The 57671-nt window shown below is 48.1% G+C and carries 55 protein-coding genes (1 of these 55 only partly in view); 28 read left to right on the plus strand and 27 right to left on the minus strand.

The genetic code is table 11. From position 1 onward, the window contains the following. The 5 genes from nirB to K9N75_RS20300 all read left to right on the plus strand — a co-directional run. On the plus strand, positions 1-5 hold the final stretch of the coding sequence (gene nirB, locus K9N75_RS20280) for a nitrite reductase large subunit NirB (RefSeq protein WP_224452046.1). The gene continues 2548 nt to the left of window position 1, outside the view; 5 of the gene's 2553 nt are visible here — the last part of the coding sequence; the start codon falls outside the window, past its left edge; it ends in the stop codon at positions 3-5. Continuing rightward, on the plus strand, positions 2-337 hold the full coding sequence (gene nirD / locus K9N75_RS20285; RefSeq protein WP_061059450.1) for a nitrite reductase small subunit NirD: 336 nt from the start codon (positions 2-4) through the stop codon (positions 335-337). The genes nirB and nirD overlap by 4 nt, the downstream gene beginning before the upstream one ends. Positions 338-638: 301 nt before the next feature. Further along, entirely contained in the window at positions 639-1442 is an 804-nt protein-coding gene (gene nirC / locus K9N75_RS20290; RefSeq protein WP_224452047.1) for a nitrite transporter NirC, read from the plus strand. 70 nt (positions 1443-1512) lie between these two features. Continuing rightward, positions 1513-2895 (plus strand): siroheme synthase CysG, encoded by a 1383-nt coding sequence (gene cysG, locus K9N75_RS20295; protein ID WP_224452048.1) that lies wholly within the window; start codon positions 1513-1515, stop codon positions 2893-2895. Between the two features lie 492 nt (positions 2896-3387). After that, positions 3388-3561 (plus strand): YhfL family protein, encoded by a 174-nt coding sequence (locus tag K9N75_RS20300; protein ID WP_064572534.1) that lies wholly within the window; start codon positions 3388-3390, stop codon positions 3559-3561. A gap of 277 nt (positions 3562-3838) precedes the next feature. On the opposite strand, the gene trpS is transcribed toward K9N75_RS20300, so the two are convergent. From trpS to pilM, 12 genes are all read right to left on the minus strand, one after another. Further along, entirely contained in the window at positions 3839-4843 is a 1005-nt protein-coding gene (trpS, locus tag K9N75_RS20305) for a tryptophan--tRNA ligase (protein WP_008815498.1), read from the minus strand. A gap of 19 nt (positions 4844-4862) precedes the next feature. Continuing rightward, entirely contained in the window at positions 4863-5579 is a 717-nt protein-coding gene (locus tag K9N75_RS20310; protein WP_224452049.1) for a phosphoglycolate phosphatase, read from the minus strand. Between the two features lies 1 nt (position 5580). Next, positions 5581-6264, minus strand: coding sequence for a ribulose-phosphate 3-epimerase (gene rpe, locus K9N75_RS20315; protein ID WP_008815500.1), 684 nt, complete (start codon positions 6262-6264; stop codon positions 5581-5583). A 39-nt stretch (positions 6265-6303) separates the two neighbouring features. Next, a complete protein-coding gene (dam, locus tag K9N75_RS20320; protein WP_004090976.1) occupies positions 6304-7116 on the minus strand; it encodes an adenine-specific DNA-methyltransferase in 813 nt (270 codons plus the stop codon). Positions 7117-7261: 145 nt separating this feature from the next. After that, a complete protein-coding gene (locus tag K9N75_RS20325; RefSeq protein WP_224452050.1) occupies positions 7262-8359 on the minus strand; it encodes an SPOR domain-containing protein in 1098 nt (365 codons plus the stop codon). A gap of 81 nt (positions 8360-8440) precedes the next feature. Then, positions 8441-9526: a 3-dehydroquinate synthase gene (gene aroB / locus K9N75_RS20330; RefSeq protein WP_224452051.1), complete on the minus strand. Its 1086-nt coding sequence runs from the start codon at positions 9524-9526 to the stop codon at positions 8441-8443. A 41-nt stretch (positions 9527-9567) separates the two neighbouring features. Further along, positions 9568-10086: a shikimate kinase AroK gene (gene aroK / locus K9N75_RS20335; RefSeq protein WP_004090980.1), complete on the minus strand. Its 519-nt coding sequence runs from the start codon at positions 10084-10086 to the stop codon at positions 9568-9570. A gap of 322 nt (positions 10087-10408) precedes the next feature. Continuing rightward, positions 10409-11722 carry a DNA uptake porin HofQ gene (gene hofQ, locus K9N75_RS20340; protein WP_114445673.1) on the minus strand — a complete coding sequence of 438 codons (1314 nt, stop codon included), beginning with the start codon at positions 11720-11722 and terminating at the stop codon, positions 10409-10411. Beyond that, positions 11719-12078, minus strand: a complete 360-nt coding sequence (locus K9N75_RS20345) for a hypothetical protein (protein ID WP_020303558.1) — start codon at positions 12076-12078, stop codon at positions 11719-11721. The genes hofQ and K9N75_RS20345 overlap by 4 nt, the downstream gene beginning before the upstream one ends. After that, the gene (locus K9N75_RS20350) at positions 12075-12590 is read right to left on the minus strand and encodes a hypothetical protein (RefSeq protein ID WP_224452052.1); all 516 of its coding nucleotides are present in this window, start codon (positions 12588-12590) and stop codon (positions 12075-12077) included. The genes K9N75_RS20345 and K9N75_RS20350 overlap by 4 nt, the downstream gene beginning before the upstream one ends. Continuing rightward, entirely contained in the window at positions 12577-13149 is a 573-nt protein-coding gene (locus tag K9N75_RS20355; RefSeq protein ID WP_224452053.1) for a PilN domain-containing protein, read from the minus strand. Before K9N75_RS20355 ends, K9N75_RS20350 begins: the two co-directional genes overlap by 14 nt. Continuing rightward, on the minus strand, positions 13137-13979 hold the full coding sequence (gene pilM, locus K9N75_RS20360) for a pilus assembly protein PilM (RefSeq protein WP_130974261.1): 843 nt from the start codon (positions 13977-13979) through the stop codon (positions 13137-13139). The genes K9N75_RS20355 and pilM overlap by 13 nt, the downstream gene beginning before the upstream one ends. 120 nt (positions 13980-14099) lie before the next feature. Here pilM and mrcA point away from each other — a divergent pair, with 120 nt between their 5' ends. After that, positions 14100-16670, plus strand: coding sequence for a peptidoglycan glycosyltransferase/peptidoglycan DD-transpeptidase MrcA (mrcA, locus tag K9N75_RS20365; RefSeq protein ID WP_008815507.1), 2571 nt, complete (start codon positions 14100-14102; stop codon positions 16668-16670). A 78-nt stretch (positions 16671-16748) separates the two neighbouring features. On the opposite strand, the gene nudE is transcribed toward mrcA, so the two are convergent. Continuing rightward, positions 16749-17315, minus strand: a complete 567-nt coding sequence (gene nudE, locus K9N75_RS20370; RefSeq protein ID WP_130954896.1) for an ADP compounds hydrolase NudE — start codon at positions 17313-17315, stop codon at positions 16749-16751. A gap of 454 nt (positions 17316-17769) precedes the next feature. Between nudE and K9N75_RS20375 the strand changes: the two genes are divergently transcribed. From K9N75_RS20375 to pckA, 5 genes are all read left to right on the plus strand, one after another. After that, a complete protein-coding gene (locus K9N75_RS20375; protein ID WP_008815509.1) occupies positions 17770-19884 on the plus strand; it encodes an IgaA/UmoB family intracellular growth attenuator in 2115 nt (704 codons plus the stop codon). 95 nt (positions 19885-19979) lie between these two features. Continuing rightward, positions 19980-20672 carry a GMP/IMP nucleotidase gene (gene yrfG, locus K9N75_RS20380; protein ID WP_008815510.1) on the plus strand — a complete coding sequence of 231 codons (693 nt, stop codon included), beginning with the start codon at positions 19980-19982 and terminating at the stop codon, positions 20670-20672. A gap of 62 nt (positions 20673-20734) precedes the next feature. Continuing rightward, positions 20735-21151 (plus strand): ribosome-associated heat shock protein Hsp15, encoded by a 417-nt coding sequence (gene hslR, locus K9N75_RS20385; protein WP_008815511.1) that lies wholly within the window; start codon positions 20735-20737, stop codon positions 21149-21151. Positions 21152-21236: 85 nt separating this feature from the next. After that, entirely contained in the window at positions 21237-22118 is an 882-nt protein-coding gene (hslO, locus tag K9N75_RS20390; RefSeq protein WP_008815512.1) for an Hsp33 family molecular chaperone HslO, read from the plus strand. Positions 22119-22376: 258 nt separating this feature from the next. Continuing rightward, complete coding sequence (pckA, locus tag K9N75_RS20395) at positions 22377-23996, plus strand: phosphoenolpyruvate carboxykinase (ATP) (RefSeq protein ID WP_004090998.1); 1620 nt, start codon at positions 22377-22379, stop codon at positions 23994-23996. 70 nt (positions 23997-24066) lie between these two features. Here the strand turns inward: pckA and envZ are convergent, their stop codons facing one another. Continuing rightward, a complete protein-coding gene (envZ, locus tag K9N75_RS20400) occupies positions 24067-25455 on the minus strand; it encodes a two-component system sensor histidine kinase EnvZ (protein WP_130975171.1) in 1389 nt (462 codons plus the stop codon). After that, entirely contained in the window at positions 25452-26171 is a 720-nt protein-coding gene (gene ompR, locus K9N75_RS20405; RefSeq protein WP_004091002.1) for an osmolarity response regulator transcription factor OmpR, read from the minus strand. The genes envZ and ompR overlap by 4 nt, the downstream gene beginning before the upstream one ends. A gap of 412 nt (positions 26172-26583) precedes the next feature. Here ompR and greB point away from each other — a divergent pair, with 412 nt between their 5' ends. The 5 genes from greB to K9N75_RS20430 all read left to right on the plus strand — a co-directional run bounded on the left by greB (position 26584) and on the right by K9N75_RS20430 (position 33188). Then, complete coding sequence (gene greB / locus K9N75_RS20410) at positions 26584-27060, plus strand: transcription elongation factor GreB (RefSeq protein ID WP_008815514.1); 477 nt, start codon at positions 26584-26586, stop codon at positions 27058-27060. A gap of 104 nt (positions 27061-27164) precedes the next feature. Beyond that, the gene (locus K9N75_RS20415) at positions 27165-29501 is read left to right on the plus strand and encodes a Tex family protein (protein ID WP_039189272.1); all 2337 of its coding nucleotides are present in this window, start codon (positions 27165-27167) and stop codon (positions 29499-29501) included. 686 nt (positions 29502-30187) lie between these two features. Next, complete coding sequence (feoA, locus tag K9N75_RS20420; RefSeq protein WP_008815516.1) at positions 30188-30472, plus strand: ferrous iron transporter A; 285 nt, start codon at positions 30188-30190, stop codon at positions 30470-30472. Positions 30473-30585: 113 nt separating this feature from the next. After that, on the plus strand, positions 30586-32901 hold the full coding sequence (gene feoB, locus K9N75_RS20425; protein WP_008815517.1) for a Fe(2+) transporter permease subunit FeoB: 2316 nt from the start codon (positions 30586-30588) through the stop codon (positions 32899-32901). Positions 32902-32939: 38 nt separating this feature from the next. Continuing rightward, positions 32940-33188 (plus strand): FeoC-like transcriptional regulator, encoded by a 249-nt coding sequence (locus tag K9N75_RS20430; protein WP_008815518.1) that lies wholly within the window; start codon positions 32940-32942, stop codon positions 33186-33188. Positions 33189-33385: 197 nt separating this feature from the next. On the opposite strand, the gene bioH is transcribed toward K9N75_RS20430, so the two are convergent. Then, positions 33386-34156, minus strand: a complete 771-nt coding sequence (gene bioH, locus K9N75_RS20435) for a pimeloyl-ACP methyl ester esterase BioH (RefSeq protein ID WP_224452054.1) — start codon at positions 34154-34156, stop codon at positions 33386-33388. Between the two features lie 44 nt (positions 34157-34200). On the opposite strand from bioH, the gene gntX reads away from it, so the two are divergent. Further along, a complete protein-coding gene (gntX, locus tag K9N75_RS20440; protein WP_008815520.1) occupies positions 34201-34884 on the plus strand; it encodes a DNA utilization protein GntX in 684 nt (227 codons plus the stop codon). Between the two features lie 58 nt (positions 34885-34942). After that, positions 34943-35518, plus strand: coding sequence for a Fe-S biogenesis protein NfuA (gene nfuA / locus K9N75_RS20445; protein WP_004091023.1), 576 nt, complete (start codon positions 34943-34945; stop codon positions 35516-35518). Between the two features lie 79 nt (positions 35519-35597). On the opposite strand, the gene ulaR is transcribed toward nfuA, so the two are convergent. Together ulaR and ulaG are read right to left on the minus strand one after the other, a co-directional pair. Continuing rightward, entirely contained in the window at positions 35598-36353 is a 756-nt protein-coding gene (ulaR, locus tag K9N75_RS20450; protein WP_008815521.1) for an HTH-type transcriptional regulator UlaR, read from the minus strand. A 136-nt stretch (positions 36354-36489) separates the two neighbouring features. Then, positions 36490-37554, minus strand: coding sequence for an L-ascorbate 6-phosphate lactonase (gene ulaG, locus K9N75_RS20455; protein ID WP_061059438.1), 1065 nt, complete (start codon positions 37552-37554; stop codon positions 36490-36492). A gap of 442 nt (positions 37555-37996) precedes the next feature. Here ulaG and K9N75_RS20460 point away from each other — a divergent pair, with 442 nt between their 5' ends. The 7 genes from K9N75_RS20460 to K9N75_RS20490 all read left to right on the plus strand — a co-directional run bounded on the left by K9N75_RS20460 (position 37997) and on the right by K9N75_RS20490 (position 43126). Beyond that, complete coding sequence (locus tag K9N75_RS20460; protein ID WP_008815523.1) at positions 37997-39397, plus strand: PTS ascorbate-specific subunit IIBC; 1401 nt, start codon at positions 37997-37999, stop codon at positions 39395-39397. 18 nt (positions 39398-39415) lie between these two features. Beyond that, entirely contained in the window at positions 39416-39721 is a 306-nt protein-coding gene (gene ulaB / locus K9N75_RS20465) for a PTS ascorbate transporter subunit IIB (RefSeq protein WP_020303557.1), read from the plus strand. Between the two features lie 11 nt (positions 39722-39732). After that, a complete protein-coding gene (gene ulaC, locus K9N75_RS20470; RefSeq protein ID WP_004091035.1) occupies positions 39733-40200 on the plus strand; it encodes a PTS ascorbate transporter subunit IIA in 468 nt (155 codons plus the stop codon). A gap of 121 nt (positions 40201-40321) precedes the next feature. Next, the gene (locus K9N75_RS20475) at positions 40322-40978 is read left to right on the plus strand and encodes a 3-keto-L-gulonate-6-phosphate decarboxylase UlaD (RefSeq protein ID WP_020303556.1); all 657 of its coding nucleotides are present in this window, start codon (positions 40322-40324) and stop codon (positions 40976-40978) included. A gap of 10 nt (positions 40979-40988) precedes the next feature. Further along, complete coding sequence (locus K9N75_RS20480) at positions 40989-41849, plus strand: L-ribulose-5-phosphate 3-epimerase (RefSeq protein WP_008815525.1); 861 nt, start codon at positions 40989-40991, stop codon at positions 41847-41849. After that, complete coding sequence (locus K9N75_RS20485) at positions 41849-42535, plus strand: L-ribulose-5-phosphate 4-epimerase (protein WP_061059436.1); 687 nt, start codon at positions 41849-41851, stop codon at positions 42533-42535. The genes K9N75_RS20480 and K9N75_RS20485 overlap by 1 nt, the downstream gene beginning before the upstream one ends. Positions 42536-42562: 27 nt before the next feature. Next, positions 42563-43126: a YagU family protein gene (locus K9N75_RS20490; protein WP_224452055.1), complete on the plus strand. Its 564-nt coding sequence runs from the start codon at positions 42563-42565 to the stop codon at positions 43124-43126. Between the two features lie 81 nt (positions 43127-43207). Here K9N75_RS20490 and yigL read toward each other — a convergent pair whose 3' ends face one another. Together yigL and pldB are read right to left on the minus strand one after the other, a co-directional pair. Next, a complete protein-coding gene (gene yigL / locus K9N75_RS20495; protein WP_224452056.1) occupies positions 43208-44011 on the minus strand; it encodes a sugar/pyridoxal phosphate phosphatase YigL in 804 nt (267 codons plus the stop codon). A gap of 16 nt (positions 44012-44027) precedes the next feature. Further along, entirely contained in the window at positions 44028-45053 is a 1026-nt protein-coding gene (pldB, locus tag K9N75_RS20500) for a lysophospholipase L2 (RefSeq protein ID WP_224452057.1), read from the minus strand. 302 nt (positions 45054-45355) lie between these two features. Here pldB and asd point away from each other — a divergent pair, with 302 nt between their 5' ends. Then, complete coding sequence (asd, locus tag K9N75_RS20505; protein ID WP_008815530.1) at positions 45356-46459, plus strand: aspartate-semialdehyde dehydrogenase; 1104 nt, start codon at positions 45356-45358, stop codon at positions 46457-46459. A 51-nt stretch (positions 46460-46510) separates the two neighbouring features. On the opposite strand, the gene K9N75_RS20510 is transcribed toward asd, so the two are convergent. Next, complete coding sequence (locus tag K9N75_RS20510) at positions 46511-48205, minus strand: sensor histidine kinase (protein WP_008815531.1); 1695 nt, start codon at positions 48203-48205, stop codon at positions 46511-46513. Positions 48206-48681: 476 nt separating this feature from the next. Here K9N75_RS20510 and K9N75_RS20515 point away from each other — a divergent pair, with 476 nt between their 5' ends. Beyond that, positions 48682-49185 (plus strand): GNAT family N-acetyltransferase, encoded by a 504-nt coding sequence (locus K9N75_RS20515; RefSeq protein WP_064572514.1) that lies wholly within the window; start codon positions 48682-48684, stop codon positions 49183-49185. Here K9N75_RS20515 and K9N75_RS20520 read toward each other — a convergent pair. Then, positions 49165-49803, minus strand: a complete 639-nt coding sequence (locus tag K9N75_RS20520) for a response regulator transcription factor (RefSeq protein WP_008815533.1) — start codon at positions 49801-49803, stop codon at positions 49165-49167. The genes K9N75_RS20515 and K9N75_RS20520 overlap by 21 nt on opposite strands. Before the next feature lie 443 nt (positions 49804-50246). Here K9N75_RS20520 and K9N75_RS20525 point away from each other — a divergent pair, with 443 nt between their 5' ends. Continuing rightward, the gene (locus K9N75_RS20525; RefSeq protein WP_224452058.1) at positions 50247-51110 is read left to right on the plus strand and encodes a hypothetical protein; all 864 of its coding nucleotides are present in this window, start codon (positions 50247-50249) and stop codon (positions 51108-51110) included. A 65-nt stretch (positions 51111-51175) separates the two neighbouring features. Here the strand turns inward: K9N75_RS20525 and K9N75_RS20530 are convergent, their stop codons facing one another. Genes K9N75_RS20530 through K9N75_RS20550 form a run of 5 tightly spaced genes read right to left on the minus strand, consistent with a single transcriptional unit; the run spans position 51176 to position 57097 of the window. Next, entirely contained in the window at positions 51176-51886 is a 711-nt protein-coding gene (locus tag K9N75_RS20530; RefSeq protein WP_008815535.1) for a fimbrial biogenesis chaperone, read from the minus strand. Next, a complete protein-coding gene (locus tag K9N75_RS20535; RefSeq protein ID WP_008815536.1) occupies positions 51858-53165 on the minus strand; it encodes a fimbrial protein in 1308 nt (435 codons plus the stop codon). Before K9N75_RS20535 ends, K9N75_RS20530 begins: the two co-directional genes overlap by 29 nt. 10 nt (positions 53166-53175) lie before the next feature. Continuing rightward, positions 53176-55755, minus strand: a complete 2580-nt coding sequence (locus K9N75_RS20540) for a fimbria/pilus outer membrane usher protein (RefSeq protein WP_064572508.1) — start codon at positions 55753-55755, stop codon at positions 53176-53178. A 40-nt stretch (positions 55756-55795) separates the two neighbouring features. Continuing rightward, entirely contained in the window at positions 55796-56509 is a 714-nt protein-coding gene (locus K9N75_RS20545; RefSeq protein ID WP_064572506.1) for a fimbrial biogenesis chaperone, read from the minus strand. 48 nt (positions 56510-56557) lie between these two features. Beyond that, positions 56558-57097 (minus strand): fimbrial protein, encoded by a 540-nt coding sequence (locus tag K9N75_RS20550; protein WP_035502768.1) that lies wholly within the window; start codon positions 57095-57097, stop codon positions 56558-56560. Positions 57098-57671 lie beyond the last annotated feature (574 nt).

Here is a 57671-nt window from a genome sequence, read left to right on the forward strand (position 1 = left end):
CATGAGCCAGTGGATCAATGTCTGCCCATTAAACGACATCCTGCCGGGCACCGGCGTGTGCGCATTAGTCGGAAGCCATCAGGTCGCCGTGTTTCGACCGTATCAGGATGAACAAGTATTCGCCATCAGCAATATCGATCCGTTTGCCGGTTCAAGCGTGCTATCTCGTGGACTGATTGCCGAGCATCAAGGTGAGTTATGGGTAGCCAGCCCCTTGAAAAAGCAGCATTTCCGCTTGGTAGATGGCTATTGTCTTGAAGATGAAACCCACTCGGTTCCACACTTTAAGACCCGTTTAGTTGATGGGTTTGTGCAGGTGCAGGCGGTGGGTGAGTGAGCGAGGCGGATATCCGGTCAGTGTAAGGTTTCGTACGCCTAAGGCACCGAAATCTACATATGCGCTAATGCAAGCGTCCGAGCAAGGCGGCTCAATCGCCATTCTGGCTCCTCCGTTCTTTCGCCGACGTCCTGTCGGCGAATCCTAGCCGGACGCCTCCCTTCGGCTGAAGGACAACGTGCCGGAAGCTGTTATTGACGGGCGGTAGAAACCTTACACAGCAACAAAATATCAAGTCACCCTAATTTCAGTTTTCACCAAAATTTTCACCTTTAATCTTTAACAACTAATGGAAGCCAGTATGTTTACCGACACCATCAATAAATGCGCTACCAATGCAGCACGCATTGTTCGCCTGAACAAAGATAACCCGTTTGGTTTTTGGATTAGCTCTGCGATGGCAGGGGCTTATGTTGGCCTCGGCATCATTCTGATTTTTACACTGGGAAATATGGTCGAGCCCGCATTACGTCCGTTGTTAATGGGAGCCACCTTTGGTATCGCCCTGACATTAGTCATTATCGCAGGCTCTGAGTTATTTACCGGCCACACGATGTTCCTGACCCTCGGTGTAAAAGCGGGCACCATTAGCGGAAGCCAATGGTTAGCCATCCTGCCGCAAACATGGCTAGGGAACCTTATCGGTTCAATCTTCGTCGCCGTTTTATATTACTACGGCGGCGGCAACCTACTACCGGTTGACAGCAGCTTGGTCCACACCGCAGCGTTAGCAAAAACAACGGCTCCCGCAGCCGTACTCTTCTTCAAGGGCGCGCTGTGTAACTGGCTGGTTTGCTTGGCAATCTGGATGGCACTTCGCACCGAAGGCGCAGGCAAATTCCTCGCTATCTGGTGGTGTTTACTGGCATTTATCGCATCAGGCTACGAGCACTCGGTTGCCAACATGACCCTTTTTGCCCTATCTTGGCTCGGTAATCACAGCGAATCCTTTACTCTAAGCGGTATTGGCCACAACCTGCTGTGGGTGACACTGGATAATACGTTATCCGGTGCGGTCTTTATGGGTCTCGGTTACTGGTATGCAACACCGCGCGCGCAGCGCCCGGTGGCGGAAGTTTCGGCACAACAGAATCAGACAGCTTAATGATTTTATGGCGCATTGCTTAGGCGATGCGCTTTTTTGCCGAAGCAAATTCCGTAGTGAGGATTGTTCGATGGACTATTTACCGATTTTTTGTCAGTTGCAACAAAAGGCCTGCCTGCTGGTTGGCGGCGGCGAAGTCGCTGAACGTAAAGCAAGGCTGCTGATGGATGCAGGGGCTGATATCACGGTTAATGCCAAAGAGTTCACGCCACAGTTCGACCTATGGGCAAAAGATGGCAAGCTAAAGCAGGCGCACGGTGAGTTCTCCCCTACTCTACTCGAAGGTGTATGGCTGGTTATCGCTGCGACTGACGATGAGAACGTCAACGATCTCGTGTTCCAACAGGCCAGCGAACGCCAGATTTTCTGCAACGTGGTCGATGCACCTAAGCGCGCCAGTTTTATCATGCCCTCTATTATCGACCGCTCACCGCTTATGGTCGCCGTTTCATCCGGTGGTAAATCTCCGGTGCTAGCGCGCTTGCTGCGCGAAAAACTGGAAGCAATCCTACCGCAACATTTAGGCCAGCTCGCTCGTTTAGCGGGTGATTTACGCCAGCAGGTGAAAGATAAATTCTCAACCATCACGCTACGCCGCCGTTTTTGGGAGCGTCTATTTGCGCATGACCGCTTAGCCCAATCGCTGGCAAATCAGGATGCAGCGATGGTAGACAAACACCTCACCGATCTCTTTGAACAGCCTCTGGAGCAGCGTGGTGAAGTTGTATTGGTTGGCGCTGGCCCCGGTGACGCAGGACTACTCACGCTAAAGGGTCTACAGCAAATCCAGCAGGCCGATGTAGTCGTTTATGACCGACTAGTTTCTGATGACATCATGAATTTAGTTCGACGCGACGCCGAACGCATTTTCGTGGGCAAACGGGCTGGCTACCACTGCGTACCGCAGGATGAAATTAATCAAATCCTATTACGCAATGCGCGTAACGGCAAACGTGTCGTTCGCTTGAAAGGTGGAGACCCCTTCATTTTTGGTCGCGGTGGCGAGGAGCTAGAAGTATTAGCAGATGACAGTATCGCGTTTTCCGTTGTCCCTGGGATCACGGCCGCCTCTGGCTGTTCAGCCTATAGCGGTATTCCACTAACCCACCGAGATTATGCGCAAAGCGTGCGGCTAGTGACTGGGCATGCCAAGAAAGACACGTCGCTGGACTGGGCTAATTTAGCCGCCGAAAAACAAACATTAGTGTTTTATATGGGTCTCAATCAGGCCGCTGAAATTGAGGCACAGCTCATCAAGCATGGTATGAGCAAGTCAATGCCAATCGCCTTGGTTGAAAATGGAACCTCGGTACAACAAAAAGTCGTTACCGGTGAACTGTCAGCGCTTGGTGAATTAGCTCTGCAGGTTGAAAGCCCAAGCCTGATCATTGTCGGCACAGTGGTTTCATTACGTGACAAGCTCAACTGGTTTAGCGCTGCGACTAAAAAGTAACACTAAACGGTTTGTTAGACACAGCCACTAACAACAACGTTATCCCTTCAATTCAAGCCTTGAGGCCACGCCTCAAGGCTTAGCCTCATCAAAATCCCTCAATTTGAATCAGCCAGCCTTCATAGGCTATAAAGTAATTGGACTCAATACGTTGTCATAACGTGATAAATAAATGAAAAAGGTTAATAGATAAATCAAACTCTCAACATTAAAACTAAATGTGCTAGATATTCTTTCTGTGTTTTTATTTAAATAAAATGGACTGGTAAAAGAGCATTAAAATAACCGATATCTAAAATAATATCCGCAAGCAACGCATAATTAAGCTTTGCTTAAAAAAGCTTTCAGGTCATTACTCGACCTCCATGCTTGTAAGCATAAATCTTATATCATATAGTCGCACACCTATATTTGAGCGAGGTGTCTTAATCAAACATTCGTTTCAGATATTAATACTAAGCAATTAATATTAATTTAATAACGGGAATGAAAATGAATAAATTTATTAAGCTCTCCATTGTTGCCGCAGTACTCTCCACTCTGACCGCTTGTACTGGACACATTGATAACAAAGCAAAAAACTGTAGCTACGACTATTTATTCCACCCTGCGATTTCAATCTCTAAAATGATTGGTGGCTGTGGCAACGTTGATTCACAGAAGTAATTCTTAACTTATCGGAGAGGCCACGGTAGACATTCACCATATCTATATTTATGGTTTTATTATTAACCATCGGTGGCCAATCATCAATATTGCTCTTATTTCAAGGGCAATACCCCCAATAAAATAGAGAACATTAAGCCCACAGTCCTCATGCTTTCTGAATAACATCCTATTTTTATTATTAAAGTAACTTGTTTCAGATTATATTCACATCATAATCGCGAAGCATAAAAAAACCCACCAAGAGGCGGGTTCTGATTATCATGTGCTTTGAAGCTTACGGCTGTGCAACGAATCCTATAGCATCGTAAACTTTTTTCACGGTTTCCTGCGCACGAGCACGCGCTTTCTGAGCACCGTCACGCATCACCTGCTGTAAGAAAGCTTCATCATTACGGAAACGGTTATAGCGCTCCTGCAATTCAGTTAGCATGCCAGAAACAGCATCAGCAACCGCACCTTTCAGATGACCATACATTTTCCCTTCGAACTCTAGCTCAAGTTCTGGAATGCTTTTGCCGGTCACACCCGACAAGATATCTAGCAAGTTTGAAACGCCAGCCTTATTCACCACGTCATAGCGGACAACCGCAGGCTCATCAGAATCTGTCACCGCACGTTTGATCTTCTTGATGACTGATTTCGGATCTTCCAGCAAGCCGATCACGTTGTTACGGTTATCGTCAGATTTGGACATCTTTTTGGTTGGTTCCAGCAAAGACATCACACGAGCGCCAGACTTAGGTATAAACGGCTCTGGAACCTTAAAGATATCGCCATACAATGCGTTAAAGCGGGCTGCAACATCACGGCTCAATTCTAAATGCTGCTTCTGATCTTCCCCAACCGGTACCTGAGTCGTCTGATACAGCAAGATATCAGCCGCCATGAGTACAGGGTAATCAAAGAGACCTGCGTTGATGTTTTCAGCATAGCGCGCAGATTTGTCTTTAAACTGCGTCATACGGCTGAGCTCACCAAAATAGGTGTAGCAGTTAAGCACCCAGCCAAGCTGAGCATGTTCAGGAACATGAGACTGGACAAAGATAGTGCTTTTTTCTGGATCAATACCGCAGGCCAGATAGAGCGCTAGCGTATCTAGCGTTGCTTTACGCAGTTGCTGCGCATCCTGACGCACGGTAATCGCATGCTGGTCAACGATGCAATAAATGCAGTCATACTCATCTTGCATCTGCACCCATTGGCGCAAAGCTCCCATGTAGTTACCAATGGTCAGTTCACCAGATGGCTGTGCGCCACTGAAAACGATGGGCTTACTCATGTCTCGGTTCCTATACGTCTTAGCTTAAAGGGGGTAGCCCGATCAGGGGCAACAACTCAGAAAATTGGTTCAGCACACAGCTTGGCTCGCTACGCTCAATCGGTTCGCCGTAGTTATACCCATAGGTCATCCCAACTGAAGGACATCCGGCCGCATGTGCAGCCTGAATGTCATTACGGGAATCGCCCACGAATAACAACTCACTCGCCAATACACCCGTTTGGGCTAAAACCAGATACAACGGTGCTGGATGTGGCTTTTTCTTCACCACATCATCGCCGCCGACAATGTGGCTGAAATAGCCATCGATGCCGAGAGAGGCCAACAACGGGCGAACAAAAGGAGTGGGTTTATTCGTGATAACCGCAAGCGGATAGCCTTTATGGGATAAAGCGGCAAGCGTTTCTTTGACCTGAGGATATAGCTGACTGCCCGTTTCAACCGTGCTGGCATAGTAGAAATCGAACGCGGCTCGAGCTCGTTGGCACAATGCATCCGTCGGCTCTTTATCGGCCCACACTAGCGCCCGATTAACCAACATATCGGCACCATTGCCGATCCAATTTTTAACACGAGCCAAACCAGGAACAGGTAAACCCAGTTCTTTCATCGCCTTATCCATGGCTGCCGATAGACCAGAGGCGCTATCGACAAGCGTGCCATCCAGATCGAAGGCTACCGCCTGTATCTTCTCAAACTGGTGAGGAGAACAACCAGCCGACACGAAGTTATTCATATTATTCACTCTGAGCGGTGGCTTTAGCGATTTCGCCGCGCATCTGAGTGATAATTTGTTCATAGTCTGGGTGACCGAAAATAGCAGAGCCTGCGACAAACATATCTGCACCTGCCGCAGCAATGGCACCGATATTATCGACTTTCACACCGCCATCCACTTCTAAGCGAATATCACGGCCGCTAGCGTCAATCAGCTTACGTACCTGACGTAGCTTATCTAACGTTGCAGGAATAAATGATTGTCCACCAAAGCCAGGGTTAACCGACATCAATAAAATCACATCAACTTTATCCATCACGTATTCAAGATAACTGAGTGATGTCGCCGGATTGAATACCAGACCCGCTTTACAACCTAAAGATTTAATCAGCTGCAATGAACGGTCGACGTGCTCTGAGGCTTCTGGATGAAAAGAAATAATGCTAGCACCGGCTTCGGCAAAATCAGGAATGATTCGATCAACTGGTTTTACCATCAGATGGACATCGATAGGCGCGGTGATTCCATAATCGCGCAGAGCCTTACACACCATCGGGCCAATGGTTAAATTCGGGACATAATGGTTATCCATTACGTCAAAATGAACAACGTCTGCGCCTGACGCCAGTACTTTCGCAGTATCCTCACCTAATCTGGCAAAGTCTGCTGACAAAATCGACGGGGCAATTAAATACTGTTTCATCCGTTTCTCCATGTGCTCGGTTCAGACACTGTGCAAATTTCAGGAATACAGCGCCAACAATTCGTCTACTTTGTTGCGTCCGCCTACCTTACTACTGATTGTACGGCGCGCACTCACTACAAACAGATCCGCCTGTGCATACCACTGACGCGTCAGTTCGGTGTCATGATTCGAAATCAGAACTGGAATCTTCTGCCGCGACGACAGGTTTGAAGCCACTTCGGCCAGCTTCATCTGGTCTGTCATGCTAAAACTGTTGGTATGATAAGCCGTAAAATTCGCGGTTGCCGACAACGGCGCATAGGGAGGATCGCAATATACAACGGTTCCTTCCACGGCTTGCCCCATTGACTGCGTATAGTGCTCACAGACAAAGGTTGCTTTCTGGGCTTTCTGCGCAAACCAGTACAGTTCTGCTTCAGGAAAATAAGGCTTCTTGTAACGGCCAAATGGCACATTAAATTCACCGCGTGAGTTATAGCGGCATAAACCGTTATAACAGTGACGGTTCAAATACAAGAACAGTACCGCTCTCCGGTACGGGTCAACGCTCTGATTAAACTCAGCGCGTAACGCATAAAACATCTCAGACTGATTAAATTCGCCACTGAACATCACCTTGGCGTCGCGAACAAAATTATCAGGCTGGGTCTTAACGATGTTATACAGATTGATCAGGTCAGCATTAATATCAGCTAACAAGTATTCTTCATAATCCGTATTCAAAAATACGGAGCCGGCCCCAACAAAGGGCTCGATCAACCGCTTTCCTGCAGGCAAATATCGACGGATCTCGTCTACCAGTGGATACTTTCCACCAGCCCATTTTAAAAAAGCGCGGTTTTTCTTCATGCCGTCAGTAAGCTACTTTTACAATTCAAATCGGCGGATCAAACACTGTTCGAGACAGCACTTCAGCGCGCATTTTATACCCTGCAACTTGAGAACAGCGGCATCAAACGATACCGCTGCCCATTGAAGCAAAGTATTCCACTGTTTATTTTTTGAGATCTTTTTGTACTTGAGCCATCGGACGTACCCAAGGATTCTTCGCTTGAACCTCAGCAGGCAATGTAGATACCGCCCGTTTTGCTTCAGCAGGACTTGAGTAACTACCACTTACCAATACATACCATGGCTTACCGTTACGCGTCGTTTCATAAACCCAGTAATGCGACAAATTCTGTTTTTTCGCAAAGGCATTTAACGACTCAGAACGTGATGCACTGCTTAGCTGCAATGTGTAATGGCTAGCTGGAGCACCTTTCAGCGACGTATTGGCACCACTTACTGCAGAGCTTACCGCACCGCTATTTGTCACCGGTTTTGTCGGAACCTTCGCAGTATTTGCGCTTGGTTTCGCAACATTGGCAACATTAGTTGGTGTTTTAGCGGCCGTTGTTTTACCTGAATGAGGTTTAGACGTCGCTACAGGTTTAGTCTGTACTGGTCGAATATTCTGTATGGCACCAGTGGTAGTCGATGACGGTTTAGAGACCACCGAGCCAGAACCCAATGTCGCTGGAGCCGTTGGCAACGTTGAAGCGTTAACTCCACCGTCAACGCCCTGAACCGCCGAATCTACCTGACCTTGCTGCTGAGTCAACGCATCGGACATGTTGTTACCGGCAAGATCAATACGTTGCTGACCTTGTTGACCCTGAACGGGAGCAGCCTGAGTTGGCGTTCCAGAAATAGGTGGAACAGAAACATCCTGCGGTTGCGAAGCTGTTGCGCTACCGCTATCAGCAGAGTGGTCAATCATGCCTGAGTTGTTCACACCACTGCCATCATGCTCATCAGTGGTATTGCTGGCCGTGTTGTTGGATAGGGAAGATGACCCCGAAAGGCTAATATCTCTGGTTCCACCATTGCTAGGCTGCTGAGCTGTTTCACTTTTCGTCGGTGATTTCAGCGCAGAGCCAATCCCAATGATTAACACCAGCAGCACCAGAATACCAATCCCCATCATCATATGCTGACGAGAAACCGCTAATTTTGGAGCCGCAGGGCGAGCCTTGCGTGTACGAGTTGGACGACGATCGCTAGCATCAGGCTTCAGATCTTCATCAGGTTTAAACTCTTCTTCTTCCATATCCACCCTCCAGTCAGAGGCAAAACCGGTGGGGCGCTTTTATTCTCACCGGTCAACTCAATATTTAATGATTCGACAACATCAATCGCGGCAATCCGCAATTGCAGCTAGGACAATCTCATGAGCTACGCCTGCACGCACTTCTGACTGACCAATCGCGATTGGCAGCACCAGACGCAGTTCACCAGCCAGAACCTTCTTATCACGCATCATATGTGGTAGGTAGGATTCTGGAGTCATACTTTTTGGCCCGGAAACTGGCAGACCCGCCCGCGTAATCAACGTTCTGACGCGAGCAACATCAGCCTCATTAAACTGACCAAGACGGCGAGCAGTATGCGCAGCCATCATCATGCCAGCCGCAACAGCCTCACCATGCAACCATTTACCATAGCCCATTTCTGCTTCAATCGCATGACCATAGGTGTGACCTAAGTTCAGCAATGCTCGCACGCCCTGCTCTGTTTCATCCGCAGCAACCACTTCCGCTTTAAGCTCACAACAACGGCGAATGCAGTACGCCATTGCTGTTGGTTCAAGGTTTAGCAGCGCATCCAGATGTTCTTCTAACCAAACGAAGAATTCACCATCCAGAATAATGCCGTATTTAATGACCTCGGCTAAACCAGAGGCAAGTTCGCGCGCTGGCAGCGTTTTTAAACAGTCAATATCCACAACAACAGATGCGGGTTGATAAAAAGCCCCGATCATATTCTTTCCAAGTGGATGATTGACCGCTGTTTTTCCGCCAACAGAAGAGTCAACCTGAGACAGTAATGTCGTTGGCACCTGAATAAAACGAACACCGCGCTGATAGCACGCCGCCGCAAAACCCGTTAAATCGCCAATAACACCACCACCTAGAGCGATAAGCGTAGTATCACGCCCGTGGGGCTTTTGCAGTAATGCGGTAAAAACCTGCTCCATCACAGACAACGTTTTGTATTGTTCGCCGTCCGGCAAGATCACCTGATCCACCCGAACACCGGTCTGCTCAAGAGCATGTCTAACACGATCAAGATAGATTGGCGCTAACGTTTCGTTAGTCACTAACATCGCCTGATCGCCCGCCTTTAGAGGCAGGAATGAAGCAGGCTCCTCAAACAAACCAGAGGCTATCGTTATCGGGTAGCTACGCTCCCCAAGAGTGACGGTAATCCTTTCCATGGTGTGCTCAGAACCTTTTTCAGATTAAGAATTCAATATAATCAGTTGCTTTCCAGCATATGGATAATCTGGTTTGCAACAACTTTAGCACTTTGATCATCCGTACGGATGGTCACGTCAGCAATTTCTTCGTACAGAGGATTGCGTTCTTTTGCCAAGTCTTCCAGCACTTCACGCGGTGTATCTACCTGCAACAGCGGACGTTTTTTATCACGCTGCGTACGAGCAAGCTGCTTCTCGATGGTGGTTTCAAGATAAACAACCACGCCGCGAGCTGACAAGCGGTTACGGGTTTCGCGAGATTTCACGGAACCACCACCCGTTGCCAGGACAATGCCTTGTTTCTCAGTCAGTTCATTGATGACTTTTTCTTCACGATCGCGGAATCCTTCTTCGCCTTCCACGTCGAATACCCAGCTAACATCAGCTCCGGTGCGTCGCTCAATTTCTTGATCGGAATCGAAGAACTCCATATTCAGTTGCTGAGCTAACTGACGACCAATAGTACTTTTGCCGGCACCCATAGGCCCAACCAGAAAGATATTGCGTTTCTCTGCCATGTTTTTCGGTACTACTAAGACAATTCGTTAATGATAACCCGCCCCGCCAATCAAATTAGCGACGGGACCTAAACTGAAACCTCATGAGCGATAGTGTGAGATCAGACGAAAAATTATCTCAACACTCTAGGTAGTTTGGCAACCGAATAAATCACAGCGCACGCCAAAGGTTAAATCACGGCGATAACGCTTTGGCCGGGGTACGGAAAAGCTCGGTGCTTAATTCGCTACCCTTGTAAGCTAAATCAAGCGCAGCGTCAAACGCGGAAACCATTCATGTGATAAAAAATTTTACCATTTGGGTAAAAAAAGTATCGAATGGTTATTTCCTGAGTAATGATGAGGGCGTTTCAGTTTTTACCAGCTTAGGGGTGATAAAAATCACCAGCTCACGGCGTTTAGACGCATCTGTTGAGTCGCGGAAAAGTGCCCCAAGTAGGGGTATATCGCCTAACTTAGGCACTTGTGTTTTCCCATGCGTCGTCTGTCGTTGAAAGATTCCGCCTAAAATCACGGTATCCCCATCAGACAAAGTGACCTGCGTTTTTATTTCTTGTTTGTCGATAGCTAATGCCTCGCCATCGCCCTGCTTGATACTCCTACCAGGCATATTTTGCGTAATCTGCAGCGTTAGCGTGATTTTTCCATTGCGCATTACGCGAGGTGTAACCTCCATCCCTAACACGGCTTCCTTAAACTCTATCGAGGTAGAGCCACTGGCCCCGCTGGAAACCTCATAAGGAATTTCAGTCCCCTGCTTAATGCTGGCAGTTTGCAAATTCGTCGCCATCAAATGCGGGCTCGCAATAATCTCGACATTATCCTCCTGCTCAAGCGCTGAAAGCTCCAGTTCCAATAAACGGCCACCAATGCGAGCGATCTGAAATCCAGCATTAAATGAACGCCCTTCGGCAGGCAGTCCCATGTTGAATTGGTTCAGCCGAAAATTACTGGAGTCCGAATCTGAAGATGTTGTCTCATCGGAGTCAGCTGTCCCCCAGCGCACACCAAGTTCATTCAGACTTTCGCGATTAATCGTCACAATGTGCGCAGTGAGCTGCACCTGAGACACCGGTTGATCAAGCTCATCTATCCATGCCTGAACCGCTCTGGTGTTCTCAGGAAGGTCTCGCACCAAAATCGTATTCGTCCTAGGATCTGCACTGACCGTTCCCTGAGCGCTTAATAATCCGCCCTTTTGCTGCGTCAGATTTTTTACCACTGCATCAACATCCGCTTGCTGTAACGCGATGGTCAGAGAAATTGGCCGCTGCGCATTTTCCTGCAACTGCTTGTTGTGAACCCGCTCCTGTCGTTTATCAACCACGGCCATTGTCTGCACAAAAAGAATATTGCCTGTCTGCTCTATCGAGAGTTCATGTAGCCGCGCTATTGCCTGCATGGCCCGCTTCCAAGGCACATCGACCAGTTTCAACGAGGTATTGCCTTTCACATCCTCACTAACAATCAGATTAAGGTGTTGATTATCAGCCAGAGCCTGTAATACGTTAACTAATGGAGCATCAGAGAAGGCGAGTGTAATCGGCGTATCATCTCGTATTTTTGTAGCCCATGAGGCAAAGGCCAACGCCCACAGCAGGCAGCCATAACAGCATCCATATTTTAATCTCTTCATTCCCTTGCTCCATCTGCAATACTCTCAACAGCACAACCAAACGGATAAACAGTCGGCCGCCTGATGGCTGAATATTCGGCATGACCTTCGCCTTTAACGTTTTCGTCTTTCACTCGCGGGGAAAATTTAGGCACAGACATTACGCTCTCGCCATTTGGCAAAAGTAACCACACAGTCCAGCAGCGACCATTCCCAATAACCCCAAGAACTCTGGCTGCATCTGACTCTGTTTTTATTGATTCTGGTATCCAAGAGTGAAATGGATCACGCTCTGCCTGTGTGATGGATACCGGCGCCATTTCCAATATCAGCAGCAACGAAAGTCCCCCGAGGCGAATTGTGTGGCTCCACTTCATGACAGTTCACCGACCAGTAGCTGGACTGAAATCATTTCTGGCTCAGAGTGAAGCTCTATCTGCATAATCGGTCTAGCACACTGTGCCAATCTATCGATTAACTGCATCAGCTGAGTGAAGTTAAGCGTGGCATTCATTTGCCATCGCCCACTATTCGGTTCCTGCGTATTTTTGTCCTTCTGCCAGTTAATTTGCTGGGCAAAGCGCTCGCCGACAGGCAAATCGTTACACTGAGTGGCTAATGGCTTTAACAGCAACGTATCAACAGAAATTTTTAGTAGCAGCGTTCTTTGGCTCAAAACATCTTTGACCATGCGTTCTTGATGCATCTCCGCCCCATTTTTGGCTGTCCAAGTCGACGACTCCATCCACTGAGCTAGCGCCGTTAAACCAAGCCTTCCACCAATAAGACAAATCAGACACGCGGCAAGTAAAACAAAATAAAAACGCCGGGGTGATAGCATGCACAGCCAACAGATAAGCGGCTCTAGAGCACCACTATTGATCTTCATGTGAACGTCCCTGTGTATTGTCGCTTTGCCAGCCCACGGTCTTCCCTTGCAACAAAAAGCTCTGCTGGCCTTGCCCCGAGTCAGCCATTTTCAGCAGATGTAAACCTGCAGCGCTGTCAACTTTGCTGAAACGCTCAATAAAAACGGCGATCGCCTCGGGGGTTAACGCCGTGCCTTCAAGTTCAAGCTGATCCGATTGCAACGACAGGCGTGTAAACCATATTTGCGCGGGTACATAGCGCTGCATATCCACCAACAGGGCTAAGAGTTGTAACCCTGACTCACGCCCCTTCTCATATCGTTGATACTGGCTAAGTTGCGTCTTTGCCTGAGAACTCCACATGAGTAACTGAGTTTTCTGCTGCTGCAGTCGTTGAGTTCGTTGCTGGTAAATCGCAATGTCCATTCGCCAATAGTGCATGTGTCGATAAGCGCAATAGCTGACATAACAGGCCACTAGCGCTAATAAAATCGCAGTTGCTATCGCGCACTGCGCGCACTTACGTAGCCGATTAGTGCGCAACGCCGCATACCACGGGCATAAGTTTATCTGCTCCATGATGTTCTCTCTGCGCATAGCGCCAAACCGATAGCCAAAGCAAACATTTCCGGTTGTGCCGGTAGTGGGGGTTGTAGGAAGGTCAATGCGCTAAATGGAGACCAGCCGCTAGATTGCACTGCGCCACAGCACAGCATCGAATGAGCTGGCACATCATATTGAGCAGCATGTGAAGTGACGCGCTCGACCACGCTGGAATGCTCTTCTCCAACCTCTCGTGGAATGTAGCCGAAAGCGAGCGACTGAGAGAACGGCGCAGCCCAAGTCAGCACAGACTCTCCCACATGCAGCAAAAGTGCCGTGGGCGATTGCCGACTGAGTGCGGCAGAACGGCGCATCGCGCAGGGGGTGATATCAGCAATACTGGGCGCTAAACCGGCATTTGCTAACGGAGTCATCCAATCCTGCATATCTTGTTGGCGGACTGCGGTCATTAACCAATCTTTAGGAGAGGAAGGTTGACGGCTGTAATCACATGCAAACTCGGATCGCGGCAATAACAAACTCTTCTCCGCCGCCAAATCAAGTAGGTTTTGCTGCAGACTGGGAGGGACGTCGGCATCCGGCATCGAAATGCTTTGTTGCATAATAATTTCGGGGGAGAGTCCGATTCGGACCGAAGTATTCGAGGGAAGCTGACTTCGCAGCTCGGATAGCAGATGATTCAACCAATCAGACTGGCGTAATCGCCCACTTTCAACCACATTTATGGGTGATGAAAACTGCCACCAACGCTTGAGCTGCCAGCCTTTGCGGTGAAAAGTGATCGCCACGGCACAAAGTGTGCGAGGCTGAATGTCTATCCCTAACTGCCAAGTCCGTGCGAACATATGTAACGATCTCCGAATCGTCAATGAAAGAAAAGAACGTATCCTCCGTGCAGGCTTGCCTTTATACTACTGCGCGTTTGTTTATAAACTGCCCAATTGACAAGTGATGGGAAATTCTAGGTGAAGTTCGTAAAGTATTTAATCATTCTTGCAGTCTGTTGCATTTTGCTGGGAGCAGCCGCTGTATTTGGCCTATACAAATACGTTGAGCCACAGCTACCAGATGTCGCGACGCTAAAAGACGTCCGACTGCAAACTCCAATGCAAGTTTATAGCGCCGATGGATACCTCATCGCGCAATACGGCGAAAAACGTCGTGTTCCTCTGCCGCTTAAGCAAGTTCCGCCGCAGATGGTCAATGCCTTTATTGCGACTGAGGACAGCCGCTTCTTTGAACACCATGGTGTCGACCCGGTGGGGATTTTCCGCGCCGCTTCCGTGGCGTTATTCACCGGTCATGCCTCGCAGGGCGCGAGTACCATTACCCAACAGTTGGCTAGAAACTTCTTCCTAAGTCCAGAACGTACTTTGATGCGTAAAATCAAAGAGGCTTTCCTCGCGATCCGCATTGAACAATTACTGACCAAAGATGAGATTCTAGATTTATACCTCAATAAAATTTATTTGGGTTACCGCGCCTATGGCGTTGGTGCCGCTGCGCAGGTCTATTTTGGCAAAACTGTCGATCAGCTAACGTTGAGTGAAATTGCTATGATCGCCGGCTTACCCAAAGCCCCCTCGACGTTTAACCCGCTGTACTCTCATGACCGCGCGTTGGCTCGTCGTAACGTCGTTCTGAGCCGTATGTTGGATGAAAAATACATCACCCGTGCGGAATATGACCAAGCGCGTAACGAGCCGTTAGAAGCACGTTATCACGGACCTGAAATCGACTTCTCTGCACCTTATCTTTCTGAGATGGTGCGCCAAGAGATGGTGAAACAGTACGGTGAAAATGCGTATACCGATGGTTACAAGGTTTACACCACGGTAACCAAGCGCTTGCAGTTAGCGGCACAAAGCGCGCTGCGCAACAACGTTATCGCTTACGACATGCGCCACGGCTACCGTGGTCCATCAAACGTGCTATGGAAGGTGGGACAACCAACTTGGTCTCGCGAGCAAATTATTAATTCGCTGAAAACGCTGCCAACTTATGGGCCGCTGTTGCCAGCCGTCGTCACCGAATCCAATGCGGACGAAGCAACGGTTATGTTGGCAAATGGCACCAACGTGACACTGCCAATGGCAACAGTCCGTTGGGCTCGTCCGTTTAAGACCGACCGCATACAAGGCCCGACACCGCGACGTGTTAACGATGTGATTCAAGCAGGCCAGCAAATTTGGGTTCGCCAAGATGAAGATCAGAAATGGTGGCTAGCGCAGGTTCCGGATGTTAACTCGGCGCTGGTTTCGCTGAATCCACAAGACGGTGCGGTCAAAGCGCTGGTTGGTGGTTTTGACTTTAACCAAAGTAAATTTAACCGCGTTACTCAGGCTCTGCGTCAGGCTGGCTCGAACATTAAACCGTTCCTGTATACCGCAGCGATGGACAAAGGTTTAACGCTTGCGACTATCCTGAACGACCTGCCAATTTCACGTTGGGATGCCGGTGCTGGCACCGATTGGCGCCCCAAAAACTCACCACCGACCTATGCCGGTCCAATCCGCCTACGTCAGGGATTGGGTGAGTCTAAAAACGTGGTGATGGTACGTGCCATGCGTGCGATGGGAGTGGACTATGCAGCAGAATACCTGCAACGTTTCGGATTCCCTGCGCAAAACATCGCGCATACCGAATCACTGGCATTAGGCTCGGCTTCGTTTACGCCAATGCAGTTGGTTCGTGGCTACGCCGCATTTGCCAACGGCGGTTATCTGATTGACCCTTATTTCATCACCAAAATCCTCGACGGTGAAGATAAGGTCATTTTTGAGGCCAAACCTAAAGTCGTTTGTGAAAGCTGTAACTTGCCGGTTATTTATGGACAGACACCAAAATCCGTTGCCCTGACAGATGACAACGTTGAAAACGTAGCTGTTTCTCAAAGTGGCAACGCTAACTCCACAGTTCCAATGCCACAGCTGGAGCAGGTAACCGCGGCACAAGCTAGCCAAGACTCAGATCAGCAATATGCACCACACATCATCAGCACACCGCTAGCGTTCCTGATGCACGATGCGCTAAACAGCAATATATGGGGTGAACCTGGTGGTGGCTGGATGGGCACCGGCTGGCGCGCTGGCCGCGACCTGAAACGTCACGATATCGGCGGTAAAACAGGTACCACTAACAGCTCGAAGGATGCGTGGTTCTCTGGTTACGGCCCTGACATCGTCACCAGTGTCTGGATCGGTTTCGATGATCATCGCCGTGATTTGGGTCGAACCACCGCGTCTGGCGCGATTAAAGATCAAATCTCCGGCGGAGAAGGCGGTGCCAAAAGCGCTCAGCCAGCATGGGATGACTTTATGAAAGCGGCGCTGGAAGGCGTTCCTGAGCAGAAAATGGCTCCGCCTCCGGGTATTGTCAGTGTCACTATCGACAAGTACACAGGTAAGCTTTCCAGCGGAGGCGCTGGCAGCAAGTCTGAATACTTCATCGATGGTACTCAGCCAACGGAATACTCGGTGCAAGAAGCAGGCACGACGGTGACAGACAGCGGCGGCGAAAGTCACGAGTTGTTCTAACCGGCATTCATCGCAGGTCAGGACAAAAACGAGAAAGGGGCCAATCGGCCCCTTTCTTTTTGATGCGATATCAATCGACTAATCGGCTTTAGATGTACGCGTAGCCAACAGTTCACGCACTAAAAATAGCGCGCTGACGTTACGAGCCTCGCGAAAATCAGGGTCTTCAAGCAGTTCCATCATGCGGGCTATCGGCCAGCGTACCACGGGCATCTGCTCCGGCTCATCACCTTCCAAACGTTCAGGGAACAGATCCTCCGCCAGCACGATGTTCATTCGGCTAGAGAAGTAGGAAGGCGCCATGGTTAACTTATGCATAAAGGTAAAATGCTCAGCGCCAAACCCAGCCTCTTCCATTAGCTCTCGATTTGCCGCCTGAAAAACATCTTCGCCAGGATCGATCAATCCTTTAGGGAAACCGAGCTCATAGCTCTCAATGCCTACGGCATATTCTCGAATCAGCAACAGGTCATCACCCAAAATAGGAACAATCATCACGGCTTCACGCTCAGAAGGACGCATACGCTCATAGACTCGGCGTACGCCGTTGCTAAACTCTAAATCCACAGACTCCACATTAAACAAACGTGAGCGTGCGATAGTTTCCACGCTGAGAATTTTTGGCTTTTGTGGGAGTTTTTCCATGATGGCCCCGAATTAATGGTTTTTCCGCAATTAAGTATGATTCGGCAACGGCCAAAAGCACTGGCATAGGGCCAGACATGCGGTATATTTGAAATCCATATCTTACTTTATAGATACAGATCACAGTATTCATCTCATCTTGCATTGTGCGCAGATGACGTTGGATTCGCAACATTTGTTGAGGATATTTTGCAGCTTTGTTTCTGCCCGCATTGACTCACAAAATTCCGCTCAATACTTCTCTATTACTTGCCACACCTGAGAAAAATCGGATAATGCCGATATAATCAGCAGGTGTTGACTGCTAACCTTTTTATACGAATATGCGGCACACCAGTGCAAAACTGTAAATAAAATCACTTCATAACATATATTTATATTCGCTTTATGATTCATCCGTATAATGCCCTTTTTGGGCAAGGTAGAAAGGTGATGATTACCAAACGGGGTCGGCATGAGTGCACCAGTTATCGCATCAATTCTACTGAGCCTCTGCCTGCTGATTGCCGGATGTGTTTATTGGTTTAAGATGAAAAAATCTGCGTTACTAACTACATCTTTCCCATTTATTAAAACTAAACTACGTAAACTGCAAAAAGACGAACTTCAAGCCATTGAGCAATACATCAATAAGCTTGAATCCTCTTCAAGTTCCTCTCAAGCATCCTTGCCCGTAGCTCAACATCGCCTGATGCCTCAGGGGGATCGCGTCTATCCGCTTACCCATGCGATAACACGCTACGAGTTGACCACCGACGATCCCAACAAGCGCCGTTACTACCTCGATAATATCGAGGTACACCTCCCAGTTTTCTGGGAACAGTACATCGCCGACGATAACCAGCTTGAAGTCATTAAAACCCATAGTATTCCATTGGTTATCTCCATCAACGGTCACTCTTTAGTGGATGCGACTCAGGAGGACTTCCTCCCGCCGCCAGACAACACCAGCAGCGCATCCATCCGCCAAACCGAGAGTGAGAAAGTTGAACTGCAAGGCGTGCGTAAAGAGACGTTGCAAGAATACCAACTCAGCCAACAAGGCGGCATCCGCGAATCCGTCGTTATCGTGATCGCGTTGCTCATGCTCTATACCAGCCTCATCAGTCCCAACGCCGTCATGCCTTGGTTGTTAACCACCGCGACCGGACTGATTGCGTGGGGGATCTGGCGTTTATACAGTCGCCCTTCCGAACGCGATCTCAAAGAAGTTCACTGCATTCGAGGCATTCCCAAGCGCTGGGGACTGTTCGGAGAATCCAATATTGGGCAAATTAACAACGTCTCTTTAGGGACGTTGGATCTTATCTATCCAGCACATTGGCAGAACTATATTCAAAAAGATCTCGGGCAAAAAACCGATATCGAAATGTACCTTAACCGCCAAGTCGTCAGGCAAGGACGCTTTCTGTCACTGCACGACGAAGTGAAAAATTTTCCACTGCAACGCTGGGGGCGCAATATTGTCCTCATGAGCGGTGCATTACTGACACTAGCGCTGCTGCTCTCTACCCAACCACTCAGTATTCCATTTAAGCTCAGTTCAGCTTGGCTACATGGTAATCACACCGTAGATGTCAATAACGTAAAGTCTCTCGCGGCACTACCGCTGCATGTAGGCGATAGCTTGAATATTCAGGGCACTGGCATGTGTCATGTTCCGGATTCTTATCAGGAAGGCACTCGCTATCCATTTATGCCTTTCGATTGCTCCGCCATATACTGGAGTAATGCGACGCCAATGGCGGCTCCAGCTTCAGATGTTATTGATAATGCAGCAGCATTACTGAGCACCGTTAATCGCCAACTCAACGCAAATAACGAAGAGCAGAAGGTCAACCCAGGGCTTGCCAATGCCATTCAAAAATCAGGCATGATCTTGTTAGATGACTTTGCTGATATCGTTTTGCGTACTGAAGATCTGTGTGCGCAGGAGTCAGAATGTACTCGGCTAAAAAATTCATTGGTCAATCTTGGCAACAGCCGCTCTTGGAACGCACTGCTGAAGAAGGCCCAAAATGGTGGACTCGACGGTGTGAATGTTCTTCTACGTCCGGCCAGCGCTCAGTTGTTATCTAACATAGTGAATAGTGCGGTTTCATCGTTCTATTACCGAGAAACACATCAGGCAGCTCAGTCACTTAGCGCCACGCCACCGGGCGGTTTCTTGATTATTAGCGACGAAGGAAAACAGCTGGTCAATCATCCGCAACCGGCAATCTCACTCTATGATTACACTGCGATCGATCAGTGGCGCGAGCTTGAATCATTATCACAGCAGCTATTGTCAACGCCGTTCAAAGCTAGCGGTGTCATCACTGAAATCAGCACAGATGCTAACGGTACCCGACATATCATGCTCCACAGTGAGCCTGATGGACTCACGCTGTGGAGATATATCCTGACCTGCATACTGCTCCTTGCCGTGGCGCTTATCATCGTGGTCAATGCCATGATGTTTATGTTCAGGATACAAAAATCAATGAATCGCATCCCTGATATCCAGCGCTATTATGATCAATGTATCAACCACAGTATCATGCCGTTTGATACGCCCCCACGACGCTAATTTCATCGGCTGGCATGACAAGCCATCAGAGTAAAAATATAATTGATTAGCCAGCATTTGCTGGCTTTTTCGTCTATCTCCCAAGGAGCCCTTTTATGTCCCTCATCCCAAACCAACAGCCTGATTTTAATTGGCAGGAAATTGAAACCGTCCTGCTGGATATGGATGGGACATTATTGGATCTCGAATTTGACAGCTACTTCTGGCTCAATCTCGTGCCACAAACGCTCAGCGAACGCCGCGGCATTGAACTCGACGAAGCCAAAAAGCTGATCCGTAATGAATACAACGCCGTTCAGCACACGTTGAACTGGTACTGTTTTGATTATTGGAGCGAACGTCTTGATCTGGACATCTACCAGATGACAACCGAAGTTGGAGCCCGAGCACGCTTACGCCAAGATACTCAGCCATTTTTAGAGGCACTACGCGAGAGCGGAAGAAAAACTATTTTGCTCACCAATGCCCATCCACATGGGCTCGCCGTGAAGTTAGAACACACCGGACTCGACCAACATCTTGATTTATTATTTTCCACCCACACATTTGGTTATCCGAAGGAAGATCAGCGCTTGTGGCAGGCGATACAAAAACGTACCGGTTTTAATCCTGCAACAACGCTTTTCGTCGATGATGCCGAACCCATTCTGGATGCTGCGCAAAGCTATGGTATTCGCTACTGCCTCGGCGTGCGCAACCCGGACTCAAGCATGGCCGAAAAGCAATTCTCACGCCATCCGTCCATGAATGACTACCGCACATTACTGCCAGCCTTTCAGCTACGATAAACGCTATTCACAACGCTGAAAGCCCTGCGCCTTAGGTTATCGCCACAGAGGTAGGAGCCCGTATGAAAGGTAAGAACGAACAGGATGACAGTGCCATTCGTTTGGATAAATGGCTCTGGGCTGCGCGATTTTATAAAACCCGCGCCATCGCACGCGAAATGGTTGATGGCGGGAAGGTTCACTACAATGGACAGCGTGGTAAACCCAGTAAAATTGTGGAAATTGGCGCAGAAATCAAGCTACGCCAAGGAAATGACGATCGCACGATCGTAGTGACTGCGCTCACCGCCCAAAGGCGCGGTGCTGCAGATGCCCAACAGCTCTATGAAGAGACTGCGGCCAGTATCGAAAATCGAGAAAAAGTCGCACTCGCACGCAAAATGAATGCGCTGACCATGCCGCATCCCGATCGTCGACCAGATAAGAAAGAACGACGTACGTTGCTGAAGTTTAAAAACGATCAGGCTTCAAGCGAATAAATTAAACACGGCAAACAAGCCTAATTAATTGGAGCGGCGACAGCGGCTTCAAGTCAGTAAGGGTAAAGCCCTAAGAGAGAAAACCATGTCTAATCACGACCAATTACATCGCTATCTGTTTGAAAATATGGCCGTTCGCGGCGAACTGGTTACGGCCAGCCACACTTTCCAGCAGATGCTCGAAAACCACAGCTATCCGGCACCGGTGCAAACGCTGCTGGGTGAGCTATTGGTTGCCACCAGCCTGTTAACTGCCACGCTGAAATTTGATGGCGATATCACCGTTCAGATCCAAGGTGATGGCCCTCTAAAAATGGCGGTGATCAACGGCAACAACCAGCAAGAAATGCGCGGTGTTGCACGATTACAGGGTGATATCGCTGAAGGCAGCAGCATGCGCGAAATGCTAGGCAACGGTGTGATGGTGATTACTATTACCCCTAACGAAGGTGAACGCTATCAAGGCGTTGTTGGCCTAGAAGGCGAAACGCTGGCCGAATGCCTCGAGGCTTACTTTATGCAATCCGAGCAGCTGCCAACCCGACTGTTCATTCGCACTGGTGAGCATAATGGAACCGCATGCGCGGCAGGTATGTTGCTGCAAATAATGCCCGCTCAACCCAATAACGTGGAAGATTTGTCGCATCTGGCGCAGTTAACCGCAACGGTGAAATCCGAAGAGTTGTTCGGCTTACCCGCTAACGAAGTGTTATATCGTCTGTACCATCAGGAAGAAGTGACTCTGTATGAACCACAAGATGTAACCTTCCGCTGCACCTGTTCGCGTGAGCGTAGCGCTAGCGCCCTGTTGACGGTTCCGGTTGAAGAACTGAATCATATGCTAGAGGAAGATGGCAACATCGATATGCATTGTGAATACTGCGGTAATCATTATGTTTTTGATAAAATTGATATTGAATCGCTGTTTGCCGGTGGACAGAGCCATAATGAAGATTGCGTTCACTAAGCGCTGATTTCTCCCCAAAAAAGGCGAAGCCCGCAATATCCCCGATAGATTTGAAGATGACGGGAATGCGGGCTTTTTCATTGATCCTGCTCAGCATATATAGATTATCTGGAGGTAAATTCCGTGTTGTTCATCTCATAACTGAATGAAAGGCGGATGAAAATTGGTTTTTTTGATGATTCTCTCGGTTAAACGAACTTCAATCTCTGACACTAGAAGCAGCTAAAAATCTAATCTTACAAGGAAAGGAGTAGTGTCATGCATAAGAAAGGCTTAACCCCACAGGATTTAGCAGAATATGGAATCACTGACGCAGCTGAAATCATTTACAACCCAAGTTATGACCTGCTCTTCCAAGAAGAAACTGCCCCAGATCTAAAAGGCTATGAGCGTGGCACTGTGACCAATCTAGGCGCAGTCGCGGTAGATACCGGAATCTTTACCGGTCGTTCCCCTAAAGATAAGTACATTGTGCGTGATGACGTCACACGCGATACCGTTTGGTGGTCAGATCAAGGAAAAGGTAAAAACGACAACCATCCGCTTTCCGTTGAAGTTTGGCAGCATTTGAAGTCATTGGTAACCAAAGAGCTTTCAGGTAAACGCCTGTTTATCGTTGACGCATTCTGTGGCGCCAACAGCGATACTCGTCTGAGTGTTCGCTTTATTACCGAAGTCGCTTGGCAGGCGCATTTTGTTAAGAATATGTTTATCCGTCCAACTGACGAAGAACTTGCCAACTTTAAGCCCGACTTCATCGTGATGAACGGTGCTAAATGCACTAACCCACAGTGGAAAGAACAAGGCCTGAACTCTGAAAACTTTGTGGCCTTCAATTTGACCGAGCGTATCCAACTGATTGGTGGTACTTGGTACGGCGGGGAAATGAAGAAAGGTATGTTCTCGATCATGAACTACCTGCTACCGCTGAAAAACATCGCGTCTATGCACTGCTCTGCCAACGTTGGCGAAAAAGGCGACGTGGCTATTTTCTTCGGTCTTTCCGGTACCGGTAAAACAACGCTTTCTACCGATCCGAAGCGCCAGCTTATCGGTGATGACGAACATGGCTGGGATGACGACGGCGTATTCAACTTTGAAGGTGGCTGCTATGCAAAAACCATTAAACTATCAGAAGAGGCTGAGCCCGATATCTATCACGCGATAACTCGTGATGCATTATTGGAAAACGTAGTGGTACTAGAAGATGGTTCGGTTGATTTTAACGACGGGTCTAAAACGGAAAACACCCGTGTTTCTTACCCGATCTACCACATCCATAACATTGTTAAGCCAGTGTCGAAAGCCGGTCATGCTAAGAAAGTGATTTTCTTGACCGCGGACGCCTTTGGCGTATTACCACCGGTTTCTCGTTTAACCGCCGATCAAACCCAGTATCATTTCCTGTCTGGCTTTACCGCCAAGTTAGCGGGCACCGAGCGTGGAGTCACTGAGCCAACGCCAACCTTCTCTGCATGTTTTGGCGCAGCGTTCCTGTCGCTGCACCCAACTAAATATGCGGAAGTTCTGGTTAAGCGCATGCAGGCCGCCGGGGCTCAGGCCTATCTGGTCAATACCGGCTGGAATGGAACGGGTAAACGTATTTCTATCAAAGACACCCGTGCGATTATTGATGCCATCCTGAGCGGTGAAATCGATAATGCGGAAACGTTTACACTGCCAATCTTTAATCTGGCAGTACCAACGGCGCTGCCAGGTGTGAACCCAGATATTCTGGATCCACGCGACACCTACGCCAGCAAAGAACAGTGGCAGGAAAAAGCCGAAGACCTGGCACAACGCTTTGTCACCAACTTTGATAAATACACCGACACCCCTGCAGGTGCGGCGCTGGTGAAAGTAGGACCAAAGGTTTGATTTAATACGATAAAAAACCAAAGGAGCCGTAAGGCTCCTTTTTTACTTAAGAATCCAAGTAAGACCCTATTCAGTGATGAGGCTCTTTATCTTTCTTCTTATGGATATTTTTGACGCTGTGAGAGGGCGCTGGCGTAAGCTCAGGTGTCAACAACAAAGCACGAATACGAAGCCCGCCGCGTTCACTGGTACCAATATCCAGACTGCCGGAATGACCATCAATAATTCGCTGCAAAATTGCCAAGCCCAATCCGGTGCCGCTGGTTGTACGAGCACTTTCGCCACGCACAAACGGTTGGAATAAATGTGCCAGCTGTTCAGGCGCAATCCCAGGGCCGTCGTCCTCCACTTGGAACCACGCTTTTTTGCCCTCAGTGCCGCTGCTGACCTTAATCCAACCATTACCGTAACGCGTGGCGTTAACCACCATGTTCACCACAGCACGTTTGATCGACAGGGGATGAGCATCCACCAACAGCTCACCCTCGGCAAAATCAGTATCAATCACACGCTCATAGCCACTTTCAGCCGCGACAACTTCGGCTAAGATACCGTTTAGGTCGCAAACTTCAGTCTGCATCTCTTGTCCGGTGCGCAGATAATCAATGAACTGCTCAATGATGGCGTTGCACTCTTCAGTATCTTTATTGATCGATTCGGCCAAATAACCATCTTCGCTGCTCATCATCTCCGTAGCTAAACGGATACGCGTGAGCGGCGTACGTAAGTCATGACTCACACCGGCCATAAGCAGCGTTCGATCATCAGCGAGCTGCTTAACTCCGGCTGCCATCTGGTTAAATGCACGCGTTACTGAGCGAACCTCTGACGCCCCATATTCTCGTAGCGGTGGCGGTATATGCCCCTTCCCTACCTGAATAGCGGCGTGTTCCAGTTCAACTAAGGGTCGGTTCTGGATACGAATAAATAACCATGCACCGCCTATCGCCAACAGCATAATGGCCAGCGTATATCTAAATAGCGGAGAAAAATCGCCCTGATGGATTTCTGTTAACGGGACTCGAACCCAAATATCAGGCGACAGCCACGTTTTCAGCCACACCACGGGGGTATTTTTACTGATTTCAACACGCACATCAGTTGGGCCACCCAGCTGTTGAGCCATCTGCTGGCTGAGGAACTGATAGTGTTGCGCCCAGCGCAAACCACTCTCCTCCGCCGCAGAATTGGTGTAGAGCGAAATGCCCAACTCACGGTAAATCTCACGACGAAAAGCCGGAGGAACCTCCAGCTGTGTGCCATCTTCCAACTGCAGCTTGTCCGTCATCAACATCCGGACTTCGTAGGCCAACACTTTATTGAACTGCTGTAGGCTTGGCAGAATCGCAAAATTCAACACCACCAAATACGTTGTCACCAAACTGACAAACAGTAAGGTGACAATCAGCAATAACGTGCGGGCAAACGAGCTACGCGGAGAGAAGCGCAGTCTCCTCATGCTTTACTGCCGTCCGGAACAAAGACGTAGCCGAGACCCCAAACGGTCTGGATGTAACGAGGATGAGCCGGGTCTTCTTCAACCATGCGGCGCAGGCGAGAAATCTGCACATCGATGGAACGTTCCATCGCACTGTATTCACGCCCACGAGCCAGATTCATCAATTTATCGCGAGACAGTGGCTCACGCGGATGGCTAACTAAGGCTTTAAGCACGGCAAACTCACCGCTGGTTAACGGCATAGGTTCGTCTTCACGGAACATTTCGCGCGTGCCAAGATTCAGTTTGAACTTACCAAAGGAGATAACCGCATCTTCCTGTGAAGGTGCGCCCGGTAATTCGTTAGCCTGACGACGTAATACGGCGCGGATACGAGCCAACAGTTCGCGTGGGTTAAACGGTTTAGGAATATAGTCATCAGCACCGATTTCCAAACCAACGATGCGATCGACCTCTTCGCCTTTCGCCGTCACCATAATAATTGGCATCGGGTTGCTTTGGCTGCGCAAACGGCGGCAGATGGAGAGACCATCTTCACCTGGCAGCATTAAATCCAGCACCATCAGGTGGAAAGATTCACGGGTTAGCAAGCGATCCATTTGCTCGGCGTTGGCGACGCTGCGTACCTGAAAACCTTGTTCGGTCAGATAGCGCTCTAACAACGCACGCAGGCGCATGTCATCATCAACAACTAATATTTTGTAGTTCTCTTGCATGGTGTTCTCCCAAAGGCGCCAAAGGCTGGATGCCCGACACGCTGAGCCGTTATAAAAATAAAGGGATCTTTTAAAGACACCTATTGTTCAGAAACTGCGGCAATTGAGACAGCAGATAATGGTTTATATTCTAGCCTAAATTGTTACAAAGGTTATTTATCTTATGCTTACGGACAGTTATTGCACTTTTTATAGCAGAAATGCGATCAAATCGGCATCGTAAGACGACTCGTCTAGGCTCGAATTGTATTCTTGCGGATCCTAAGTTAACGTTCCACCCCCGCACATGGGGAAAATCCTGCAAGTTACAGAGTAGAAGTCAGAATGGCGATAGCTAGGAAGACGAAGGTGACAAGCGGGCATTAATGAGTCTCCCGATTTTTATTTTATGTGTTTTACAGGGCAGCAAAGAATGAAAACGCAACTGATTACACGCGGCGGCTACGAAAAGCTCAAACAGGAACTGGACTATCTCTGGCGAGAAGAACGACCGGAAGTCACGAAAAAAGTGACGTGGGCGGCGAGTCTAGGCGACCGTAGCGAAAACGCGGACTATCAATATAACAAAAAGCGCCTGCGCGAAATTGACCGTCGAGTTCGCTATCTGACCAAATGTCTTGAACAGTTGCGGATCGTAGACTATTCCCCACAGCAAGATGGCAAAGTCTTCTTCGGCGCATGGGTTGAAGTAGAAAACGATGAGGGCACCATCAAACGCTTTCGTATCGTCGGCTATGATGAAATTTTCGGCCAAAAAGACTATATCTCTATCGATTCACCGATGGCGCGAGCCTTACTCAAAAAAGAGGTTGGCGACGCCGTAACCGTCATGACTCCCGCCGGTGAAGCGGTGTGGTACGTAAATGAAATTGAGTATCCGAAGGCATAATTCGGCATTATCTGAGCGCTTCGCGGCCCTCTGAACTGGCATGTTTGTGCATCAAAAAGTATATACTTGCCCATGATTTTTAAACTTACGGACATACTGATTCTATGAATGATTCATTGAGCCGCATTATTGCTAGCGAACTGCAAGCACGGCCAGAGCAGGTTGACTCAGCAATTCGCCTCTTGGACGAAGGTAACACAGTCCCTTTTATCGCTCGCTACCGTAAAGAAGTCACTGGTGGTCTAGACGATACCCAGTTACGTCAGTTAGAAACTCGTTTGGTTTATCTGCGCGAACTGGAAGAACGCCGAGCCACGATCCTGAAGTCTATCGACGACCAAGGTAAGCTCACCGAACAACTTGCTGGTGCCATTAACGGCACAATGAGCAAAACTGAACTAGAAGATTTATACCTCCCCTATAAGCCTAAACGTCGTACTCGTGGACAGATCGCCATTGAAGCCGGTCTGGAACCTTTAGCCGATTCGCTTTGGCAAGACCCACAGCAAGAGCCTGATACTCTGGCGGCAAACTTCGTCGATGCCGACAAAGGCGTTGCCGATACCAAAGCCGCTCTGGATGGGGCTCGCTATATTTTGATGGAACGTTTCTCCGAAGACGCCGCTCTGTTGGCCAAAGTGCGTAACTATCTATGGAAAAACGCCCATCTCGTTTCCAAAGTCGTGGAAGGAAAAGAGGAAGAAGGCGCGAAATTCCGTGACTATTTCAATCATCACGAGCCTATTGCTAACGTTCCTTCTCATCGCGCGCTAGCCATGTTCCGTGGCCGTAACGAAGGCGTACTGCAACTTTCACTGAATGCCGATCCTCAGTTTGATGAAGCACCGCGTGAAAGCTACTGTGAACAAATCATCATCGACCATTTAGGTTTGCGTCTGAACAATGCACCGGCTGATGCGTGGCGCAAAGCCGTAGTGAACTGGACATGGCGTATCAAGGTGTTATTGCATCTGGAAACCGAGCTGATGGGCACGCTGCGCGAACGCGCAGAAGACGAAGCTATCAACGTATTCGCCCGTAACATGCATGATCTGCTGATGGCAGCCCCTGCAGGGATGCGCGCAACGATGGGACTCGATCCTGGGCTGCGTACCGGCGTTAAAGTTGCCGTGGTGGATGGGACTGGCAAACTGGTTGCCACAGATACCATTTATCCACACACCGGGCAGGCCGCTAAAGCCGCTGCGGTGGTTGCAGCGCTGTGTATCAAACACAACGTTGAGCTGGTTGCGATTGGCAACGGTACCGCATCTCGCGAAACTGAACGTTTCTATTTAGACGTACAACGTCAGTTCCCTGAAGTTAAGGGACAGAAAGTCATCGTCAGCGAAGCGGGCGCATCGGTTTACTCGGCGTCAGAATTAGCGGCTCAAGAGTTTCCCGATCTGGATGTATCCATTCGTGGAGCGGTATCTATCGCCCGTCGTCTGCAAGATCCCTTGGCTGAGCTAGTCAAAATCGATCCAAAATCAATCGGTGTTGGTCAGTATCAGCATGATGTCAGCCAAACTCAGTTGGCTCGCAAATTGGATGCGGTTGTCGAAGACTGCGTAAACGCCGTCGGCGTAGACCTGAATACAGCCTCAGTGCCATTGCTAGCGCGAGTTGCGGGTCTAACCCGTTTAATGGCGCAAAATATCGTTGGCTGGCGCGATGAGAATGGCCGCTTCAGCAACCGTGAACAACTGCTTAAAGTTAGCCGTTTAGGCCCTAAAGCGTTTGAACAATGTGCCGGCTTCCTGCGTATCAATCACGGCGATAACCCGCTTGATGCATCCACCGTTCATCCTGAAGCTTATCCCGTTGTGGAGCGTATTCTGGCAGCAACGCGTCAGAGCCTGCAGGAGCTAATGGGTAACCCAACCGAACTGCGTAACCTGAAGGCCAGCGAATTTACCGATGAGCGCTTCGGTGTGCCAACCGTGACCGATATCATCAAAGAGCTGGAAAAGCCGGGCCGAGATCCTCGCCCTGAATTCAAAACGGCAACCTTTGCCGACGGCGTTGAAACCATGAACGATCTCCAGCCGGGGATGATTTTGGAAGGCTCCGTAACCAACGTGACCAATTTTGGTGCATTCGTTGATATCGGTGTTCACCAAGATGGTTTGGTTCACATCTCGTCCTTGGCCGATAAGTTTGTTGATGATCCACATAAAGTGGTTAAAGCAGGCGATATCGTGAAGGTTAAAGTCATGGAAGTCGACATGCAGCGCAAGCGTATCGCTTTAACCATGCGTCTGGACGAACAACCGGGTGAAGGGGGGTCACGTCGTGGTAGCGCAGAACGCACCACAGAGCGTCAGCGTCCAGCCAACGGCAATGCGCGTCCCGCACGCAATGATAAGAAACAGGATAGCGGCAATAACAGCGCCATGGGTGATGCATTGGCCGCTGCCTTAGGAAAGCTGAAGCGCTAAGGGAATCCTCAAATCACCTTCCCTCTCCTCGATTTTCGATGAGGGAAGGTGAGATTCATCACATTTTACAAATCTAAATGAGTATTTATTGCAATTACATCAGTGATTCTCACATGTGTTACTCATCCAATTTGATAACAAATAGTTAAAAACAGTTTCTTTGCTGTGTGATTTTTAACATTATTAATGTTTAGAAACTCAGTTTTATTAACCTATTAATTTTCCAACTTTACTGACAAACAGCCACCCTTCATTCTAATTTGTTTCCTTCTCCCTACAAACCTCATGAGTTTTATCAAATATATTGAACATGCAAACGCCATATCATTTAATCTCATGAAGATAAGCCGCGAAAAACATACAAATTATTAACTCTTGTAACCAATGATTCTCATTTGCGATAGCTGAAAAATAGTGCTAAAACGGCACAATAAGGATTGAATTACAGCTAATCCGCCGAGGACGTTGACGACAGATTTCACAGCCTTGGCGACTTTTTTCCTGTGATTTTAATAATGATTCTCAATATTATTATATTACGCATTCTCCAATGCCATCTTGCATCACTCTTCTAGAATGCGCGGCGCTATCGCCAAGGATAAAAATAATCCGGTTCTCCCGTCTGATATAAAACCTCAGACCCGAGTATTTCTCCGTAGCAAATTACCGAATGTAAGAAGGTTTTTATGCATCAGCTTATTCCGGGCCACCAATATAAAATTATTGGCTTTTCGCCTTTAATTAGCCCTGCCTACCGTCAGAAATTACTTTCTCTGGGTTTTTTGCCAGGCTCTCCATTCAGCGTGGTTCGCATTGCGCCACTTGGCGACCCAATTGAAGTGAAATCGCGCCGTGTAAGCCTCGTTCTGCGTAAAAAAGATCTTGAATTATTGACGATTGAATCGATGCCGCTGGACGATAAAACCAAAACCAGCGTCATGACGCCTCAGATTACGGCTAACGGCGCATAGATACGCGACTCGCTTTGCTGCTGACCAATTATCAGCGGCGATCATTTATGGGATGGCGATAAGACCGACGGTCTGCTCGTCTGCTGCACACTCTCCTTATAAAATGTTGGATTATGAAACAACTCACCATCGGGTTAATCGGTAACCCCAACTCAGGTAAAACCACGCTATTCAACCAGCTGACAGGTTCCCGCCAGCGCGTTGGTAACTGGGCTGGCGTTACGGTAGAACGTAAAGAAGGTCATTTCACGACTCAGGAACATCAAGTCAAACTGGTAGATCTACCGGGTACTTATTCGCTGACAACGATTTCAGAACAGACATCGTTGGATGAGCAGATCGCTTGTCACTATATCCTGAGCGGGGACGCTGATTTAATCATCAACGTTGTTGATGCCTCTAACCTTGAGCGCAATCTGTATCTAACGCTGCAACTTCTCGAGTTGGGTATCCCCTGCATCATCGCACTGAATATGCTGGATATCGCTCACAGTCAGCAGATTGAAATTGATATTGAAGCCCTTTCTCATCGCCTCGGTTGCCCGGTAATCCCTCTCATCTCTACCCGCGCCAGTGGCATTGTTGAACTTAAAAAAGCCATCGATTTGCCGCCGACATGCGCGGTTGAAGCGCTAGTCGAATATCCCCCTCTGCTGCTGGGACAGGTGGATCGTTTGTCTCAAGCGATGCCTGACACTTTAGCCGTACAGCAACGTCGTTGGCTGGCACTACAGTTGCTGGAAGGGGATATTTATAGCTCAACGCGCGCCAGCAATGCATTGAAAATTCTGCCTGAAGTGCAGGAAACGCTGAAGCGCACGCTAAACGAAGATCCTGCATTGATCATTGCGGATTCGCGTTATCAAAGTATTACGGATATTTGTGATTCCGTGAGTAATACCACCACGGCGCTGCCTAATATCCTGACGGAAAAACTAGACCGCATTATTCTCAATCGCTGGCTGGGCATACCGATTTTCCTGCTGGTGATGTACATCATGTTTGTTTTGGCGATCAACATTGGTGGCGCTTTGCAGCCGCTGTTCGACGTTGGTTCTTCAACCATCTTTGTCCAAGGTCTACAGTGGCTTGGGTATACACTGCACTTCCCTGAATGGCTGACCATTTTCCTTGCTCAAGGCGTTGGTGGCGGTATTAACACCGTACTGCCTCTCGTACCGCAAATCGGCATGATGTATCTGTTCCTCTCCTTCCTTGAGGACTCCGGTTATATGGCACGCGCCGCTTTCGTGGTTGACCGCATGATGCAGGCATTGGGCTTACCAGGTAAATCATTCGTTCCGTTGATCGTCGGTTTTGGCTGTAACGTGCCTTCCGTTATGGGAGCTCGTACGCTAGATGCACCACGTGAACGCCTGATCACCGTGCTAATGGCACCATTTATGTCCTGCGGTGCGCGTTTGGCGATCTTTGCTGTGTTTTCTGCAGCGTTCTTCGGCCAAGGTGGCGCACTGGTAGTGTTCTCGCTGTATATGCTTGGTATTGTCATGGCGATTCTGACAGGGCTGATGCTTAAGCACACTATCATGCGCGGTGAAGCATCTCCGTTTGTGATGGAACTACCGGTCTATCACGTCCCTCATTTGAAAAGCCTGCTTTTGCAAACTTGGCAGCGTCTGAAAGGCTTCGTACTGCGCGCGGGTAAAGTTATCATCATCGTCAGTATCTTTATCGGTGCGCTGAACAGTTTCTCCTTCAGTGGAAAAGCCGTAGACAGCATCAACGATTCTGCGCTGGCCTCTGTCAGTAAAGTGATGACGCCCTTGCTACAACCTATCGGCGTTCACAGCGATAACTGGCAGGCTACCGTCGGTTTGGTGACTGGCGCTATGGCGAAAGAAGTGGTTGTTGGTACCTTGAACACCTTGTACACCGCCGAGCAAATTCATGAAGAAGAGTTCGATCCAGCAGCCTATAGCCTGATTGGTGGCTTAGAAGAAGCCGTGGGTGAAACATGGCAAAGCCTGAAAGACACCTTTAGCCTGAGCGTATTCGCCAACCCAATCGAAGCCAGCAAAGGTGACGGGGAGATGGAATCGGGTTCAATGGGCGTCATGGGCAGCAAATTTGGCAGCGCGAGTGCCGCTTATGCCTACTTGATCTTCGTTTTGCTCTACGTACCTTGTGTATCAGTGATGGGCGCTATTGCTCGTGAAAGCAGCCGGGGCTGGATGACATTCTCCATTCTGTGGGGCTTGAACGTCGCATATTCACTAGCAACCGTGTTCTATCAGGTGGCTAATTTCACCAGCCACCCGCAGTACAGCTCCATAGCCATTGCTCTTGTCGTGATATTCAATGCGTTAGTATTGGTCGCCCTACGCCGTTCACGCGACCGAGTGAGCGTGCGTTTAGTTAACGACCCAGCCAGTTGCTGCTGTAATACCAGTAAGGGCAGCTGTCATTAAGGCTAATGACACACGGTGAGTATTAAGAGGAAGACAGAATGGCAAGCCTGCTAAAAGTACGCGATACGGTTGCCCTACACGGCCGCATCGAGCTCAATCAGCTCTGCCGCGAAGTCAACGGCTCGCCAGCCATGGTGCTGGCGATGCTAGAACGCTTAGAGCAAATGGGCTGTGTAGAAAAAGTTGAGGACATCGATAATGGCTGCGTAAGTGGCAGCTGCAAAGGATGCCCTGAGACGAGTAAGAACTGTGAGACGGTGGTATACAAGACGAAGGGAGTCCACTGATTACTGCCTGCAGTGTGGGTTTCGGTGTAAGGTTTCGCACGCCCAGAACGCTACGATCTACATGAACACTGTACAGGCGTCCGAGCAAGGCGACTCAAGATAGAGCCGTCACGACAGGGATGTCGTGACGGAGTTTGGGGCGGCCTGGATGGCCGATACCAAACCGGAGCGAAAATGGCGTCTAGGATAAAACCCTCTTACGCCCCTCTCACCCACGTCTCCACCACCTCACAAAACTCCGCTGGGTGTGACACAAACGGCGCATGAGCTGATTTTTGAATCACCACGGACTCGCTCTTAGGGCAAGACTCATCCAGCAGCGCAGCGACCTTGCGAGGTACTAATCCATCCAGATAGCCGTAAATACGTAGCAGCGGCATAGATAAGCCTGCAATCTGCTCACGTAAATCTTCAGTACGGAGAATATCCAACCCCCCGTTGAGTACCTCAACTGATGGCATTTGCTGTGTTAACACCACGTCTTTCAAAATACGGGCATCCTGCCGTGCACTTTCCGTACCCAAAGTCTGTAATGCTAAAAAACGTTCTACGGTGCGTTTAAAATCTTCACTTAGTTGATGTTGAAAACCACTTAACACCTCATTTTTAATCCCAGGCCATCCTTCTCGAGCGGTAAAGCACGGAGAGGAAGAAACAGTAATCAGCGCGGAAACTCGCTCTGGGTAACGCAGCGCAATATCACTTGCGACTAACCCCCCCATCGACCATCCCAGCCAAATGGCTTTCTCTGGCGCTTGCCGGATCACAAGGTCACTCATCTGTACCAACGTTAGCGCACCAAATCCCTGACTGCGACCATAGCCCGGCAGATCCACCAAATGCACACGAAATTGCGTACTTAATCGCGGCAAAATGCAACGCCACACCTCGGCATTCAGCCCCCATCCGTGCAACAACACAAGATCGCGGTCGCCTTCACCACAAGTATGCCAATAGAGCTCATTCATCAGTTATTGTCCGTCTGTTAGGTCTGCATTCTCAGGAGGAGAAAATGTTCATTATCAGTGCCCGCTGCTGGATCTGTCAGCTTCCGCTCAGAGTCCCCATACAAGGAATCTGCAGTTTCTGTACCTCGGCTAGCTTAAACACACTCTCGGTTTGCCCACGCTGTGGACTACCCAATGGCGACCCGAAGCGGGTCTGCGGTCGGTGTATACAAAAGCCTCCGTATTGGCAGCAGCTCATTTTTGTCAGTGATTACCAGCCGCCACTGAGTCAATTGATACATCGTCTAAAATACCAAGGAAAATGGCAAATAGGATCGGCGCTAGCGCGGCTCATGCTATTGAGCTATCTCGACGCTCGCCGAACGCGGCTCCTGCCAACTCCCGATCTCGTTACGATTATACCGCTGCATCGGCAACGCCAATGGCGAAGGGGTTTCAATCAAAGTGACAGACTCGCGAAGCCGCTCGCCCGATGGTTACAATGTCCGTATTCTCCCGAACTGCTAAAGCGTACACGCAATACCCGCCCTCAACAAAGCCTCTCCGCAGTGAGACGTCGTCGCAATTTACGCAATGCATTTACCTGCCAGCAAAATCCTTCAGGTAAACATATTTTATTAGTCGATGATGTATTCACCACCGGCAGCACTATCGGAGAAGTTAGCCGCCTGTTAATCGCCCAAGGCGCCAAATCCATACAAGTTGTATGCCTTTGTCGAACCTTGTGAGCACTTTACAATCGGCGTATTATAACCAACCAGATGAGTCAACTATTGAGCAAATGCCATGATCCGTATTACCGAAGCTGCCCAAGAGCACTTTGCCAAGCTGCTGGCAAACCAAGAAGCAGGCACCCAGATCCGTGTTTTCGTGATTAATCCAGGCACGCCAACCGCAGAGTGCGGCGTTTCCTATTGCCCACCGGATGCGGTAGAAGCGAACGATACCAAACTCGATTTCGAGAAACTATCAGCCTATGTTGACGATGTAAGTGCCCCCTATCTGGAAGATGCAGAGATCGATTTTGTTACCGATCAGCTAGGTTCTCAACTAACGCTGAAAGCGCCTAACGCCAAAATGCGTAAAGTAGACGACGATGCTCCGCTGATCGAACGCGTGGAGTACGTGCTGCAATCGCAGATTAACCCACAGCTGGCGGGTCATGGTGGTAAGGTAACGCTGATGGAAATCACCGAAGATGGCATTGCCATTCTGCAGTTCGGTGGCGGCTGTAACGGCTGTTCAATGGTGGACTACACCTTGAAAGAAGGTATCGAGAAAGAGCTGCTGCAGAAATTCCCTGAGCTGAAAGGCGTACGCGATCTGACTGAACACGAACGCGGCGAGCACTCTTACTACTGATTTTCTGATACTACTGATTTTCTCAACTCCGCCCAGCCCCTGAAGTTAGCGCGGCTGGGAGGGGTAATTTATTACTGCGTTAGACCAAAATCACTTCCACACCTTGGGCTTTCAGTTGTTCAATGACTTTCTCGTCAGCGGCTTTGCCCGTTATCACGATATCAATCTGCTCGGCGCGGCTGAATAGCATGCCTGCCCGCTGTCCAACTTTGCTACTATCCACCAGCACTACTAATTTCCCGACATAGTTGAGCATCTTCTGCTCAGCCATCGCCGTCAGCATATCGGTCTTATATAGCCCTTCAGCGGTGAGCCCCTTGCCACTTGTGAACATCCAGTGCCCCGCATATAACGAAGACTCACCTTCCTGCGGTGCCAATGTAATAGCTTGGCTACGATTATATTGGCCCCCCATAATCACCACGCTGTCATGTTCCTGTTCAATCAGGAAATTGGCCAACGGCAAATAGTTAGTAATCACCTGCGCATCCTTACCACAAATTTCACGCCCCAGCGTGAAAGCCGTCGAACCACAGTTGATGACGATGCTTTCCCCTGGCTTTACCAGCTGTGACGCTGCGCGCGCGATGCGAACTTTCTCTTCATGATTCTGCGCTTGATGAATATTCATCGGAGTCCAAGCCACACGATTTTGGCTTACCGCTTCAGCACCGTTACGTACTTTCTTCAGCTTACCGCTTTCGCCCAGTTTGTTAATGTCACGACGCGCCGTCGCAGGAGAAACTTGAAGGCGATCAATTACCTGCTCAACGGTAACAAATCCAGTTTGTTGCAGCATTTCCAGCAAGAGCTGATGCCTTTGCGATTCAGTCATGATTAATTCCAGCGCATAGATGATTATTTGGTGATTATATTTGAAGATAGTAAAAAAAACACGTTTTAAAGCAGTGGTTATAAAACGTAAAAGCCGAGTATAAAACTCGGCTTCAAAGGCAGTATTAGACTGATTATTATAAGAATGATTTGAACGGTAAATCAGGTTCAATAGTGAAACAATCATCAAAGCCGCGTGGATAATGATATTCGAAATTATCCTTATCCAACGGATAGGTAAATTTGCCGCCAACCTGCCAAATAAATGGCTTGAATCCATATTTCAGACGATCTTTTTTCATTTCCCACAGTACGCGAATCTCTTGAGGATCGGCTTGGAAGTTTGACCAAATATCGTGATGGAACGGGATCACAACCTGCGTTTTTAGCGATTCCGCCATGCGTAAAATATCCGAGCTGGTCATCTTGTCGGTAATTCCACGTGGATTCTCACCATATGAGCCCAACGCCACATCAATTTTATGCTCGTTGCCATGCTTCGCGTAGTAGTTGGAATAGTGCGAGTCACCGCTGTGATACAGATTACCGCCTGGGGTTTTAAATAAATAGTTCACCGCGCGCTTATCCATACCGTCCGGTAATACACCCGCGGCTTTTTCATTGGCAGGCAGCGTAATCAGCGCCGTGCGGTCAAAAGCATCCAGAGCGAGGATCTCCACATCCTTGATTTTCACTACGTCGCCGGGTTTCATCACGATGCAGCGCTCACGCGGCACACCCCAGCCAACCCACAGATCTACGCAGGTCTGCGGGCCGATAAACGGAACGCTGCTATCGCAGTTTTGCATCACCGCAGCGGCGACATTAACGTCAATGTGGTCATTGTGGTCGTGGGTAGAAAGCACCGCATCAATCTGGCGGATGGCAAATGGGTCTAGCACAAACGGCGTGGTGCGTAGGTTCGGCTGCAATTTTTTCACCCCAGCCATGCGCTGCATCTGATGACCATCCTTCATCAGTGGGTTACCGTGGCTCTGTTTCCCTGTACCACACCAGAAATCGACGCAGATATTGGCACCCCCTTCAGATTTCAGCCAAATGCCCGTACAGCCGAGCCACCACATGGCAAAAGTACCCGGCACAACTTTCTCCTGCTCAATCTCTTCGTTTAGCCAAGAGCCCCATTCTGGAAAAGTACTTAGGATCCAAGACTCTCGGCTGATGCTTTCAATCTTACTCATGGTGTGCCCCTCATCGTATTCAGGTCTGCGGCTGGGAGAGTGACGCTCCTCACCTTGGCTGTTTAAATCAAAATAAATCACAAAAAGAATAAATATGATTTGTTATGAGAAATCTACCATGATTAAAGTCAGACGCAAAACCTAATTTTCTATGATGACACTCACAAAAACATCATTAAAAAAGACGCTTACGCGTGTTATCGCACAACAATAACAACATAACCAATTGTTTTAAATAAATAAAAAAAGAAAGCGAAATAAGTTAAGATAAAGCTTAATAACCACACAGTTCAAGTTGGGATACACCTCACAAATAATCAAATAAAATCTTTAAATGATTCTTTGTGATTGTTAGAGTGATTTTGTACAACACAGAACCTGTCTGTGAATAACAAAGAGAAACACGACAGGAATAAAAGCCAAAAGCCGAGCGGAGTGCTTTATGGAAACCCTCTACAACATCTTCACCATATTCTTTAATCAGGTCATGACAAATGCCCCGCTGCTGCTGGGTATCGTGACATGCTTGGGATATTTGCTATTACGCAAGAGCGCAACTGTCATTATCAAAGGCACCATCAAAACTATTATTGGTTTTATGCTACTTCAGGCGGGTTCAGGCATTCTGACCAGCACCTTCAAGCCAGTTGTTGCCAAGCTGTCAGAAGTTTATGGTATTAACGGTGCAATATCAGATACTTATGCAGCAATGATGGCTACCGTCGAACGCATGGGGGATGCTTATAGCTGGGTGGGATATGCCGTGCTGCTAGCGCTGGCGCTCAACATTCTCTACGTGCTGTTTCGTCGTATTACCGGTATCCGCACCATCATGCTAACCGGCCACATCATGTTTCAGCAGGCCGGTCTTATCGCGGTCTTCTTCTACATTTTTGGCTACCCGATGTGGACAACGATTGTCTGTACCGCGATTCTCGTCTCGCTATATTGGGGCATCACCTCCAATATGATGTTTAAGCCAACTCAAGACGTCACCGACGGCTGCGGTTTCTCCATTGGTCACCAGCAGCAATTCGCAGCGTGGATTGCCTGTAAGGTCGCACCTTATCTCGGCAAAAAAGAAGAGAGCGTTGAAGACCTCAAGCTGCCGGGCTGGTTAAACATTTTCCATGACAACATCGTTTCTACCGCCATTGTCATGACCGTATTCTTCGGCGCCATCCTCTGCTCCTTCGGCATCGACACCGTGCAACAGATGGCAGGGAAAACACACTGGACAATCTATATCTTGCAAACCGGCTTCCAATTTGCCGTCGCTATTTTCATCATTATTCAGGGCGTACGCATGTTCGTGGCGGAACTCTCTGAAGCTTTCAACGGTATTTCTCAACGTCTGATCCCCGGTGCTGTTCTGGCTATCGACTGCGCAGCTATCTATAGCTTTGCACCTAACGCCGTCGTATGGGGCTTCATGTGGGGGACTATCGGACAGCTGATTGCGGTAGGCATTTTGGTTGGTATTGGCTCTTCCATCATGATTATTCCCGGCTTTATTCCTATGTTCTTCTCCAATGCCACCATTGGCGTGTTTGCCAATCACTACGGCGGCTGGCGCGCAGCACTCAAGGTTTGTCTCATCATGGGAATGATTGAGATCTTTGGCTGCGTTTGGGCGGTCAAATTGACCGGACTGAGCGCATGGATGGGAATGGCTGACTGGTCGATCTTGGCACCGCCAATCATGCAAGGCTTGACCTTTGGTCTGTGGTTTATGGGCGTCATTATTGCCATCGCACTGATTTACATGTTCTTCGCTGGCCGCTCGCTGCGCGCTGAAGAGGATGCAGAAAAAGCAGCACTCAATAAATCTTCTGCAAATTAATTAACTGGAGCACAAATCATGACAGTACGAATCCTAGCGGTATGCGGTTGTGGGCAAGGCAGTTCCATGATTATGAAAATGAAAGTCGATCAGTTTCTGACACAGCAAAACATCGATCACAGCGTCAATAGCTGCGCCGTTGGTGAATATAAATCAGAACTAAGCGGCGCAGATATCATCATTGCCTCGACCCACGTCGCCGATGAAATCACTGTGACCGGCAATAAATACGTCGTAGGCGTACGCAACATGCTTTCTGCCGCAGACTTTGGTCCTAAGCTGATGGACGTGATTAAAGAGCACTTCCCTAAAGACATTAAGTAACAGGAGCAGGTATGAAACTGCGTGATTCTCTGGCTCAAAACCACTCTATCCGTTTGCAGGCTGAAGCCAGCACTTGGCAAGAAGCGGTCAAGATTGGCGTTGACCTCTTGGTTCAAGCCGACGTTGTCGAGCCTCGTTACTATCAGGCCATTCTTGACGGTGTTGAGCGATTTGGTCCTTACTTCGTTCTGTGTCCCGGTTTAGCGATGCCGCACGGCAGGCCGGAAGAAGGGGTGAAGAAAACCGGTTTTTCTCTGGTGACTCTCAAAACGCCACTCTCGTTTAACCATGAAGATAACGATCCGGTTGATATTCTGATCACCATGGCGGCCGTTGATGCCCATACGCATCAGGAAGTAGGGATCATGCAGATCGTTAACCTATTTGAAGATGAAGCAAATTTTGATCGCCTACGTGCGTGCCGCACCGAACAGGATGTTCTAGATCTGATCGATCGGGCCAACGCCGTACAGGCTTAACACTCACCAGACCTACCCGACCTCCCCTTTATGGGGAGGAAATACACAGCATCATTCTGCTCCACCCTAATAAGGGCGGCTGGGTAGGCTCATGTCAAAAACTTACTTTTGGAGTACACAAATGTCTCACTCATTACCGATGCTGCAGGTGGCACTTGATAATCAAACCCTAGATGACGCCTACAAAACCACTCGCTTAATCGCCGAAGAGGTCGACATTATCGAAGTTGGCACTATTTTGTGCGTTGGTGAAGGCGTACGCGCGGTGCGCGATCTTAAAGCGCTCTATCCGCACAAAATCGTGCTGGCTGACGCCAAGATCGCCGATGCAGGGAAAATCCTCTCGCGCATGTGTTTTGAAGCCAATGCCGATTGGGTCACCGTCATTTGCTGCGCAGATATCAATACTGCCAAGGGCGCCTTAGATACTGCCAAAGAATTTAATGGCGACGTGCAAATCGAGCTGACCGGTTACTGGACTTGGGAACAGGCTGCAGAATGGCGCAGTGCCGGTATTCAACAGGTCGTTTATCACCGCAGTCGTGATGCTCAGGCCGCTGGCGTGGCATGGAGCGACGCCGATATCGCATCAATTCGCCGCTTAGCCGATATGGGTTTCAAAGTGACCGTCACCGGTGGGCTCGCGTTAGAGGATTTACCTTTGTTCAAAGGGATTCCAATCCACGTATTTATCGCAGGCCGCAGCATTCGCGATGCCGCTAGCCCAGTAGAAGCAGCGCGCCAATTCAAACGTTCTATCGCCCAACTGTGGGGCTAAGGTAAATCTCATGCTCCAGAAAGCCGTCCCTCTCGGAATATACGAAAAAGCACTGCCTGCGGGTGAAGACTGGCTGCCGCGTTTGCAGCTGGCCGCAGAACTCGGATTCGATTTCGTTGAAATGTCGCTCGATGAAAGCGATGTGCGTTTGGCGCGGCTTGACTGGAGTCGTGAACAGCGTTTGGCATTGGTCAATGCCATTGCCCAAACCGGCGTGCGCGTCCCCTCGATGTGCCTAAGCGCGCACCGCCGTTTCCCTCTAGGCTCAGAAGACGATGCTGTTCGCGATCAGGGCTTAGAGATCATGCGCAAAGCCATTTGTTTGGCACAAGACGTCGGCATCCGCGTGATTCAGTTGGCTGGCTATGATGTCTATTATCAAACGGCCAATAACGCTACCCGCGAACGCTTCCGCGACGGCCTGAAGCAGTCGGTAGAAATGGCAAGCCGTGCTCAGGTAACGCTGGCGATGGAAATTATGGATTACCCGCTGATGAACTCAATCAGCAAGGCTCTCGGCTATGCCCACTATCTCAATAATCCATGGTTCCAACTCTATCCTGACATCGGCAATCTTTCCGCATGGGATAACGACGTGCAGATGGAATTGCAGGCTGGCAGCGGCCACATCGTCGCCGTTCATGTCAAAGACACTCAGCCCGGTAAGTTTAAAAATGTACCGTTTGGTACTGGTGTCGTGGACTTTGAACGATGTTTCGCCACGCTCAAAGAGAGCGGCTACTCCGGCCCTTATCTGATTGAAATGTGGAGCGAAACCGCAGCCAACCCGATTATGGAAGTGAAAGCCGCCCGCGACTGGGTTAAGCAACGCATGGCGAATGCAGGGTTAGCAGTAGAGGAGGTCGCATAATGCAGTCACTTAAGCAGCAAGTTTTTGACGCCAATATGGCGCTGCCACACTATGGTCTTGTCACATTCACATGGGGCAACGTGAGTGCCATCGACCGCGAACGAGGAATCGTCATTATCAAACCCAGCGGAGTGCCTTACGACACCATGAAAGCTGATGATATGGTGGTGGTCGATTTGCAGGGCAATATCGTGGAAGGCAATTATCGCCCCTCATCCGACACACCTACTCATCTGGAACTTTATCGCCGTTATCCTCATCTCGGCGGCATTGTGCACACCCATTCGACTCATGCCACGGCGTGGGCGCAAGCAGGGTTATCCATTCCCGCTTTAGGTACCACACATGCTGACTATTTCTTCGGTGACATTCCCTGTACCCGTGCGCTGACCATTGACGAAGTCGCTGGAGACTATGAGCTCAATACCGGCAAAGTAATCGTAGAAACACTGGGGGATACAAATCCTATGCATACCCCCGGAATAGTGGTTTATCAGCATGGACCATTCGCATGGGGTAAGGATGCTTTAGATGCTGTGCATAACGCCGTAGTGATGGAAGAGGTTGCCAAGATGGCATGGATCGCCTGCGGTATTAATCCGCGTTTACGGCCAATTGACCATTATTTAATGAATAAACACTTCAGCCGCAAACACGGCCCAAATGCTTACTATGGGCAACAATAAGCTAACTGATATCTAAGGAGGGCTACCATGTCTGTGAAAGAATTGTTTGTACAAACCGATCCTGCTCGCCGCCGTTATGGCGTAGCGACTTTAGTGGGCTTTGCTGCGGGGATTATGTCTGCTTTCGTCAAGTGGGGCGCGGAAGTGCCATTGCCGCCACGTACCATTAGCGATGGTCGTGCCGAGTTTAATCCGCCATATCTGTTTTTACGCGATTATCTCGGTATTGATCCCACCAGCACCGTCTATACCTTTTCCGAACACATCATTAATCCGGTGATGGTGACACATATTCTCTTCTCGCTCGTGTTCGCAATAGGTTACTGCATCGTCGCCGAACGCTTTCCAAAAGTGAAAATGTGGCAAGGCGTGATGGCAGGGATTCTTTGTACTATCGCTGTACATGGGATCAGTTTCCCTCTACTTGGGCTAACGCCGCCGCTGTCACAGTTACCTGCCGATGAATACCTCTCAGAAATCTTTGGTCATATCGTCTGGTTCTGGGCCATAGAGCTAATCCGCCGCGATCTACGTAATAGAATCACGCATGAGCCTGATGCGGAAGTCCCGCTAGATGCTTCTTATCGGTAAAGCACGGTAATACTTCGTTCGCCAGTTAGCCAGACGCGTTCAAAACACCACTCGCGCTGGCGAACGAAATCTATCTCACCGTTACTTATCCAGATACATCTTGCGCAAATAATGTGGCACAGCATCATCCACGTTGCTGCCAATCACTTCCAAATTTGGCAGTGCGTCTTTCAGGCGCTGATGAGAATCGCGCATGATGCAACCTTTCCCAGCCATGGATAGCATCTCCATATCATTCATACCATCACCGAAGGCGATGCAGTCTTTCAACGTATAACCTAGTAGCTTGGCCACATATTCCAGCGCGTGACCTTTGGATACACCGCCCGCCATCACTTCCAAACAGGTTGGCAATGAGAAACTGACATTTACACGATCGCCCCAGCGCGCATTTATGGCCTCTTCCAACGGCAGCAGTTTTTCATGCGTCTCGCTGGTGAAATAGACTTTGCAGATCCCATCAGTTGGCAGCAGAGCAGGCTCAAAAACCTGATAGTGGAATACGGACTCTTGGAAGAACTCCCTTTGCTCTGGACTTTCACGGTTCATAAACCAATCGTCATTACGATAGACATTGGTCAGAATCTCGGGGTCATCGTGCACGATAGTATAGAGATCACGAGCGATATCTTCGTCAACGTTATGGCTAAAGATTAACTCACCGGCGGTGTTATGAACGCGTGCGCCATTAGACGTAATCATAAAAACGCTGATACCTAAGCTATCGCGAACCTGTGCAATATCAATATGATGGCGACCAGTTGCAAAGACAAAATTCACACCTAGCTGGGTCAGCTGTTGCAGAGTTTCGCGCGCAAAGGGAGTCAATGTATGAGCAGGAGACAGCAGGGTGCCGTCCATATCAGAAGCAACAATGTGGTACATAAAGTGTGTTCTAACCTCAGCTGGGGTTGGCGGCAGTTTCTGCCTGTGAATCAGTATGTAAGGCGTAAAAATCCAAAATGGCATTTAACGCTTCAGAGCGCTGTGCGTCCCGCTCAAACAGGATCTCATGGCGTGCGCCTTGAATGATGTGGGGAACACCGCCGTAAGGTGGATTTCCCGCTTTCGAGAGTGCCTGACAAAAAGCAAAATGTGATGCATTTGTGACGACCCTATCGCCACCGGCTTGTAACAGCAGCAGCGGCGTAACAATATTCTTCGCCAGTGCGATAGCCCGCTCTCCTGCCTGAATGCTTTCGCGCACCCAGTGGTAAGTTGGCCCACCGACCTGTAGTTCAGGGTAATCGGCGTAATAACGTAAAAAACGGCGGTAGCGTACACGACTATGAGTTAACTCATTGACGATAAAAGGCAGTGGACGCCAGTGGCCGGTACCAAGCGCATAATTATCGCGCATAGTAGGATAACGTTCGGCCCAGTCAGTAATGCGTTTAGCAAGCCACAGCGGCATAGGCAACTTAATGCCGGTCATAGGCGAGCATAGCGCTGCGGCATCAACACCCTGCGGCTTACGCGCCAGAAAGAACGCCATGATTGCGCCCCCCATCGAATGCGCTAGTGCAAAGCGTCGCTGGTAGGGCTTAGACAGAATCTCCTGCTGCCAAAGGATTTCGAGGTCATCGACGTAATCATCAAAACGAACTACGTGACCGCGGTGATGATCTTCTAGCATTCGACCCGACTTCCCCTGACCGCGATGATCGACAATCACCACGTCGTAGCCGCTATGAAACAGATCGTAGGCTAATTCAGGGTATTTCATGTAGCTTTCGATGCGTCCCGGAGAAATCAGTATCACGCGGGTGTGCTGTTCGGACGTAAAACGGACAAAGCGAATCGAGACATCATCCACGCCCATGAATACATCTTCCTGACGCTGCTGCCAGAAATCAAGCAATGGGCCGGTGGTAAATGCTGCAAATTCGTTCTCGCGCTGCAACCAGCTTTGGGTCAGAGCAGACATATGAGTCGTTATCGTCCTTTAGTCATTTTGTGAACAATCGCACAAGAAATAGCTGATTTGTATTGTGGCACAAAAGCCTTCATTCAGGGAGTGATTACCCTATCGTTGCCATAACTCGCGCCAAAACAGCGATTATTAGTTACGCACATGAATACATTCACTCATATCTAATAAATTCACTTGCGCATCGTCACACATTTTGTAAGTTTGGTTAATGGGGCAAGCCCCACCGCACAGACAGGCGGCTTCAATGTTTTATTCAACTTCTTATTAATATAAAAACCTCCAAGGTAGGACAGCATATGAAAAACGTTGGTTTTATCGGTTGGCGCGGAATGGTCGGCTCCGTTCTCATGCAGCGCATGATTGAAGAGCGCGACTTCGACGCCATTCGCCCGGTTTTCTTCTCCACATCCCAGCATGGTCAACCCGCGCCTACCTTTACCGGCCAGCAGGGTACCTTGCAAGATGCCTATGATATCGATGCGCTGACAGCATTAGATATTATCATCACCTGCCAGGGCGGCGATTATACCAACGATATTTACCCTAAGCTGCGCGCCAGCGGCTGGCAGGGCTACTGGATCGATGCAGCGTCATCGCTGCGCATGAACGAAGATTCAGTGATTATCCTCGATCCCGTGAACCACGATGTGATTCACGATGCATTAGACAGAGGGATTAAAACTTTCGCCGGTGGTAACTGCACCGTTAGCCTGATGCTGATGTCACTCGGCGGGCTATTTGCCAATGATTTGGTGGATTGGGTTTCCGTTGCCACCTACCAAGCTGCCTCCGGTGGCGGCGCTCGGCACATGCGTGAATTACTGACACAAATGGGCATGCTGCATAACAGCGTGGCTAAAGAGTTGCAAAATCCTGCATCAGCCATTTTAGATATCGAGCGTAAGGTAACGGAACTTGGCCGCAGTGGTACTCTGCCAACGGATAATTTTGGCGTACCATTAGCCGGTAGCCTGATCCCATGGATCGATAAAGCTCTGGATAACGGGCAAAGCAAAGAAGAGTGGAAAGGCCAAGCCGAAACCAACAAGATTTTGGCAACCAAAGAGATCATTCCAGTTGATGGTTTATGCGTTCGCGTAGGTGCACTGCGCTGTCATAGCCAAGCCTTTACCATCAAACTAAAGAAAGATGTGGAAATTCCCGAGATCGAACAGATTCTGGCTAGCCACAATGACTGGGTAAAAGTCGTGCCTAATGACCGCGAACTGAGCATGCGTGAATTAACGCCTGCTGCCGTCACCGGCACACTGTCAACGCCGGTTGGCCGTCTGCGCAAACTCAATATGGGGCCACAGTATCTGTCAGCATTCACCGTTGGTGACCAGTTGCTATGGGGTGCAGCGGAACCTCTGCGCCGCATGCTGAAGTTTGTGCTGTAAGTTTTTATGCCCCCCTTCCAAGGGGGGCGTCGTTAATCGATAGATGTCCTATCACACCTCTGCTACCGATTTCGGTACGCGTACCACTATGCGGGTAAATTTATCCGCTTCGGTCTCAACGCTTACCCCAAATCGTTCGCCATAACGGGCTTTAATCCTACGATCGACCAGATTCATCCCCAGCCCATCGCCGCGTGGTTTCGACTGATAGAGACCGGCGTTATCTTCGATGCTTATCAAGATATCTTCCCCATCACACCAGCTATGTAGGCGAACTTCTCCAACACCAAACAGCTGTGAGGTACCATGCTTAATCGCATTCTCAACAATAGGTTGCAGCGAAAATGCAGGCAAACGCTCATTCAACAAAGACTCATCAATATCAAAATCAATCATCAAATGATCGGCAAAACGCGCCTTTTCGATTTCTAGATAGGCTTTCACATGTTCGATTTCATCGCCTAGCGTCACTTCATCACTGCTGCGCTTAAGGTTTTTGCGGAAAAAGGTTGAGAGTGAAAGAACCAGTTTACGCGCATGATTAGGGTCTCGGCGGATCACTGCCGATAAAGTGTTAAGCGCATTAAATAGGAAATGTGGGTTCACCTGCGCATGCAGAAGCTTGATTTCCGACTGCACCAACAACTGCTTTTGCTGTTCATATTTACCCGCCAAAATCTGTGCTGACAGCAGGTGGGCAATGCCTTCCCCTAACGTGCGGTTAATGCTGGAAAACAGCTTATTCTTTGGCTCATACAGCTTGATACTGCCCACGACACGGTTATCTTCGCCGCGCAGGGGGATCACCAGCGTTGACCCCAGTTTGCAATTCGGCGTAATGGAGCACTGATAGGCGACTTCATTACCGTCTGCGTAAACCACCTGATCGAGCTCAATAGCACGATGCGTATGGTGAGAGGTGATAGGTGCACCGACTAAATGGTGATCGTCACCGATGCCAATAAATGCCAGTAGTTTTTCTCGGTCAGTGATCGCAACTGCCCCAACACCGAGCTCTTCATAGAGCACGCGCGCAACTTTCATACTGTTTTTTGGATTGAATCCCTGCCGCATTACCCCCTCGGCTCGCGCTGCAATTTGTAGCGCTTTGGAGGAAAATGCCGACGTATATTTTTCGAAGATCGCCCGCCGATCGAGCAAGATCTGCATAAACATCGCAGCGCCAACGGTATTGGTGATCATCATAGGTAAAGCGATGTTCTCCACCAGCTCTTCGGCCTCCCAGAAAGGGCGCGCCACGATCAGGATGATCAGCATCTGCAAACATTCAGCCAAAAATGTTATCGCTGCGATCACCAGAGGCTGGAATAGCAGATCCAGTCGGTTATTTTTCAGCATATAGCGATGCAATAATCCACCAACCAAACCTTCAACGACAGTTGAAATCATGCAGGCCATCGCCGTCATACCGCCCATCGAATAACGATGTAAACCTCCGGTGAGCCCCACCAGAAAACCAACCGATGGCCCACCCAGCACGCCACCTAGCACCGCACCAATGGCACGCGTATTCGCGATAGAATCGTCTATATGCAAGCCGAAATAGGTACCCATGATGCAAAACATCGAGAACGTGAGATAACACACCAGCTTGTGCGGCAGTCGAATCGTAACCTGCATCAGCGGGATAAATAGAGGAGTTTTACTCAGCAAATAGGCAATAACCAGATAGACGCACATCTGCTGGAGAAGGGAGAGGATTAAATCGATCTGGCTGACACCCATGGAAAATATCCTTCATTCACATGGCAGGTTGTATAAGGAAATGATTGTAACCTTACTCCTGAACATCATGTAGAGGGTTTATCTGCGCTTATCCTACCTCAAGCGACATTTTCGTTGGTTGTACTCACGCTTCTTTCCCCTTTATCAACGTTATAGTGTAGATATCGTGTTTTACGGAGAGATAGATATAAAATTTAGGCAAAAAAAAAGCCAGCACCCGAGCTGGCTAAAAAAACACTGGAAGCAATGTGAGCAATGTCGTGCCTTCTCGAAAGGACATCTTAGATAGCACTACCTGAATATGAGCTATCCCGGTACTGTATCTCGAAGACTGTCTTCCCTAGAACGCATGGCAATGATAATCATTATCAATATCACTTGTAAAGTGTTTTTTTATTGATTAATAACCCTACTAAAATAAATTTTATCCTTTATATTTAATAGGTTATTAGGTAAGCCATTGACAGGAAAAACAAATGATCGAGATTATAATTAGAGCCGCGACACCGCTAGACGTAGAAGAATTGCACAAATTACATACGCATCCACAGGTCTACGCACAAACGTTGCAGTTGCCATATGCCACAACAGAGATTTGGGAAAAACGACTGGTTCACACCCCCGTCGGCCACTATCATCTCGTCGCCGTGTGTGAAGACCGAATAGTTGGATGCATTAGTCTGGAAGCTTACCAACGCCCTCGAATGCGCCATAGCGGCACCTTCGGAATTAGCGTTCACTATGATTTTCAGGGGCAAGGCGTGGGCCGTAAACTCATGACGGCAATGGTAGAGTTGGCCGATAAATGGCTCGATTTAAAACGCATTGAGCTTACGGTATATACCGATAATGCGGGAGCCATCGCATTGTATAAAAAATTTGGCTTTGAAATTGAAGGAACCAGTCGCGGCTATGCTTATCGCGACGGGCAGTATGTTGATGTTTTTCATATGGCACGCTTACGTACGCTCACCCACTAACACCGCTTTATGGCTAACCAAATAACGGCAGAAATTGGCGTGATTCGTTAGCCCAAGCTTACGCATAGCGCTGCGCTTATGCCCACTGATGGTTTTTTCACTCACCTTTAATCTGCGTGCAATCTCTCCGATACTTTGGCCCTGCTGCAGACAACTCATCACTCTCTCTTCGCTGCGAGTAATCTGTACACTATCCTGCCCCATACTCTTCTCTAGAAAACGTCTTATTGCGTCACTACGCACAACAGCGCCCGAGAAGAGGTGATGCATAATCGCCTCACGTAGTACAGAAAGCGGCTCTTGTTTCGACAAAAGAGTATAAGTTTTATAGGACATAACCCTAGATAAAACATAAGGATCTTCTGAACGAGTCAATACGATCACCGGCAGATTAGGAAATGACACTTTCAATAATTGAAGTGTATCCAACGCACCCGATAACCCATATTCAAAAGGAACTATCTCAATGATTAAGGCATCAAAAGGTTTTAGCCTTTGCTCACTGATAAACTGAGAACATAAGTCGAATAGTTGACATTTTACCTTGATACCTTTTAGACAACTGTATATTCCCATCGCATCAACATATGAAGTTTCAACCAATGCAACTCTTAACATTTTATTCCCAAGAAAAATTAAATGAGGAAAAAACGGATTTCAAATTATTCTATAAATTTGCAATTCCATGTATAAATTCTTATAGAAAATAAATAGCAGGACTCTCAAGAAAACTATATCACTCTAATTTGTTATAAATACATGAACATTTCTGGTATGTTTTGTTTCTATTTAATCACAAATCAATAGAATTATTATCTAACACACTGGTAATTATTAGTGATATAAACCAAATAATTGCCATTATACAAGCTCAATAAATCGATTTATTGTCATTTGCAGATCAATATAATTATAGGTTATACAATTAGCATAGTGGATTAGTATCATGACATTATGGTCAATCTATATATAATGATTCTGGAGTACTAAAAAACACCTTTATGCTTATGGGATTAAATACCCATATTTCGGTATTACCTATTCACCTTACAAAGAAAAATATGAAAAAAAACAATTTAGAAAAAGAACTATTTCTTTATAGCTCACACATACAAAAGCTACCCAATTTCAGAAAATGTGTTGAAAAGCACTATGACTTAATGTTATCAATGTGTAAAACACATCCATTGTTTTATAAAACGATGTTTAAGGATACTCGCTTTAATATTGCGATTACCGTTCTATGCTTTTATTTCACTCAAAAATCCCCTACATTATCTGATGTAAAGAACTATTGTGTTAACCACGGACTAGGAAGTCATAACAGCTTAGAATCATTGATGTTTTTCCTAAGAGTTGGCGGAAGATTAAATGTATTCAAAAGCGAAAAAGACAAGCGGATTCTGTTGTTTAACCCCACAGAAAAAGGGTTAAACGAAACTCGGCGTTATTTGGCTAACTCACTCGCCATTTTTCCTGAATTGCTACCTAATTATCGGTTAGAAAAAAACCATTTGGATAGCTATGAGGGATTAGAAAAATTCTTTATCCGCTGTGCTGAACTGTTCTTTAATGAAGTTATTGTGAGCAACATTCTTCCTGACTCTCAGATTTTTTTATTGAAAGATGCGGGACATATGATCTTCATCCGTCTTTACCTTGAAGCATTAAAACAAAAGGAAAATCCCGGAGTCGCAACAACTATTTCCTACAGCCAAATTGCCAAAGAAACTTCTGTTTCGCGTACACATTTAAGGAGAATTGTTGATGCCGCGGCCAAGAAATCTCTGATGACACCACATGAAAATATGACGCTGACGTTACATGATTCGTTCATCACTCTCGCTGAGGAATATATGGGGCTGTACTTCGCTTTTGTTTTGTACTGTTTAGAGATTAATCCTAGTGATGAAAAATCGATATAGAATGCTATCAGCGAATTGACGCTTCATTTTTGTGATACAAATATGCCTAATTATCACTTAAATGACTACTTAATCGCTCGGGTGTAATCCCAAGAATTACCTTCATCGTTAATGAGTGAAAATGATATTGTCTCATTCATAGTATTAAGCGTTGGAGGTAATGGAATCTGACGGTGGCTCTTTGGCGGTAATACTCCTATATCCAAAGGAATATTACGTATTGTCACACCAATAATGCTCAGATAATACTGCGTTGGATTTTCAATATTGAGGACACCGTTTTGTCGCTGAAACCTAATTTTATTTCCTACCGACTCTTGTAGGTGCGAGATCCCCGATGGGCGTAAAAAAAGCTTCATCTGTGTGCGCAGCGCTATGGTCACTTTTTGTGTAGATTCACCAGACATACGCGGTGGAATCTCATAGATATTCAGCCAATACATCGACTCTCGCTCTTTTGGCAATGTGCTATCTATCACCATCAAACGTAGGCTTTTCATCTCTTCAGGTTGTAATTTGAATACCGCAGGTAAAACCAAGATTGGTGAAGTACTTTTATCCGGAGTCGACTGCGGATCGCCATTATCAGACCAAGCCTGCACCACCACAGGGTAACTATTTTTATTCACAAGCTGTAAAGATGCCTCAGTTTCTCCATCGTTAAACACCACTCGAGTAGCTTCCGCGTTGACGGCGGCCTGTGTGCTCTCGGAGGCTAGCAGGATGAAAAATACGCCACCGATAAAACTACTGAATACGGATAAGAATCTGCGCATGCGCTTGATAGCTCCCTGCCGTTAGTTCATCACCACCGAACTTCTCTAACTGTGCCATAAACGTTTCGGTGTAGCTGTTGATCCCTTGAGCCGTATTTGAATCCACCAATGTTTGGTCGCCACCCAGAATCGGTGACCAGCCCGTTGTTTTCGTCGTATCTGTCGTCAAAAACTGCATTGGCTGGTTGCTGCGATAAATTTTCACCCCAACTCCTCGCGCATGACCAGCCGCACCGTACTGTTCATCTAACAAATAGTTAGCTGCCCCAGAGGTAATCAAACCATATTTGGTCGCAGCGGCAACACTCGCAGGCGGAGCCAAAAATCCCAAGGCAATTTGTCCTGTTTTCAATCCCGAGGTTGCTGCCGACTGGCACTGAAAGTCCAATGTAAACGGTGACTGACTGACCTCGCCGGCCTGTAAAGCGCTAATATTAATCGCGGGTAAAGTGACTACCGGAGTAAAGTTACTCACTTTGCAGGTCGCTCCTCGTCGGAACGTCACATAGTTATATAACCCTATCGACGCAGGCCACGTTCCATACCACCCTGGGAAACTGGTTTGAGAGTCAGCGCCGTCGGCAGGTCCAGTAATCCCTGGCCCACGAAACGCAATATAGGCATTTGGCTGGGTATAAGCGTATAAGTAGCTGGCCGCATTATTCGTACCGGAGCGGGCGTAGTTCAAACGAAATATCTCGGTTTGTACTGCACTGAAATTCTTTGCTTTAACCAGTAATCTTCCTTGGCTATCCGTATCGAGCCCAGTAAGTGGGCGAGATTTCCAGATTTTGTCGTAAAACTCACCGGTTTCCATATTAGTAAAACGAATAGCAATATTACGCACATAGGTGGCATAGGCTTTCGGAGCAACACCAGTGATACTGCCGTCATCATACATCCCCGCATACACCGCATCGCCGTTGGTCGCATAAACCTCATAAACCTTACCAGCGTCTGCGGCATCACAGCGAAATAGCACCTGTTCGCTCACGTATCCCGAATTAACCGCATAGGAGGTGAAGGGAGCAACACTGGATGCCAATAACGTCCCGTCGGGCTGGAAGTCATTGCTCGTGCTGATATCCACAACGCTCGGCAGCCCTAGAGATCCGTTGTTATAGTCCAAACTGCCATACCATAGAGCGCCTACGCCATCGTTGGTACTGCTCAGTTGTGATTGAGCCGTAATTTTTGTGCATTGTGCAATGGCGGATGAAGACATCATCAGCAGGAAAAACGTGGATATCATCCCTGCCCTGACTTTTATCCCGAACATATCATTCCCCTTAATGAACAACACATTGCCCAGCGACAGAAACGAGCTCCTGCTGCTCTGAAGATTCTGGTAATACATAACTCACACGGCACATTTCTTGAGGGCTATCCCCCCACTTAACCGTCAGTATTCCCTGTCGTTCACGCACACGAGCATAAATTAGGCTGGCTTGGCCAGACATTCCCACCACATTATTCTGATCGTCGAGCACGCTAGCCCCCATCGGCAGGGCTTCTGTACCGTTGATTTTGGCCTTGATTAGCACGCCATAACCGCTCAGGGTATCGAAAGATGCTTTCACTGCGGCGCCAGCATAAGGAATAACTCGGCTTTGAGTACTTTTGAGCTCCGTGTGCTTATTGATCCCCTTAGGATCAAGACTGATCGTGTTATATCGGTATGGCGTTAGCGAAGGAACGATGGCGTAGCCGTTGCTATCAATACGCGCACCTTGTCCATTTTTAACTAATGCTCCCTTCGCGCCTTTTGCTTCAACCAGTCCAAACGTTTCACTCAGGTATGGGCCAAGTGTGATCCCTCCGCGGTGAATAACCGCAGCACCACGCCCACCAACGCCCCACTGAGTGTAATCACTGGATGCTGAGTAACTCCCGTTAAGCGTGCCGAACGCTGAGTTTTTTTGCAGATTCGCGCCCCAATTTTTAGTGCTACCGGCCTGACTTTCTCGATTTTGCTGATATCCCGCATACACGGAATAATTCAATGTTCCTGCGTCGTCTAACATACCTGATACCGACGTTTGCCCTGAATTACCTGAGCTGTCAGCATGGCTCAGTGACGTGGATATATAGTTGTCCCGTCCGCCAAACGACAATGGGATTGAGAAAGTTAACGTAATCAAATTCTCAGTATTTCCTAAATAGCTACGGCTGCGCCCTTGCTCTGAGCCATCCATATCTATCTGATTGCGGTATACCGACTGCTGGCGACTAATTGCCAAGTTATAACTGATGTTCTTCCAACTGTTGGAATAGCCCACTTGGAGTTGCGTGTTACGCGATTGATTATCGTAGTAATCCATCACCGAACCGGATAAATACAGGCTCCCATAATCTCCTAACGACTGGTTGATCATCGCTGTAAATTGGTTACGCTGATTTAGGGTGTCCGATTTGAATACATTATTAGAGCCGTGCTTTTTGCTAGCTCTTTCACCCAGCACATCACTCAATTCACGATAACCTTCCGTTGAATAGCGGTATCCAGCTAAGGCCACGTTAGTTCCGGTATAGTCGAATGTACGGCTATAAGATGCCTGCACTCGCCAGCCTGATTGGCTTTGATTATCATCAATTTGGGCATGTGACCACGTGGTATTAAGACCAAAGGCACCTAGCCAATGACTCCATACGCCACCGGCTAAAATCGCCTGATAATCGTCAGCAATACGCAAACCAAGGTTTCCCGTAAAACTATTGGAAATACCACGCTCATAGGTAAAATCGCCAAACAGATTTTGTGTATCGCCATAGTCACGCGCACGCCCAACAACCGCGTTATAACGGCTTACGCCAGGACGCATTGAATCGGGTACGGCAGAAAATGGCACGGTGAACGTTGAACTCCGACCATCCGCTTCAATAATTTCGACCTTTAGGTCACCCTCATAGTGAGTGCTACTGAGATCGTCAATAACAAACGGCCCCTGCGGAACGTTGGTTTCATAAATCGTGCGACCGTTTTGGCTCACCACGACACGGGCATTGGTTTGAGCCGTACCCCGAATCTCAGGCGCATAGCCACGGCGAGACTGCGGCCACATGCGCTGATCGGTTTCAAGCTTGACGCCGTTATACGCCATACTGCCAAACAGCGATCCGCCGCTGTAACTTTGGCCGATCATTAGGTTGCTATCCAGAGCCGCAATCGGCCTTTGCATATAGGTTTGTAGCGACTGCCATTGATAGCGAGAACGGCTTGGTGATTGGCTATAGGTTGCCGAAGATTGCTGACGCAGCTGCCACAGCCCCAGATTGATACCCGACTTTAGCCCAAGAAAACCATACTGGCTGGTGCCTCCAGAACCCGAACGGTATCGGCTTTGATAATAGTTAGTGCTGTAGTTGAGAAACATCAGCGACTCCCCAGCATCCCAGCTTTCAACAGGCACAGCATCACGCGGAGAGCGAGTTAATAGCGCTTGAGGAATATACAAATCCAATCGTAAGCGCGGTTGATCAAACGACCAACTGGCTCCCTTGACTAAGGCTTCAGGGCTTTTGCACTGGCTCTTAGCCAACTCATCACCCTGCGGCAATGCACTTTCATTTACACCCGATTGGACGTAAAACTCGCGACTCAGACAAGGTTCGCTCTCTTTTTGAGCTGAGTTGTTAACAAAATCCACGCTGTCACGCTGTATAAAACGACCATTGAGATAAATATCCACTGAATACTTTCCCGCAGGGGTATTATTATCAGCGTTAAAACGCTTTAAACCTTTGCCAAAATCACCACCAAGGAACAGAGACTCATCAAAGGTGTATTGGCTATTTTCTGCAGCCCATGAACAAACGCTCATTGGAAATAGGGCATAGGTCACCCATGAGGCTATTTTGCGATGATTCATTAAAACACCCTCTCATTCCATGAGGCGCAGAAGGATACGATCACAACTGGTAACGCTGTGTTATTTTCGCCCCTTGATCATTTATATAATTAATAGTCAATGCGGAATTTGAGAACCTATGACTAAGAGGCCACCTTTCCGTACTAAACGGAGCAATCATTCTACTACCGAGCTGAGCAACCTTATTTTCAGATAGAATACTTGCTCCAGAAATGGAGAGGTAGTAACCACTATTATTATTTACTTCCAGTACGTAAGAATTTCCTTGCTGAATTATTTTTGGTTTTACATTCTGAGCAATATCCGCTGGCGATGTTGCTATTCCGGCGGGGCGATAAAACACCTTTACTCTATTACGCAACATGATCAGCATTTGATTACTGCTGCTTTTTGCTTCTCTGGGTGGGATCTGCAAAAAATTAAGGTAAAAAATGGATTCTCGATCTTGGGGTAATTCCCCACCTGAGAACATCAACCGTACTGTTTGACCGGCTTTAGCGGCCATTTTAAAAAACGGCGGCGTAATGATGAATGGGGCTTGTCCAGTATCAGGTGTTGAATCTTCATTGCCGCTGTCCATCCACACCTGAATCACATTAGGAAAATCATCATGGTTCGTCAGTTGAATGTTCACCTCCTTGTTTTGCGCGGGATAGATAACCCGGTTCCCTGTCATGACTACGCTTGCCTGTGCAGCCACAATCCAAAGAAGTGCAAAAGTGCATCCTGCAATAACATTCCTAACAAATAACATATTGTTGTTCCTAAACAATAAGTAGGCCGGCGTACCGGCCTACATCAATTACTGGTAAGAAATCGCGTACTGTAATGAACCCGCTACGGTGCCAGCAGTAGCTGCTGCCGTAGCGTAATACTGCACGGCAAAGTCATGCGTCGCTTCGGTATCGCCTTGTTTCAGAACCAAGCCATCAACACTTTGTGGACTCGTTAAGTTAATACCCGCGGTGTCTTGGGTGCTTTTCAAAATCTGTAATTCAACGTTTCCAGCGCCACCGGTATTCCCTAAATTACCGCTATTAGTCACGTTATTTCCGACAAAAACGGTTTTAATGTTGGTGTCTGCTGCATCATTTTTAGTGCAGCCAGTAACGCCCAGCGTAAATACTGTCTGGCCAGCAACATCACCTGGATTAGCCAATTCTGTCGCTGCTACCGTAGGCAATAAAACAATCGGGCTAGCATCATTTCCATTAATAGACACCGAACACGTTTGAGCGGTAACTTCACCTTGGAAAGTAATAGTATTCGCACTGATTGCCATTGCTGAAGAGGAAACAAAACAGCCCGCGATGAATGCGATAGGTAATATTGTCTTATTCATTGATTCTATCCTTTTATCTATAATGACTATTATCGTTATTTTCACTTGACGATTTTATTAAATCTAAATCCCTGTTTTTCTAGTCGCTAGAATAAAAACGGGCTATTGGGTTTCTACTACAGAGTGACGCGCCCCACTCTGGAGTAAAAACCTAGACCTCATTATCCATCTGAGAAAACTAAATATTAAAAATAATGTGGAGACTACAATAAAAAACTGTATGCATCCCCTTCATCCGCATAGGACAAATACAAATTTAAATGCTTTCGCGTAGTAAAAATCCTCCTCACAGACGAGAAGAAAATAGCAGTTTAAGCAAATGATTTATTGTTTATGTCTTAATTCTATTTAGCTCAACCTTTGAATAATGTGGGTGAAAAGTAAGAAAAAGACTAACAGAGTGGTCAGAAGATTCCCATACCCACAAAGTGAATAAGGTGTTAATTAAATGTTATTTCATTCGAAAGATCAGGTCATTTCAGATGTTCTAGAAATTCAACCCATGAATGTAAAATATAAAAACATCATATTTTACATATAATTAACTACGCAGTGCGGCACCTCCGGTGGCGTT

This window comes from Hafnia paralvei (assembly GCF_020150375.1).
Taxonomy (GTDB): domain Bacteria; phylum Pseudomonadota; class Gammaproteobacteria; order Enterobacterales; family Enterobacteriaceae; genus Hafnia; species Hafnia paralvei.

Bases quoted from the DNA above. Each gene is read 5' to 3' on its own strand.
- K9N75_RS20490 (WP_224452055.1), top strand. From the start codon at position 42,563: ATGTCTGTGAAAGAATTGTTTGTACAAACCGATCCTGCTCGCCGCCGT.
- rpe (WP_008815500.1), bottom strand. From the start codon at position 6,264: ATGAAACAGTATTTAATTGCCCCGTCGATTTTGTCAGCAGACTTTGCC.
- K9N75_RS20520 (WP_008815533.1), bottom strand. From the start codon at position 49,803: ATGTTAAGAGTTGCATTGGTTGAAACTTCATATGTTGATGCGATGGGA.
- nirC (WP_224452047.1), top strand. From the start codon at position 639: ATGTTTACCGACACCATCAATAAATGCGCTACCAATGCAGCACGCATT.
- K9N75_RS20515 (WP_064572514.1), top strand. From the start codon at position 48,682: ATGATCGAGATTATAATTAGAGCCGCGACACCGCTAGACGTAGAAGAA.
- K9N75_RS20310 (WP_224452049.1), bottom strand. From the start codon at position 5,579: ATGAATAACTTCGTGTCGGCTGGTTGTTCTCCTCACCAGTTTGAGAAG.
- ulaB (WP_020303557.1), top strand. From the start codon at position 39,416: ATGACAGTACGAATCCTAGCGGTATGCGGTTGTGGGCAAGGCAGTTCC.
- K9N75_RS20485 (WP_061059436.1), top strand. From the start codon at position 41,849: ATGCAGTCACTTAAGCAGCAAGTTTTTGACGCCAATATGGCGCTGCCA.
- K9N75_RS20510 (WP_008815531.1), bottom strand. From the start codon at position 48,205: ATGGGTGTCAGCCAGATCGATTTAATCCTCTCCCTTCTCCAGCAGATG.
- asd (WP_008815530.1), top strand. From the start codon at position 45,356: ATGAAAAACGTTGGTTTTATCGGTTGGCGCGGAATGGTCGGCTCCGTT.
- K9N75_RS20550 (WP_035502768.1), bottom strand. From the start codon at position 57,097: ATGAATAAGACAATATTACCTATCGCATTCATCGCGGGCTGTTTTGTT.
- cysG (WP_224452048.1), top strand. From the start codon at position 1,513: ATGGACTATTTACCGATTTTTTGTCAGTTGCAACAAAAGGCCTGCCTG.
- K9N75_RS20480 (WP_008815525.1), top strand. From the start codon at position 40,989: ATGCTCCAGAAAGCCGTCCCTCTCGGAATATACGAAAAAGCACTGCCT.
- envZ (WP_130975171.1), bottom strand. From the start codon at position 25,455: ATGAGGAGACTGCGCTTCTCTCCGCGTAGCTCGTTTGCCCGCACGTTA.
- K9N75_RS20375 (WP_008815509.1), top strand. From the start codon at position 17,770: ATGAGTGCACCAGTTATCGCATCAATTCTACTGAGCCTCTGCCTGCTG.
- ulaR (WP_008815521.1), bottom strand. From the start codon at position 36,353: ATGACTGAATCGCAAAGGCATCAGCTCTTGCTGGAAATGCTGCAACAA.
- hslO (WP_008815512.1), top strand. From the start codon at position 21,237: ATGTCTAATCACGACCAATTACATCGCTATCTGTTTGAAAATATGGCC.
- hslR (WP_008815511.1), top strand. From the start codon at position 20,735: ATGAAAGGTAAGAACGAACAGGATGACAGTGCCATTCGTTTGGATAAA.
- nfuA (WP_004091023.1), top strand. From the start codon at position 34,943: ATGATCCGTATTACCGAAGCTGCCCAAGAGCACTTTGCCAAGCTGCTG.
- yrfG (WP_008815510.1), top strand. From the start codon at position 19,980: ATGTCCCTCATCCCAAACCAACAGCCTGATTTTAATTGGCAGGAAATT.
- ulaC (WP_004091035.1), top strand. From the start codon at position 39,733: ATGAAACTGCGTGATTCTCTGGCTCAAAACCACTCTATCCGTTTGCAG.
- K9N75_RS20415 (WP_039189272.1), top strand. From the start codon at position 27,165: ATGAATGATTCATTGAGCCGCATTATTGCTAGCGAACTGCAAGCACGG.
- K9N75_RS20525 (WP_224452058.1), top strand. From the start codon at position 50,247: ATGAAAAAAAACAATTTAGAAAAAGAACTATTTCTTTATAGCTCACAC.
- K9N75_RS20300 (WP_064572534.1), top strand. From the start codon at position 3,388: ATGAATAAATTTATTAAGCTCTCCATTGTTGCCGCAGTACTCTCCACT.
- K9N75_RS20430 (WP_008815518.1), top strand. From the start codon at position 32,940: ATGGCAAGCCTGCTAAAAGTACGCGATACGGTTGCCCTACACGGCCGC.
- pldB (WP_224452057.1), bottom strand. From the start codon at position 45,053: ATGTCTGCTCTGACCCAAAGCTGGTTGCAGCGCGAGAACGAATTTGCA.
- K9N75_RS20540 (WP_064572508.1), bottom strand. From the start codon at position 55,755: ATGAATCATCGCAAAATAGCCTCATGGGTGACCTATGCCCTATTTCCA.
- nudE (WP_130954896.1), bottom strand. From the start codon at position 17,315: ATGGAAAAACTCCCACAAAAGCCAAAAATTCTCAGCGTGGAAACTATC.
- greB (WP_008815514.1), top strand. From the start codon at position 26,584: ATGAAAACGCAACTGATTACACGCGGCGGCTACGAAAAGCTCAAACAG.
- ompR (WP_004091002.1), bottom strand. From the start codon at position 26,171: ATGCAAGAGAACTACAAAATATTAGTTGTTGATGATGACATGCGCCTG.
- pckA (WP_004090998.1), top strand. From the start codon at position 22,377: ATGCATAAGAAAGGCTTAACCCCACAGGATTTAGCAGAATATGGAATC.
- bioH (WP_224452054.1), bottom strand. From the start codon at position 34,156: ATGAATGAGCTCTATTGGCATACTTGTGGTGAAGGCGACCGCGATCTT.
- aroB (WP_224452051.1), bottom strand. From the start codon at position 9,526: ATGGAAAGGATTACCGTCACTCTTGGGGAGCGTAGCTACCCGATAACG.
- K9N75_RS20350 (WP_224452052.1), bottom strand. From the start codon at position 12,590: ATGAAGATCAATAGTGGTGCTCTAGAGCCGCTTATCTGTTGGCTGTGC.
- yigL (WP_224452056.1), bottom strand. From the start codon at position 44,011: ATGTACCACATTGTTGCTTCTGATATGGACGGCACCCTGCTGTCTCCT.
- hofQ (WP_114445673.1), bottom strand. From the start codon at position 11,722: ATGAAGAGATTAAAATATGGATGCTGTTATGGCTGCCTGCTGTGGGCG.
- K9N75_RS20545 (WP_064572506.1), bottom strand. From the start codon at position 56,509: ATGTTATTTGTTAGGAATGTTATTGCAGGATGCACTTTTGCACTTCTT.
- aroK (WP_004090980.1), bottom strand. From the start codon at position 10,086: ATGGCAGAGAAACGCAATATCTTTCTGGTTGGGCCTATGGGTGCCGGC.
- feoB (WP_008815517.1), top strand. From the start codon at position 30,586: ATGAAACAACTCACCATCGGGTTAATCGGTAACCCCAACTCAGGTAAA.
- K9N75_RS20325 (WP_224452050.1), bottom strand. From the start codon at position 8,359: ATGGAAGAAGAAGAGTTTAAACCTGATGAAGATCTGAAGCCTGATGCT.
- trpS (WP_008815498.1), bottom strand. From the start codon at position 4,843: ATGAGTAAGCCCATCGTTTTCAGTGGCGCACAGCCATCTGGTGAACTG.
- K9N75_RS20345 (WP_020303558.1), bottom strand. From the start codon at position 12,078: ATGAAGTGGAGCCACACAATTCGCCTCGGGGGACTTTCGTTGCTGCTG.
- K9N75_RS20355 (WP_224452053.1), bottom strand. From the start codon at position 13,149: ATGGAGCAGATAAACTTATGCCCGTGGTATGCGGCGTTGCGCACTAAT.
- K9N75_RS20535 (WP_008815536.1), bottom strand. From the start codon at position 53,165: ATGTTCGGGATAAAAGTCAGGGCAGGGATGATATCCACGTTTTTCCTG.
- pilM (WP_130974261.1), bottom strand. From the start codon at position 13,979: ATGTTCGCACGGACTTGGCAGTTAGGGATAGACATTCAGCCTCGCACA.
- feoA (WP_008815516.1), top strand. From the start codon at position 30,188: ATGCATCAGCTTATTCCGGGCCACCAATATAAAATTATTGGCTTTTCG.
- K9N75_RS20460 (WP_008815523.1), top strand. From the start codon at position 37,997: ATGGAAACCCTCTACAACATCTTCACCATATTCTTTAATCAGGTCATG.
- dam (WP_004090976.1), bottom strand. From the start codon at position 7,116: ATGAAGAAAAACCGCGCTTTTTTAAAATGGGCTGGTGGAAAGTATCCA.
- gntX (WP_008815520.1), top strand. From the start codon at position 34,201: ATGTTCATTATCAGTGCCCGCTGCTGGATCTGTCAGCTTCCGCTCAGA.
- nirD (WP_061059450.1), top strand. From the start codon at position 2: ATGAGCCAGTGGATCAATGTCTGCCCATTAAACGACATCCTGCCGGGC.
- K9N75_RS20475 (WP_020303556.1), top strand. From the start codon at position 40,322: ATGTCTCACTCATTACCGATGCTGCAGGTGGCACTTGATAATCAAACC.
- K9N75_RS20530 (WP_008815535.1), bottom strand. From the start codon at position 51,886: ATGCGCAGATTCTTATCCGTATTCAGTAGTTTTATCGGTGGCGTATTT.
- ulaG (WP_061059438.1), bottom strand. From the start codon at position 37,554: ATGAGTAAGATTGAAAGCATCAGCCGAGAGTCTTGGATCCTAAGTACT.